This window comes from Clostridium sp. (assembly GCF_047718555.1).
Classification (GTDB): Bacteria; Bacillota; Clostridia; order Clostridiales; family Clostridiaceae; genus Clostridium_I.
Genome location: NZ_JBDNRK010000017.1, coordinates 1 through 57,671 on the forward strand (window position 1 = coordinate 1; position 57,671 = coordinate 57,671).

Annotated in this window: 45 protein-coding genes, 1 pseudogene and 2 riboswitches (1 of these 48 running past the window's edge); of the genes and pseudogenes, 10 read left to right on the forward strand and 36 right to left on the reverse strand. The window is 30.8% G+C overall.

Annotated features, from left to right (window positions below; genetic code table 11):
* From ABF633_RS08700 to ade, 4 genes and pseudogenes are all read right to left on the reverse strand, one after another.
* A pseudogene (locus ABF633_RS08700) lies at positions 1-259 on the reverse strand (hypothetical protein); the annotation flags it as partial.
* 123 nt (positions 260-382) lie between these two features.
* On the reverse strand, positions 383-868 hold the full coding sequence (locus tag ABF633_RS08705; protein WP_415523300.1) for a hypothetical protein: 486 nt from the start codon (positions 866-868) through the stop codon (positions 383-385).
* Between the two features lie 407 nt (positions 869-1,275).
* On the reverse strand, positions 1,276-2,142 hold the full coding sequence (locus tag ABF633_RS08710; RefSeq protein ID WP_415523301.1) for a tRNA 2-thiocytidine biosynthesis TtcA family protein: 867 nt from the start codon (positions 2,140-2,142) through the stop codon (positions 1,276-1,278).
* Positions 2,143-2,568: 426 nt separating this feature from the next.
* The gene (ade, locus tag ABF633_RS08715) at positions 2,569-4,278 is read right to left on the reverse strand and encodes an adenine deaminase (RefSeq protein ID WP_415523302.1); all 1,710 of its coding nucleotides are present in this window, start codon (positions 4,276-4,278) and stop codon (positions 2,569-2,571) included.
* A 505-nt stretch (positions 4,279-4,783) separates the two neighbouring features.
* Here ade and ABF633_RS08720 point away from each other — a divergent pair.
* Positions 4,784-5,269 (forward strand): QueT transporter family protein, encoded by a 486-nt coding sequence (locus tag ABF633_RS08720; RefSeq protein ID WP_415523303.1) that lies wholly within the window; start codon positions 4,784-4,786, stop codon positions 5,267-5,269.
* Between the two features lie 133 nt (positions 5,270-5,402).
* On the opposite strand, the gene ABF633_RS08725 is transcribed toward ABF633_RS08720, so the two are convergent.
* Positions 5,403-5,807 carry a hypothetical protein gene (locus tag ABF633_RS08725; protein ID WP_415523304.1) on the reverse strand — a complete coding sequence of 135 codons (405 nt, stop codon included), beginning with the start codon at positions 5,805-5,807 and terminating at the stop codon, positions 5,403-5,405.
* Positions 5,808-5,886: 79 nt separating this feature from the next.
* Entirely contained in the window at positions 5,887-7,284 is a 1,398-nt protein-coding gene (locus ABF633_RS08730; RefSeq protein WP_415523305.1) for an MATE family efflux transporter, read from the reverse strand.
* 347 nt (positions 7,285-7,631) lie between these two features.
* On the opposite strand from ABF633_RS08730, the gene ABF633_RS08735 reads away from it, so the two are divergent.
* Positions 7,632-8,909: an FAD-dependent oxidoreductase gene (locus tag ABF633_RS08735; RefSeq protein WP_415523306.1), complete on the forward strand. Its 1,278-nt coding sequence runs from the start codon at positions 7,632-7,634 to the stop codon at positions 8,907-8,909.
* Between the two features lie 214 nt (positions 8,910-9,123).
* Here the strand turns inward: ABF633_RS08735 and ABF633_RS08740 are convergent, their stop codons facing one another.
* The 9 genes from ABF633_RS08740 to cobT all read right to left on the reverse strand — a co-directional run bounded on the left by ABF633_RS08740 (position 9,124) and on the right by cobT (position 18,770).
* Positions 9,124-10,509 (reverse strand): SpoVR family protein, encoded by a 1,386-nt coding sequence (locus tag ABF633_RS08740; protein ID WP_415523307.1) that lies wholly within the window; start codon positions 10,507-10,509, stop codon positions 9,124-9,126.
* 6 nt (positions 10,510-10,515) lie between these two features.
* Complete coding sequence (yhbH, locus tag ABF633_RS08745) at positions 10,516-11,688, reverse strand: sporulation protein YhbH (protein WP_415523308.1); 1,173 nt, start codon at positions 11,686-11,688, stop codon at positions 10,516-10,518.
* A 4-nt stretch (positions 11,689-11,692) separates the two neighbouring features.
* Positions 11,693-13,615 carry a PrkA family serine protein kinase gene (locus ABF633_RS08750; protein ID WP_415523309.1) on the reverse strand — a complete coding sequence of 641 codons (1,923 nt, stop codon included), beginning with the start codon at positions 13,613-13,615 and terminating at the stop codon, positions 11,693-11,695.
* Between the two features lie 189 nt (positions 13,616-13,804).
* Positions 13,805-15,247, reverse strand: coding sequence for an MFS transporter (locus ABF633_RS08755; RefSeq protein WP_415523310.1), 1,443 nt, complete (start codon positions 15,245-15,247; stop codon positions 13,805-13,807).
* Positions 15,244-15,705 (reverse strand): MarR family winged helix-turn-helix transcriptional regulator, encoded by a 462-nt coding sequence (locus ABF633_RS08760; RefSeq protein ID WP_415523311.1) that lies wholly within the window; start codon positions 15,703-15,705, stop codon positions 15,244-15,246. Before ABF633_RS08760 ends, ABF633_RS08755 begins: the two co-directional genes overlap by 4 nt.
* 124 nt (positions 15,706-15,829) lie before the next feature.
* A complete protein-coding gene (locus ABF633_RS08765; protein WP_415523312.1) occupies positions 15,830-16,420 on the reverse strand; it encodes a histidine phosphatase family protein in 591 nt (196 codons plus the stop codon).
* Positions 16,417-17,154 (reverse strand): adenosylcobinamide-GDP ribazoletransferase, encoded by a 738-nt coding sequence (gene cobS, locus ABF633_RS08770; protein ID WP_415523313.1) that lies wholly within the window; start codon positions 17,152-17,154, stop codon positions 16,417-16,419. Before cobS ends, ABF633_RS08765 begins: the two co-directional genes overlap by 4 nt.
* A gap of 1 nt (position 17,155) precedes the next feature.
* The gene (gene cobU, locus ABF633_RS08775) at positions 17,156-17,698 is read right to left on the reverse strand and encodes a bifunctional adenosylcobinamide kinase/adenosylcobinamide-phosphate guanylyltransferase (RefSeq protein ID WP_415523314.1); all 543 of its coding nucleotides are present in this window, start codon (positions 17,696-17,698) and stop codon (positions 17,156-17,158) included.
* Between the two features lie 4 nt (positions 17,699-17,702).
* Complete coding sequence (gene cobT, locus ABF633_RS08780) at positions 17,703-18,770, reverse strand: nicotinate-nucleotide--dimethylbenzimidazole phosphoribosyltransferase (RefSeq protein ID WP_415523315.1); 1,068 nt, start codon at positions 18,768-18,770, stop codon at positions 17,703-17,705.
* A gap of 288 nt (positions 18,771-19,058) precedes the next feature.
* On the opposite strand from cobT, the gene ABF633_RS08785 reads away from it, so the two are divergent.
* Positions 19,059-20,234 (forward strand): amidohydrolase, encoded by a 1,176-nt coding sequence (locus ABF633_RS08785; protein ID WP_415523316.1) that lies wholly within the window; start codon positions 19,059-19,061, stop codon positions 20,232-20,234.
* Positions 20,235-20,318: 84 nt separating this feature from the next.
* Here the strand turns inward: ABF633_RS08785 and ABF633_RS08790 are convergent, their stop codons facing one another.
* The 10 genes from ABF633_RS08790 to thiC form a co-directional block, all read right to left on the reverse strand.
* Positions 20,319-22,115, reverse strand: a complete 1,797-nt coding sequence (locus tag ABF633_RS08790) for an ABC transporter ATP-binding protein (RefSeq protein ID WP_415523362.1) — start codon at positions 22,113-22,115, stop codon at positions 20,319-20,321.
* Between the two features lie 37 nt (positions 22,116-22,152).
* Positions 22,153-23,895, reverse strand: coding sequence for an ABC transporter ATP-binding protein (locus ABF633_RS08795; protein WP_415523318.1), 1,743 nt, complete (start codon positions 23,893-23,895; stop codon positions 22,153-22,155).
* A gap of 260 nt (positions 23,896-24,155) precedes the next feature.
* Positions 24,156-25,610, reverse strand: coding sequence for an MDR family MFS transporter (locus ABF633_RS08800; protein ID WP_415523319.1), 1,455 nt, complete (start codon positions 25,608-25,610; stop codon positions 24,156-24,158).
* Between the two features lie 317 nt (positions 25,611-25,927).
* The gene (locus ABF633_RS08805; RefSeq protein ID WP_415523320.1) at positions 25,928-27,286 is read right to left on the reverse strand and encodes a PFL family protein; all 1,359 of its coding nucleotides are present in this window, start codon (positions 27,284-27,286) and stop codon (positions 25,928-25,930) included.
* A gap of 20 nt (positions 27,287-27,306) precedes the next feature.
* Positions 27,307-27,576, reverse strand: coding sequence for an ACT domain-containing protein (locus ABF633_RS08810; protein ID WP_415523321.1), 270 nt, complete (start codon positions 27,574-27,576; stop codon positions 27,307-27,309).
* Positions 27,577-27,815: 239 nt separating this feature from the next.
* Positions 27,816-27,906, reverse strand: a riboswitch (glycine riboswitch).
* A gap of 149 nt (positions 27,907-28,055) precedes the next feature.
* Complete coding sequence (locus ABF633_RS08815; RefSeq protein ID WP_415523322.1) at positions 28,056-28,658, reverse strand: thiamine phosphate synthase; 603 nt, start codon at positions 28,656-28,658, stop codon at positions 28,056-28,058.
* 2 nt (positions 28,659-28,660) lie between these two features.
* Complete coding sequence (gene thiH, locus ABF633_RS08820; protein WP_415523323.1) at positions 28,661-29,770, reverse strand: 2-iminoacetate synthase ThiH; 1,110 nt, start codon at positions 29,768-29,770, stop codon at positions 28,661-28,663.
* Between the two features lie 11 nt (positions 29,771-29,781).
* The gene (locus ABF633_RS08825) at positions 29,782-30,546 is read right to left on the reverse strand and encodes a thiazole synthase (RefSeq protein WP_415523324.1); all 765 of its coding nucleotides are present in this window, start codon (positions 30,544-30,546) and stop codon (positions 29,782-29,784) included.
* A 192-nt stretch (positions 30,547-30,738) separates the two neighbouring features.
* Positions 30,739-30,933, reverse strand: a complete 195-nt coding sequence (gene thiS / locus ABF633_RS08830; RefSeq protein WP_415523325.1) for a sulfur carrier protein ThiS — start codon at positions 30,931-30,933, stop codon at positions 30,739-30,741.
* A 59-nt stretch (positions 30,934-30,992) separates the two neighbouring features.
* Entirely contained in the window at positions 30,993-32,294 is a 1,302-nt protein-coding gene (gene thiC / locus ABF633_RS08835) for a phosphomethylpyrimidine synthase ThiC (RefSeq protein WP_415523326.1), read from the reverse strand.
* Between the two features lie 120 nt (positions 32,295-32,414).
* A riboswitch (TPP riboswitch) is annotated at positions 32,415-32,513 on the reverse strand.
* Between the two features lie 214 nt (positions 32,514-32,727).
* Between thiC and ABF633_RS08840 the strand changes: the two genes are divergently transcribed.
* Positions 32,728-33,234, forward strand: coding sequence for a LiaI-LiaF-like domain-containing protein (locus ABF633_RS08840; protein ID WP_415523327.1), 507 nt, complete (start codon positions 32,728-32,730; stop codon positions 33,232-33,234).
* 23 nt (positions 33,235-33,257) lie between these two features.
* Here the strand turns inward: ABF633_RS08840 and ABF633_RS08845 are convergent, their stop codons facing one another.
* A complete protein-coding gene (locus ABF633_RS08845) occupies positions 33,258-33,422 on the reverse strand; it encodes a LuxR C-terminal-related transcriptional regulator (RefSeq protein WP_415523328.1) in 165 nt (54 codons plus the stop codon).
* Between the two features lie 136 nt (positions 33,423-33,558).
* Between ABF633_RS08845 and ABF633_RS08850 the strand changes: the two genes are divergently transcribed.
* Entirely contained in the window at positions 33,559-35,784 is a 2,226-nt protein-coding gene (locus tag ABF633_RS08850) for a diguanylate cyclase domain-containing protein (protein WP_415523330.1), read from the forward strand.
* A 9-nt stretch (positions 35,785-35,793) separates the two neighbouring features.
* On the opposite strand, the gene ABF633_RS08855 is transcribed toward ABF633_RS08850, so the two are convergent.
* Complete coding sequence (locus ABF633_RS08855; protein ID WP_415523331.1) at positions 35,794-38,679, reverse strand: EAL domain-containing protein; 2,886 nt, start codon at positions 38,677-38,679, stop codon at positions 35,794-35,796.
* Between the two features lie 354 nt (positions 38,680-39,033).
* Between ABF633_RS08855 and ABF633_RS08860 the strand changes: the two genes are divergently transcribed.
* The 5 genes from ABF633_RS08860 (at position 39,034) to ABF633_RS08880 (ending at position 46,644) form a co-directional block, all read left to right on the forward strand.
* Positions 39,034-39,903, forward strand: a complete 870-nt coding sequence (locus ABF633_RS08860) for a lysophospholipase (RefSeq protein ID WP_415523332.1) — start codon at positions 39,034-39,036, stop codon at positions 39,901-39,903.
* A gap of 546 nt (positions 39,904-40,449) precedes the next feature.
* On the forward strand, positions 40,450-41,388 hold the full coding sequence (locus ABF633_RS08865) for an AAA family ATPase (protein ID WP_415523333.1): 939 nt from the start codon (positions 40,450-40,452) through the stop codon (positions 41,386-41,388).
* On the forward strand, positions 41,385-42,524 hold the full coding sequence (locus ABF633_RS08870; protein ID WP_415523334.1) for a DUF58 domain-containing protein: 1,140 nt from the start codon (positions 41,385-41,387) through the stop codon (positions 42,522-42,524). The genes ABF633_RS08865 and ABF633_RS08870 overlap by 4 nt, the downstream gene beginning before the upstream one ends.
* A gap of 13 nt (positions 42,525-42,537) precedes the next feature.
* Entirely contained in the window at positions 42,538-44,784 is a 2,247-nt protein-coding gene (locus ABF633_RS08875; RefSeq protein ID WP_415523335.1) for a transglutaminase-like domain-containing protein, read from the forward strand.
* A gap of 249 nt (positions 44,785-45,033) precedes the next feature.
* The gene (locus ABF633_RS08880; RefSeq protein WP_415523337.1) at positions 45,034-46,644 is read left to right on the forward strand and encodes a GxGYxYP domain-containing protein; all 1,611 of its coding nucleotides are present in this window, start codon (positions 45,034-45,036) and stop codon (positions 46,642-46,644) included.
* A 38-nt stretch (positions 46,645-46,682) separates the two neighbouring features.
* Here ABF633_RS08880 and ABF633_RS08885 read toward each other — a convergent pair whose 3' ends face one another.
* From ABF633_RS08885 to ABF633_RS08925, 9 genes are all read right to left on the reverse strand, one after another.
* Positions 46,683-48,146, reverse strand: coding sequence for an aryl-sulfate sulfotransferase (locus ABF633_RS08885; RefSeq protein ID WP_415523338.1), 1,464 nt, complete (start codon positions 48,144-48,146; stop codon positions 46,683-46,685).
* A gap of 66 nt (positions 48,147-48,212) precedes the next feature.
* Complete coding sequence (locus ABF633_RS08890) at positions 48,213-49,559, reverse strand: nitrogenase component 1 (protein ID WP_415523339.1); 1,347 nt, start codon at positions 49,557-49,559, stop codon at positions 48,213-48,215.
* A gap of 1 nt (position 49,560) precedes the next feature.
* Positions 49,561-50,979, reverse strand: a complete 1,419-nt coding sequence (locus ABF633_RS08895; protein ID WP_415523340.1) for a nitrogenase component 1 — start codon at positions 50,977-50,979, stop codon at positions 49,561-49,563.
* Between the two features lie 127 nt (positions 50,980-51,106).
* On the reverse strand, positions 51,107-52,315 hold the full coding sequence (locus ABF633_RS08900; protein WP_415523341.1) for a radical SAM protein: 1,209 nt from the start codon (positions 52,313-52,315) through the stop codon (positions 51,107-51,109).
* Between the two features lie 45 nt (positions 52,316-52,360).
* A complete protein-coding gene (locus ABF633_RS08905; RefSeq protein ID WP_415523342.1) occupies positions 52,361-53,152 on the reverse strand; it encodes an ABC transporter ATP-binding protein in 792 nt (263 codons plus the stop codon).
* 29 nt (positions 53,153-53,181) lie between these two features.
* A complete protein-coding gene (locus tag ABF633_RS08910) occupies positions 53,182-54,006 on the reverse strand; it encodes an ABC transporter permease (protein WP_415523344.1) in 825 nt (274 codons plus the stop codon).
* Positions 54,007-54,040: 34 nt separating this feature from the next.
* Positions 54,041-55,042 (reverse strand): ABC transporter substrate-binding protein, encoded by a 1,002-nt coding sequence (locus tag ABF633_RS08915; protein ID WP_415523345.1) that lies wholly within the window; start codon positions 55,040-55,042, stop codon positions 54,041-54,043.
* A 262-nt stretch (positions 55,043-55,304) separates the two neighbouring features.
* A complete protein-coding gene (locus tag ABF633_RS08920) occupies positions 55,305-56,618 on the reverse strand; it encodes a sulfatase (RefSeq protein WP_415523346.1) in 1,314 nt (437 codons plus the stop codon).
* Positions 56,619-56,699: 81 nt separating this feature from the next.
* A protein-coding gene (locus ABF633_RS08925; RefSeq protein WP_415523347.1) for an arylsulfatase crosses the window boundary here: on the reverse strand, positions 56,700-57,671 show its end. Its footprint extends 1,287 nt past the window's final position; only the last 972 of its 2,259 coding nucleotides appear in the window; the start codon falls outside the window, past its right edge; its stop codon occupies positions 56,700-56,702.

A 57,671-nucleotide genomic window follows, 5' to 3' on the forward strand; every position in this document is an offset into this window, starting at 1 on the left:
AAATAATACTTATATTAATATTAATTTTTAAAATATAAATTCCTATTATAATAAAAACTGCCATATTAATAATAGTATTTACTCCAAAACTAATAGGCAATAGTCTGACTAAATATGTTATAACTGCTAAAATTACACTGGCTACTAAAACTCTTTGTCTAGATATTTTTTTATTTGAAGAAATATAAGCAATCATTACTATTAAAAAAGATTCGGGAATAGTTCTGAAGAAAAACTCCAATGCTGATAATTTTAACATATAGCACATCCTTCCAACAATATCCTTAAAATTATTATACCACGTTATAATAAAAAATAAAATATATGTCAAAAATATATTTATTAGTAAACTAATTGTTTTTTTGTGGAAATTATTACAATATTATTCATATTTATTTTTTGTAAAGCATATTTGAGAGTGTTGTTTCTTAATTTTGTCCATAAATATATAAAACATTGCAACTATAAACATAAACATAATTAAAGATGGAGTATTATATATAAGCCTTAATCCCACATTGTCAAATTTATTTATTTTAAATATATATACCAATATATATTTATTTATAAACTCACAAATTATAATTGAAATCACAGATACAAGTACTGACGCAACGCTGGTATTAATAGATATATTAAGAATATATATCCCTATAATTACAAAAGCTATACTACCCAGTACAGTATGTACACCAAATACAATTGGCAATGATCTTATTAAATATATTGAAATAGATAAAATAATTGTAGCTTCAGCTATTAATTTTTTAGAAATAGTTTTATTACAAAATATATGTGCCATCATTACTATTAAAAAGCACTCTGGGATACTTCTAAAAAAAAATTCCATGGGTGTTAATCTCAACATATAGAACATCCTTCCAACATTATTTTTTAAAATTATTATACCACTTTGTAAAAAAATATAATATATGTAAAAGAAATATAAATAAAAAACTCCTCTGATTGGTTTTATCCGATAAGAAGAGTTCATGTTCCATATATTTCTTATCGATGCTAGCAGAGCCACCTTTCATTTGTAGGTTGGCATAGGATCATAGAGCTAACTCTCTCCCCCAATTCTTGATAAATTATACATTTTATAAATAAATTATATAACAATATTCAGTTTTTTCAAACAATTTTTTTAAATTTAAGTAAATCTTTTATCTAGTCTATTATATTATCACTAAATATGAGCTTACCATTAAAATTACATTTTATTTAATACCAAGCACATATTTTACTTGTAGATTAATTATTTTAAATGTATATTTATTCTTCATCATAAATATCTAAAAAAGAATACTTTTCTCCATTCTTTTCCCAGCCTACAATAGAGTTTAAATTTACATTTTGTGCTGCTTGAAATATAGATTTATCCACATCATTAAAGTTCTTTTTTAATTCACTTATTAAGTCCTTTACTTCCTTTCTTTTACTTGAAGTTTTTTCTGCTGCTACTATACACCCGCAGTTCATAGTAGACAATCCATTGTTACGTACAAATTTCTTAATATCATTTTCCTCAATATAATATAATGGCCTAATTAGTTCTAATCCATCAAAATTTTTTGATTTCAGCTTTGGCTTCATAGTTTTAAAATTGCCTGAATATAAAACATTTAACATAGTAGTTTCTATGACATCATTAAAATGATGTCCTAAAGCCAATTTATTACATCCCAGTTCTTTAGCTTTAGTATAAAGTGCTCCTCTACGCATCCTGGCACACATATAACAAGGATAGTCCTTAGCTATATTTTCTACAACTTCAAAAATGCCAGATTCAAAAAGATGTACTGGAATATTTAAGTATTCACAATTATTAAGTAGCAATTCTCTGTTACTTTCATGAAATCCTGGATCCATGGCAATGAACTCCAATTCAAAATTAATTTGAGGATGATATTTCAGCTGCTGAAATAATTTTGCCATAAGAAGACTATCCTTGCCTCCAGAGACAGCTACTGCAATTTTGTCTCCCTCTTCTACCAGTTTAAAATCTTTAATTGCTCTAATAAATTTTGTCCATAGATATTTTCTATATTTTTTAACTATACTACGTTCTATATCCTGCAGCGGCTTTCTTTCGCATAATGGTATTAACAACTCGCAACCGCTTCCTCCAATACTACTCATTTTTACACCTCATTTTATTTAATTAATCTATAGTTTTTATTGAAACATTCATCAAATATATAAGAATTTAAAACCACTTTAATTTCTACTATCTTTTGTTTAAAAATAGTTTAATTTCAATTCATCAGGTAATCTGACAAATCGCCGATAGAACTAATAATACCTATTTTAAATATTATTGAAATATTTTTCAACATTATTTTTAAGAGGTACACTATAATTAGCCTACAAAAATCTGTAAATTAATTTCCACCATAGCATTTATCCGATGACTAGCCGCTGTAACACTCCACCTTCTAAAGGTGGAGATAACACCGGCACGTCCCTGGATAATTCATCTAAACTCAGTGGGAATATACAAACTCCCACTGAGTAAGATTCATTGATAGTGTTTTAATATGAAATCTTCATGAGATAATCATACTATTAAATAAATTTAAATTGTGTTACATCAAAGAGTCCCTTGTCTGTAATTCTAATCTCTGGTATTACAGGCAATGCTAAAAATGATAATGTAATAAATGGATCTATATTCTTATTAATTCCAAGCTTCAGGGCTTCCTTAATCATTTTATTTAGAGTCTTTTCCACATATTCTGCATTTTTATCACTCATTAGGCCTGCTATGGGAAGGGGTAAGGTTCCTTTAACCTCTCCCCTGCTTACAACAGTGTAGCCACCATTTACCCTCTTAATCTCCTCAATGGCTGTTATCATGTCATCATCATTATCTCCTATTACAATTAAATTATGGGAGTCATGAGCTACAGTACTGGCAATGGCTCCATTCCTGATATTAAAATTACTAACTATACCAAGGCCTATATTTTTTGTTGCCTTGTGTCTTTCTATAACCGCTATTTTTGAAAAAGTTTCATCAGCTATAAAAGTTCCATTTTCTATAGTCACTTTTTTATTTTCTTTTTTAGTGATTAACTCATTGTCCATAATTTTTATTACTGCTGCTACATTGCTGGCAAGTTTTATTTTCAAATCCTCATCACTTATATCCCTTACTCTCACGGTATTGAATACATTATTATCATCTATGTTTAAGTCAATTTTGGCACAAATTTTCTTATATTCATAAATCATCTTTCCACGATAAAGTACTTTATCTATATTGAAATCTTCCAAACTGTTTAATATTAATATATCTGCAGAATATCCTGGTGCCACAGCCCCCAGTCTTTTTAATTTATAGCACTGAGCAGCATTTATTGTGGCCATGCATATGGCATCTATGGGACTCACTCCATACTCTATTGCCTTTTTTATATTATAACTTATATGTCCATTTTGCCTTATGTCCTCTAAATGTTTATCATCCGTGCAGAAAACACATCTATCAAATCCCATATGATTTTTAATAATACCTTCAATCAAATTCTTCAGATTTCTAGCTGCTGAACCTTCTCTTATTTGAAGGTACATTCCAAGTCTTAAACGTTCCACTGCCTCTTCTATGGTAGAACATTCATGATCAGTCATAATTCCAGCTGTTCTATAGGCATTTAGTGCATCTCCTGTAAGATTTGGTGAGTGTCCATCAATGATCTTATTATCAAACAAATCAATCTTTTTTAACATTTTTTCATTGCCGCCTGTTACTGCTGGATAATCCATAACTTCTCCAAGACCTAAGATTCTATCATTTGATAAAAATGGTTCAATAAGTTCTGCAGTTAAATCCGCTCCATTATTTTCAAAAGGTGTGCTAGGTACACTGGAAGGCATCATGTAATAGATATTTAATGGTAGTTCTTTTGATTGATTAAGCATAAAATTTATTCCATTAATTCCACAAACATTAGCTATTTCATGAGGGTCTGCTATAAGTGTTGTAGTGCCATGTGGTATTATTGTTCTGGCAAATTGTGGCGGGGTGACCATAGTAGACTCTATATGCATATGACTGTCTATAAGGCCTGGGCAGACATATTTTCCATTAGCATCTATCTCCATAACACCAGAATAATCACCTATTCCCACAATTTGATCTTTACAAATTGCTATATCCCCCTTAATTATTTCCTTTGTAAATACATTAACTATATTTGAATTTTTAATAACTAAATCCGCTTTTTCTCTTTTCATGGCCATATTTATTCTCTGTCTTTTTAATTCTACACTCATTACATTACTCCTTGTATAATTGTCTATATTATTGCTTTAAAGCAAAATCATATGCTATTTTAGATTTATTTGAATGCGCCTATATAAAAAATCTATTGAAACTTCCTTACTAACCTGATACAATTTTCAGTGACAGTTCGGAAGCCTCCTGTCATTAAACAAAACTACGGCATTGAAATCTAGAATAACTTAGATGGATAAGCTGTCTTTTAGGCAGCCTTTTTTGTTATAATTTTAATATATCTATAACCAAAATGTTTTATTTAAATTAAGTAAGGCATATGAAAATAAATAGTAAGTCAAAGATGCGACGTATATTTTGAATCATACAAGGAAACAGGTTCCGAAGATAGTGAGCTATCTGAGGGTTCTGTTGACGCAGTAGGATTCAAAATAGGCTAGCATACTGACTTAGTTATTTTTTGAAGATGCCTAAGATTCATTGATATTATAATGCTGTAACTTTTGAATTTAATAGGCTTACTAAAAAAATTTGGAGGTTACTATGAAAAATTTCTTTCAGACAAAAAATTTAGTGAGAACAGCTATGGTAGCAGCTCTATATGGTGCATTAACCTGGGTACTCTCTTCTTTAAGCTATGGTCCCATTCAATTCAGATTAACAGAAATTATGGTTTTATTGGCTTTTATAGATTCTGCTTATATACCAGGTCTTGTTCTTGGCTGCATCATTGCGAACATATTTAGTCCAATGGGCTTTGTAGATATGGCTTTTGGCAGTTTCGCCACACTTATAGCTGTTTTTTTAATAAGCAAAACCAAGAATCTATTCCTAGCAACATTATATCCTACTATTGCCAACGGCATAATAATTGCCATTGAGTTATATTTTATATTGAAATTACCTTTTCTATTAAGCTTTGGTGAAGTGGCCCTTGGAGAATTTATAGTTGTAACTTGCTTAGGTTATCCAATTTTTAAAGCCATATTTAAAAACGAAAAATTAGTAGCTTTATTAAAATTCAATTAAAATATATCAATTTTTACTTACATGCTGCTGTTATTTCACAATAAACATTTAAGCATTACAGCAGCTGTCCCTTACAAGCTTTGAAGAGATATTACTTCAAGGCTTGTAAAAATATTTTGAAATTTTTGTTACTCTACATATTATTACTGATATAGAATTTTACATTCATCTCTTTATTTGCTATGTTCAAATCTGTAATCTGTACCCCCGAAAATTGTTTTAAAAGAAATTTATTTGCTTTCACTATAACTATTTTGTTGTGTATATATATATAATTCTCACTATCGGTTTTCTTTAAAAATCCCATGAACATATTTATAATACCCTCGTTAGAGTTTAGAGTGAAGTAAATTTTACCCTTCTCAAACTTATTGAACATAAGAATAACCTTGATACTTGGTAAAAAGCCTATACCCACTGTTATTTCAATTTCCCTGTCATTAATAGCCGCTAGTTTTCTCACCTTTTTTTTATCATAATCTGCATTTTTTTCAATTAAAACCAGAACTTCCTCCATAGAAATATTTAAATGAGCCATGAATAATACTCCCTATATATTATTTATATATCACTATATCATATGATTTATTTTTTCAATTTATATAGTTTAAATAAAATTATATAGATTCACTTTTAGAAATATTATTACTTTTCTTTATTACTACAATATTTTTCCATGCACCTTTTTTAAATCTTATTATATACAAAATTCCCCTTACAAGCCAATCTATATACATTGCAAGCCAAACCCCTATTAATCCTAGACCCAAAGGTATTCCAAGTATATATCCAAGAGTTATTCTAATTAGCCACATACCCATAATTGAAGTAATCATAGTATATTTAGCATCTCCTGCCCCTTTTAACCCTGCTGGCAATACGAAACCAATAGCCCAAAGTGAAGTACCTATACCATTTATTATTAAAATATTAGTAGTTAAATGCATAATATCTGAATTTTGAGTATATAGTGTTGAAAGTAATTTTGCAAAAGGTATAGATATAAGCCCTACTGTCATCAATCCTACAGTAGAAATTTTAGTTATATACGCTAAACATTTTCCTGCTTCTTCAGTCCTTCCCTTGCCCATATACTGTCCTACCAAGGCAGTAGCTGCTATACTTAGTGCATTACCTGGTATATTAAACATATTAGTTATAGAAACACTTATGGAATTGGAAGCTATGGCTATTGTACCCATATCTACGATATATACTTGAGTAATTAATTTTCCACAATTAAACAATAAAGATTCCACACTGGCAGGAATTCCTATACCAAAAATAGGCTTCAATAATTCTTTATTGAATTTAAATACATTTAATTTAGTTAATTTTAATATTTTAGTTCCTCTTAGTAGAACCACCAAGACTACCATTGCACCAATTATCCTTGCAAAGGCTATACCAAAAGCCGCGCCCTTTACTCCAAAACCAGTAGTATGAATATTAATGAATCCATCGTGAATGTTTATTCCATATATAAAAATAAAGCTTAAGATTACGTTTATAAAATTCATAAAAATACTGTTCTTCATTGGAGTTTTAGTATCTCCAGCACCTCTTAATATTCCATTACAAATTAAATCTACAGCTATTAACGGATAGGTTAAAAGGGTTATAGTGAGATAAGTGTAAGTATCTCTTATTACTGTACCCTCTGCTGAACCAAACAAAAGTGATATAAGCTGATTATGAAATACATATGTAAGTAAAGTTATTCCAATGGATATCAAAATTCCAGAATATAATACCTGCTTCATTGACTCATTAGCTAATTTATTATTTCCCTGTCCTATAAATTGTGCAACTACAACAGTACCCCCTATTGCTAGAGCAGAAAAAAATGCAATAAATATATTATTTATTGAATCCACCATTCCAATGGCTGACACAGCTTCTTTTCCTATATGGCCAGCCATCATGGTGTTAATCATTCCCATGGACATAACAAATAATTGCTCGGTAAATATAGGTATTGTCAAATTAAATACGTCTTTTCTTACAAATCTCAATCTTGAGCCATCTCTTTTCTTTTTTTGAAATATGTCTTTCAGTTACATACTGACATTTTATCAATGCTATTGTAAATTTGTACTCCTACTAAGTTTAGATGAATTATCTAAACACTAGTCATTGAATAAAACTGATGCTAAGCATTGTATACGTTTTAATAAAATTCATAATTAAATAAATAACGTATCATTTCTAGGATAAATCAAACAAATAATAAATTCAATACACAAACTAGAGAAAAAAAGTGTAAAAAAATTAAAAAACATGAATATGATAGTAATAATAACTTTAGGCATCTTTTACTTGTTGTTTATTTCCAGATGTCTTAATTGAAAGGGTGAGTTTTTTGAAGGTTATAATAATCGGAGGTGGCTGGTCTGGCTGTGCAGCAGCTATTACGGCTAAAAGAGCAGGAGCTGAAGTTAGTTTATATGAAAGAACTGATTTATTACTTGGTCTTGGAAATGTAGGCGGCATAATGAGAAATAATGGAAGATACACCGCAGCAGAAGAACTTATAAATCTTGGCGCCGGAGATTTAATCCACATAACAGATAATAATACTACACATAAAAATGTAGACTTTCCCGGCCATGAACACGCCTGGTTCTATGATGTAAATAAAATTGAACCCGAGGTAAAAAAGCATTTATTCTCTTTAGAAATAGATGTAAAAACATTATCTAGAGTAGTAAACATAAAAAAAGAAAAAGATAAAATTACAGGTATAAAACTGGAAAATGGAAGTATTGTAGATGGCGATGTATTTATAGACACCACCGGTTCTACTGGTGGAATGAATAACTGCTTTAAACATGGTAATGGATGTGTAATGTGCATTTTAAGATGTCCTACCTTTGGATCAAGGGTAAGTATTAGTTCTCTTGCGGGAGCAAAAGATATAGTATCTGAAAGAGATGATGGCAGCCTTGGAGCCTTTAGTGGTTCCTGCGAAATATCAAGAGATAGTCTATCTAAAGAAATAATAGATCAGTTAGATGATAAAGGTATAGTCATTTTCAAAATTCCAGAGGAAGATGTAAATCTTGAAAAGTTAAAACTTAAAGTTTGCCAGCAATATGCCCTTGAAAAATTTGCCGAAAATTTAATTCTATTAGATACAGGACATATAAAAATTATGACACCCTTTTATCCACTGGATAAATTACGAAAAATTAAAGGCCTAGACAAAGCTAGATTTATGGATCCCTATTCTGGTGGTAGAGGTAATTCCGTTAGATACCTGGCTGCTGCTCCAAGAACTAATGATCTTAAAGTTGTTGGTGTAGGCAATTTATTTTGTGCTGGTGAAAAATCAGGCTTTTTTGTAGGACATACTGAAGCCATGTGTACTGGCTCTCTGGCTGGACACAATGCCGTACGATATTTAGCCAATCTAGAACCCATAATACTACCTGATTCCACAGCCACAGGAGATTTAATTTCCTATGCAAACTATAGGTTAAAAGCAAAAGATGGTAAGAAGATTAAATGCACTTTTTCTGGAGCTGAATATTTTGATAGAATGAAAAAATTAGGTCTTTATTCTATTGATAATAAAGAGATTAAAAAAAGAATAAATAATCTAGGACTTACAGGACTTTATAGGAAAAAGTTAATATAGAACTGTCCTTCTTTAAAGTATGCTTAAATTTTAGTATGATATAAAAACTAAAAAGAAAATGCGAAATAACTCTCAAGTTACTTCGCATTTTCCTTATTTTACAATATAAAAATATAAATTTATCTTGTTTTTATTATATATTTTCATGAAATAAAATAAATTCAAGCCTAAGACCAGTATAAAACCAGCCTTAAGCTTTCTTAAATTTTTAAATCTATATTTTCATCTGAGTCATCCGCTTTATAACCCTATCCTTTGACTCACATATTAAACTCAACTCTCCGTCTTCCATTTTAGTTTTCAAAATTACTGTATGACCCCATAATTCATATATATATTTTATAGTAGCTTCTGCATAGCCCATATTCAGCTCTCTTCCATCATAAACGTGTTCTAAAGTTAAAGTATTGTCTCTTGTAGACATATCTGTTATTCTAATATATGGAATCATCCCCATGCCACAAGAACTGCACAAGGTATTTCTTATATTGATCCATCCTTTTTCATCAGGTACATCCTTTATAACATAGTTTTCATTTTCTTTTGCATACTCAAATAAATTCAGGTCATAGCATAATTCTTTTGTCAAATACCTTCTTATAAAGGATTCATCTCTTTCAAGTTTTCTAATCTCAAATATTTTTTCCTTACCATATTTTTCATGAAGATATTCAAACATTTTAAAACCTATAAAATAAGGATTTATAAAGCCTATACCCGGTGCAATAACATCATTATGACGCTTAAGAAATTCCAAATGTAGTTTATCAGGCAAATTCAAGCGCTTTAAAATATTGTAATGCCAATAACTGGCCCAACCTTCATTCATAATTTTAGTCTCAATTTGTGGTATAAAATAGGCGGTCTCTTTACGCACAACTTGAAGCAGGTTCTTTTCCCATTCACTGAGCTTTCCATATCTTATAATAAAGTATAGTACATCATCTTCAGGTTCAAGGGGTATTTTGCTTATGTTAGGAGGCGTATCTTTTATATAGGGTTCTAATATGCTCTTATTTGTATTTTTATTCACATATTCTTGCATAATCCTGCTTTTAAGTGCTTCATCACTTATTCTCTTTTCTCCCACTACCCTTGAAGTCTGTAATTTTATGGCGTGAGCTGCGTCAAGTATTCTCTCAACACTCTCATATCCAATGCTGGGATCATTTATATACCCTCTTACCATATCTGCATCAGTCTTAAATAGCTCCACAGTATAATCCGCTCTAGTACCCTCTGCAAAAAGTCTATTGTTCTTAAAAAAATCATTATGTCCGTATACATGTGCCATTGTTAATATTTGCAGCAGCAATGTATTTTCCTTCATTAAATATGCAATACAGGGATCTGAATTTATAACCATTTCATAGGGAAGACCACTTAAATTATATTTATAAGTGGTACTATTTTTTTCATAGGCTTTACCAAAGCTCCAGTGAGGATATCTTGATGGCATCCCAAGATATGCTTCATAGCCAAGCATATCTTTATACCCTATTGTTTCAAATTCCTGTTCATAATAGTCAAGACCAATATCATTTACTATTTTCTCAATTTTCTTATTCCAAGCTTCTAAATCTGCTACAGTATATTCCACAATTTATCACCCCACTTGCTCCTTTTTTAACATCTCTTTAAGTGCATTCCATAAGTCATTTTTCTGTTTTATGGACACAGCAACAAAATTCTTATTTTGTACTTCTTTGACAAGTTTATCCTTAATATTAGTGGAATAATATCCGCTCATAATTTCTGAATATCCAAACATATTGGAAACTTCGCAAAGTTTTTTTGCAGACGCTACTGCTCTATTATTGTCTTCCGTCCAATTGTCCCCATCACTGACATAAAATGTATATATATTCCAATAAACAGGATTATATCTTTTTTCAATGATTTCTAGAGCTGTATTCAATCCACTTGATATATAGGTTCCGCCTGATTCCACCTTGTGGAAAAATTCAAACTCATTTACTTCTCTTCCTACAGTAGAATGTGCCACAAAAGCTATTTCCACATTAGAATATTTTGTTCTTATAAATTGAGACAGAATAAAGAAGAAAGATCTTGCTAAATATTTCTTTGTATTATCCATAGAACCTGAAACGTCCATAACACATATAATTACTGCATTACATTCTCTTTTCAAGGTCTTTTTTATCCTGTAATATCTTAAATCTTCATTTTTAAAAGGAAATCTCTCTATCTCCTCATTTATATCTTCTTCTTTTAATGCCCTCTTCTTTCCCTGCTGTCTCTTTAATTTTTCAATAGTTGTTCTCTTTTTTGCAAGTCTGGGATTAATTCCATGTTTTTGGTATCCAGCTTTTTTTGTTCCGTTTTCTGTAAGCACTTCTGCAAATTTCTTTTTATCCATTTTCGGTAACTCTAAATCATTCATAATATAGTTCATTACATCTTCTAAGGTGATCTCCGTTTCATAAATATCTTCACCTTCATCATTACCAGCGCCCTGATTACCTTTTCCGCCATTTTCAGACTTATCCTTACCTATTACCTGACCTCTTTTTTCACTTCCATCGCCACTGCCAACACCAGGTACATTTTTTCCATAAATAAACTGATATTCTTTTATACCGCGAATAGGTATTTTAATTTTTTTATCTTTACTCTGGCCTATTATACTTTCTTCTGATAGTATATCTCCTAAATTGTCTTTTATGGATTTTGCAACCAACTGACGATGTCTTCTTCTATCCTCTACTGCCCTATCATGCCCCAGGGATGTTGAGTTATGATCTCTGAATAATGTCATGCTATCAATCCTTCCATAAATTGTTGGCAGCATATTTTAATACAACATCGCAGCAATAATCGCAATAACCATTTTCTTTCATCTGCTCCACCATAGCGTTGTATTTTTCATACTGCTCTTTATCTCTCACTCTTGATTTAGTTATTATTCTTGAAAGATCTTTAACAGAAGTAGTTAATTTCTTTTCTATAGCTTCCTTTAAAGGTTCATAGGAAGTATAATCAATTTTACCTCCATTTCTAACTACATAGAACATATAGGAAGTAACATCACTTCTAAATCCCTTAGCTGAATTTTCTGATACTCCAATCTGCTCTTCTATAGATCTCATAAATTTATCATCTGGTTGAAGTTCTTCTCCAGTAGATTTGTCTTTAAGCTTTGTCTTGTTTACAAAAGCCTCTGCATTATCTAGGTAATTATCAAATAAGCTTTCTGCCTGTTCTCTAAAGCTATTTATAAAAGCTTTAGTTACTTCTTTCTCTAAAGTCTTGTTATATTCTTTTCTGATTGTATCCTGTATAAAGCCTAAATACTTTTTCTTTTCGTCCTCTGCTATATCTAGATCTTTAACAGATTTAATTATACTCTCCATAATACTTAGTGGATTTATGCAATCATATTCAGAAACTGAAAGAGCGTTGTCTATGGCTTTTATTATAAATCTTGTGGAAATACCATGCATACCTTCATCAAGACCTGCTTCTTCTCTAAGTTCAGAAATATCTATTTTTTTAGTAGTTCCCTTTTCTACAATATCTTCTCCATTATATATCTTAAGTTTAGTAAGCGGGTCTGCCTTATTCGAAGGCTTCAATCTACTCAATATAGCAAATTCTGCTGCTGTTTCTATAGTATGTGGTGCTATATGTGCCTTGAACTTACTCTTATTAAGTATTTTATTATATATTTTTACTTCCTCATTTAATTCTAAGCAATAAGGTACCTCTACTTTAACAATTCTATCCAGTATAGCTTCATTTGTATGATCTGACTTAAATCTATTCCATTCAGCTTCATTGGAATGGGCAAGAATTATACCATCAAAATATATCATAGAGCCCTTTCCTGGTGAAGGCACAGACTTCTCCTGAGTGGCAGTTATAATAGTGTGTAAATATTCAACATCATTTTTGAATACTTCTATGAATTCTACAAGTCCTCTGTTACCTACATTGAAAGCTCCATTCAAAGAAAATATTCTTGGATCATCCTCTGAATACATATCCATCTTGGAAATATCTACAGAACCTGTTAAAATTGAAGTATCCTGGTTATTTGGATCTACCGGCGGCACAACCCCTATTCCCTTTCTTGATCTTATGGAAAAAGTACTAGTTACCACAGGGAACTTTTCATATTCACCGTCATATTCATGTAATAATTTATATTTGCATGCTGGGCACAAATCCCCTTCAATTTCTAAACCTAAAAGATCATTGAATTTTTCTCTAAGATGGTTAGGTATTAAATGTAATGGTTCTTCATGTAATGGGCATCCCTTTAAATGATAAATAGGAGGAGCAGACTCCAAAGATTTTTTAAGTGCATCTACTAAGGATGACTTTCCTGCTCCAACTGGTCCCACTAAATACAATACCTGTCTTGATTCCTCTCCTCGCATAGCAGCTGAGTAAAAATAATTTACTATCTTCATAACAACTTTATCTATTCCAAAAAAATCATCTTTAAAAAAATTGTATCTTTTGATAACATCATTTCCATATATCTTTCTTATCCTTGGATTTTCTTCTGGCTTCAATATCTCAAAACCACTTTTCATAATTATATCGTATAGCCTTTTATGTGCTAATTGTGCTATATCTGGATTCTCCTTCACAATATCAAGATAATCCAAAAATGTTCCCTCAAATTTTGTATTGCTTTTACTTTCTCTGTCATTTTGTATTAAATCCCTAAAATCCATACTGCACCCCCTGAAACTAATTTATATTTAATTACATATAGTCTTTTAATTACTTGTTTATAAGATATATATGTCATTACCCTACCATAACATGATAAATAATTTAAAAAAACGTATTAGATTTTTCTCTAATACGTTTTTTTAACAAGTATTTAATATAAATATATTGGTTTCTTCACACCTCATACTTTAATACTCTTCTATTACTTCCTGGTTATTCTCCTTATTGGAATATAATCTTACAGCAGTTATTACAGCTCCTATACCGCATAATACCGCTGCACCTATAAATACATATCTCATGCCATAAATAAATACATCATTTCTTCCTTCCACATAATTTACTACCCTATAACCTATTTTGTGACTCATTCTATTGTATAAAATCAATGTAGACAAAGAAACGCCTAGTACCATTCCTAAATTTCTCACCAGTGCATTTACACTTCCCGCAATTCCCAACTTATTTTTAGCTACAGTTGACATAACTAGAGAATTATTAGGTGATTGGAACATGCCATTTCCTATAGTCATGATAGCTATAAATACAGCTGCAATTAATAAACTAGAGTTTTCATTTAAACTACCCATAAATACAAAACCTATGCTCATAAGTATAAGCCCCCAAAACGTAAGAACTTCTGAACCTATCCTATCAGATAAATATCCACTTATAGGAGCAACCACAGATAAAATCATTGGCGAAATCATCATAAATAAGCCTGTTATAGCCGGTGATAATTTAAGCACATCCTGGAAATAAAAAGGTAAAATAATAGTTACTGCACTAAGGGCAATAAAAGAAACAAAACCACAAAATATGCTCAAAGAAAATAAATTATTTTGAAAAATACTTAATTGAAGTAAAGGTATTTTTACCCGTTTTTCAATAATTAAAAAAGCTGCTAAAGCTATTATAGCTACAATAAATCCAATAATTATTATAGGCTGGTTATATCCTGCACTCTGCCCCTGCACCAATGCTCCAAATAATGATACTATACCTATTACAAATAGAACTGCTCCCTTAACATCCAATTTTTCATTTAATTCCTCTGTATTCTTAGGGAAGATCTTCATTGAAAGTATAAAAGTAAATATACCTATAGGTACATTTATCAGGAATATGTACTCCCAACTTAATGCAGAAATAATAAATCCGCCTATAGGTGGTCCTACCATTGTTCCTAAAGCTACAAAGGTTCCAGACATACCTAGTGCCCTCCCCCTCTCATTAGCTGGAAATACATGAGTTATAATCCCTTGACTTGTAGACATGGTAGCTGCTGCTCCTATAGCCTGGATAGCCCTTGCCAGTACTAATATTAAGAGAGAATTTGTCATTCCGCATAAAAAAGATCCAATAGTAAATAGAATTATTCCAAATCTAAATATCTTAGTTTTGCCTTTAATATCACCCAATCTTCCAAATATGAGAATCATGGCAGATATTACTATAAGATAACTTGTAACTACCCACTCAATAGATGCCATATTTACATTAAGTTTTTTAGACATTACAGGCAAGGCTACATTTACAATACTCCCATCTAAGCAACACATAAAAGTATTTAATACTACTGTAAACAAAATAAACCATCTACTTTTATTTAAATTACTTTCACTTTTCAAATTCCATCAATCCTTTCTCTACATTTTCCCTTATGTTTTCTAGCATTTAATAATACCTTATCCAAAAAACTTATTCCTATTTCCATTTCCTCTTCACTGCAGCCTTCCACTAAAATGGCTATCCAGCTATGTATAACCTTAATAATTTCCGGAATAACCTCTCTTCCCTTATCAGTTAAAAATAATCTATAAGCTCTTATGTCCTCTTTATTTTCTCTTTTCTCAATATATCCTAATTCTATAAGCTTTTTAATAGTTCTGGCGGACATAGCCTTATCCACGCTCAGTTCTCTGCTTATTTCATTTTGACTTATTCCTTCATTTTCATTTAATATGAGTAAATATGGATATATTCCTGTACTCAATTTGAACTCTTCCAGTCTTTTATCAATATAGCATTGAGTGCTTCTATATATTTTTCCATTTAATTTAGTTAGAGATGCTATTTTATCATCCATAATAATATCCTTTCATTTAACTTTCTAAAATATATATTACTACAATATAGTTGATTAATCAACTATAAGAAAAAATCTTCCTTACAATTTTAATTAACCTTGAAGAAGAAGTACTAGTTAGTCTTTACAATACATCTATTATATTATCTCTGCAATTTACTGCTTTAATATACATATACCCATCCTCTATTGAAATCACAGAAGCAGTCCCATGCATAACTTTAAATTTATAAAAATAATCATATTGGTTAAAAACCAAAGATAGAGCACAGGCAATTACTCCACCGTGAGTAACTACAAGTATATCACCCTTCTTACTGCCTACCTCTCCAATAAAGACTTTGGTTCTATTGAAAACCTCCGCTAAGCTCTCTCCTTTTGGTATGCTGTAATTCAGTACATCCTGCGCCCATGCCTTGCTTTCATTTGCATATTTGCTTTCTATTTGGCTATAGTTTAACCCTTCAAATATTCCAAAATTCATTTCAGAAAGCCTGCTATCTATTTTATAATTTTCAGCTAGTAATTTCGTGGTTTGAACAGCTCTTTTTAAAGGGCTGCTGTAAACTTCGCGAAATTTTATTTTTTGCAGATGCTTTTTTATACTCTTTATTTCTTCTATTCCCTTCTGAGATATTTCTGAATCAATTACACCTGCGTATACATGTTTATGATTTAATTCAGTACTACCATGTCTTATAAAAACTATATTCATCTCATTAATACAAGAAATACTGTAAGAGCCATTATTTCACTTAGCTCGCAGTTAGCTCCATACACATCTCCTGTAACCCCTCCTATTATTTTATAAGAATACTTCATAAACAACAGTGAAAAAATGATTGCTACAAATAATGCTGCTAAAAAAGCGTATTTACTAATAATCGCTCCAATAACAATCAATATTAAAAGTGTTATAGCAAAGAATAATTTTGAATTTTTACTCATAAATATCTCTCCCATACCACCCGGCCTTGCAGACCTCCCAAAGGAAAGCAGCATTGCAATCATAGTCCTTCCTATGCCGCAGGAAAGAATGAGTGCTGGTATTGCTGCTTCAATAGTCATGCTTTTTAACAAAACATATTTAAACAATATATCAAATACTATGGAAATAACTCCAAAGCTCCCCACTCTGCTGTCCTTCATGATTTCAAGCACCCTCTCCCTGCCCCTTGAAGAGAAAAAGCCATCACAGGTATCAGAAAGTCCATCCATATGAAGTCCTCCAGTAACTATTATCAGACTTAAAACTGCCCCAGCTGCTGCAAAGTCCTTATTAAAAAAACTCAATAAATAATATACTATGGCTGCTATTCCACCTATTATCATTCCTATTATTGAAAAAAAAACAGGAGTTTTAGCAAGAATTTTCTTATGAAAATCCACTTGTATGTTTACTGGCAGCCTTGTTAAAAATTGAAGTCCCAGTATAAACGCTTTAAGCATATTATTTTATCCTCCTTGGTATGCCACAGGTTACAAAATAGACTTCTGTAGAGAGTCTAGCAATTTTCTGATTTATTCTTCCAATTATGTCTCTATAAACTCTTGCTACATGGTTTTCAGGTACTATAGAGTAACCAACTTCATTTGTAACCATAACCAGATTGCCATCTATAGCTTTAATTTTATCTATAAGATCAATTATTTCACCTTCAACCTTTTCTTCAACTTCCTGCTGTTTTTCTAAAGGTATTATCTCATATTCACCGGTAATATCAAACATAATATTTGAACTCATAACTGTAATACAGTCTAAAATATAATTTTTTTTGTCTGTGACCGCCCTTTCAATATTATAGCTGCCTTCATAGGTAATCCACTCTGCCGGTCTTGATTTTTTATGTCTTTCTACTCTTTGTTTCATCTCTTCATCATATATTTTTGCTGTAGCTATGTATACAACCTCTTTAATTCCATCAAATATGGACTCTGCGAAACTACTTTTTCCGCTTCTTGCTCCACCAGTAACTAAAATTATTCTCCCCATGTAATCACCTTATATCCACTAAATAATCTGTTTCCATTTTTAATTCCTGAAAGGTCTTCATATTATTCATTATAGCCAAAGAGGCATCTATTATGTTAAAAGCCATTGGACATCCCGAACCTTCACCAAGCCTCATTTCCATATGTAAAAATGGCTTTATATTGAGTTCCTTCATTATATATGCTGCTCCAGGTTCCATGGATAAATGAGATGGAAACATAAATTCTCCAACATTTTTATTAAGTCTGTATGCACAAAGAGCTGCTACAGCTGCTATAAAACCATCTATAACAATTGGTACTCTATTTTTAGCTGCGCCTAAAAAGCATCCGCATAGTCCAGCTATATCAAATCCACCTACCTTTGATAATACATCTATTACATCACTTTTATCTGGACTGTTAAGTATAATAGCTTCTCTTATAACATTTTTTTTATTTTCAAGCATTTCATCCGTAATACCGGAACCCTTTCCACAAACATGCTGTAAATCAATATCTAGAAGTACATTTAATACCGCTGCACTGGTAGAAGTATTACCAATTCCCATTTCTCCTGTACCAAAAATGTCATAGCCCTTCTTCACTAAATCATCAACTATTTCTATGCCTGTCTCTATAGCTGTAACTGCTTCATTTTTAGTCATTGCCGGGCCCTTTTTCATATTTTTAGTTCCATAGGCAATCTTTTTATTGATTATGGCATCATTATTAAAATCATAATCTACTCCTATATCCACAACAGTTATATCAGCTTTTTCCTGTGCTGAAAGCACACAGACACCTGATAAACCTTTCGTAAAATTTTCCGTTACAATAGCTGTTAAGTTTTTAGGGCAGGAACTAACCCACTCCTCCACTATACCATTGTCAGCACACATTATGATTGTATTTTTCTTTTTTATACTATTTTTAATTTTTCCTGTTATTCCAGCCATTCTCCAGGCTATTTCTTCGAGTCCACCAAGACTTCCAATAGGTTTTGCCAAAGAATCAAGTCTTTTCTTTGCAAGAATAACTTTTTCACCATATAATGGCATTATATTTGCTAATGTTTCTGTTAATAAATTCATAAATCCTCCAATAAATAAAACGGCCTGCAATTCTTATGCCATGACCAGCGCTGTACAAACTCTCATTAAGTAAGCTCTATTAATATCTGATTATAAGCACATTGATATTTTAATGTCAATATAAAACTTTACTTTTCATTTTTACCAGCTCTTTTATCATATTAAAACTGTCAATATTGTAGTATAATTAAATTATGAAATCTATTAATATCAATGATAATCTATGTATTATTGCCTTATAATCGATAATAATATTGTAAATTTAATAAACGATTGGAGATGAAATAAATGAATATTAAAAGTATCGCACCGAAATACAAGGATTATATAATAGAACTTAGAAGACATTTTCATAAATATCCTGAACAAAGCTTACAGGAATTTGAAACTTCAAAAAAGATAAGAAGCGAACTGGATAAATTGGGAATACCCTATAAGGTGTCTAGCAGCACAGGTACAGGTATATTAGCAACAATTGAAGGCGGTAAAAGTGGTAAAACTATAGCTCTTCGTGCAGATATAGATGCCTTACCTGTTACTGAGTGTAATTTGATAGATTATAAATCAAAAATTTCAGGATATATGCACGCTTGTGGTCATGATGGTCATATGGCTTCATTGCTTGGAGCTGCACGAATACTAAAAGATATACAAGCTGAACTCAGTGGTACAGTTAAACTAATATTTCAACCGGGCGAAGAAGCTGGAAGCGGAGCTAAAACTTTAGTTACTGAAGGCTTTTTAGATGGAGTAGATAGTGTATTTGGTATACATCTAATTCCCGATATAGATTGTGGAAAAATATCCATTGAGGGTGGTCCAAGAATGGCATCCTCTGACAGATTTAAAATAACTGTAAAGGGTAAAAGTGGTCATGGTGCAAAACCAAATCTGGCTGTAGATGCCTTAGTTGTAGCTTCTGCTATAGTTTTAAATTTGCAATCTATTGTAAGTAGAGAAGTAGATCCTCTAGAGCCACTTGTAGTAAGTATAGGCACCATGACCGCAGGAACTCAATACAATATAATAGCAGATACTGCAGTATTACATGGTACTACTAGATGTTTTAATAATGAAATAAGAAAAAATATTCCCCATGCCTTGAAACGAATAATTCAAAGTACAGCAAGGTCTTACAAAGCAGAAGCAGAACTAGAATATGATTTTACTGTTCCTCCAGTAATAAATGATTATACTTTAGCATTAATTGGCAGGCATGCTGTAGAAGAAATATTATCAAGAGATGCTATAGCTGATAAAATGACATTTTTAATATCAGAAGATTTTTCGGAATATCTTCAGGAGGTTCCAGGTATTTTTGCATTGGTTGGTGCAAGAAACCCTGAAAAAGATGCAATTTATTCTCTTCACAATGATAGATTCAATATTGATGAAGATGCTCTACAGATATCAAGTAGTCTATATGCTGAATACGCTTATGAATATTTAGAGAATTCAAAGTAAAACTGGAAAAAATTACACCCCAGGGGTGTAATTTTTTCCAGTTTTCAGTTTGTGAAAATTTGTTCAGCCATCTTCTTAAATTATCTATGTATCCATATTGTTAAACTGACTAAAATACATATTGTAATATACGCCTTTCTCCTCTATGAGTTTCTCATGGTTTCCCTTCTCAACAATTTGTCCATGGTCTATCACCATAATAAGATCCGCATCACGAATAGTACTTAATCTGTGAGCTATAATAAAGCTGGTTCTTCCTTTCATTAGTTTTATCATTGCATGCTGTATCCTCATCTCAGTTCTGGTATCTACACTGCTGGTGGCCTCATCTAAAATTAGTATAGATGGATTCGAAAGTATTGCCCTGGCAATAGCTAAGAGCTGCCTCTGTCCTTGACTTAAATTGCTTCCACTTTCTGATAACACAGTATTATATCCCTCGGGTAGCTCCATTATAAAAGCATCCGCATTTGCCATAATAGCTGCTCCCTCTATTTCTTCATCAGAAGCATCCAGTTTTCCATATTTAATATTTTCTTTTATTGTTCCTGTAAACAAATAAGTATCTTGAAGTACTATACCAAAACAACTTCTAAGACTGTCTCTAGTATATTCTTTTATATCTATGCCATCAATTAATATCTTTCCCTCAGAAACATCATAAAACCTGGTAAGTAAATTCACTATAGTTGTCTTTCCTGCTCCTGTAGGTCCTACTAAAGCAATACTGCTTCCTGCTTTTGCTTCAAAACTAACATTTCTGAGTATTTTTATATCCTCCCGGTAGGCAAAACTAACTCCTTCAAATATTACATCGCCTTTAGGACTATCTAATACTTTAGCATCTGCAATATCGGCTATTTCATCTTTCTCATCCAATATGTCAAATACTCTCTCTGCTCCTGCTACTGCCGATTGAAGAGTATTAAATACACTTGCCAAATCATTTAATGGTCTTGAAAATTGTCTTGAATAACTTAAAAAACTCGCTATAACACCTACTGTAATAATATTTTTTACTGCCAGTATTCCACCTACTCCTGCCACTACTGCAAAACCTACATTATTAATTACATTCATTAGAGGCATTAAATATCCAGACCATATCTGTGCTTTTAAAGCTACTGCACATAAGTTATCATTAATTTCTTCAAATCTTTCTATTTCTTTATTTTCATGATTAAAAGCCTTTACTATATGAATTCCTGAAATAGCCTCTTCTATCTGTCCATTTAACCTTCCCAATTCTTTCTGCTGGCTTTTAAATAAAAAGCTGGTATTTTTAGCTATGGCTCTAGTAAGCAAAAATACTAATGGTACTGTAATCATACTTGCTAAAGTGAGCAAGGGACTGAGTACAATCATCATAATCAATGAACCTAAAATAGTAATTGCACCAGACATTAACTGTGTTGTTGATTGAGATATAGTACTATTCACATTATCTATATCATTGGATAGTCTGCTCATAATTTCGCCATGAGTATTTATATCAAAAAACGCTATGGGAAGTTTCTGAAGTTTTTGGAAAAGAGCTGCTCTCATATTTTTTACTATACGCTGGGCAGTTCCAGCCATAACCCAGCCCTGAATAAAAGTTAATATGGCATCAGAAAAATACGATACTATCAATGCAATTAAAACTAATTCCAGCATTTTAAAATTTACTCTATTATTAATAGACATATAATCAATTGCCTTACCAATAAGATAAGGAACCATTAATGTTACTATAGCATCAACAATTATAATCAGAAATATAAATATCAATAATTTCCTTTCCTTGCCAAAATAGAACCATAATTTTTTCAGAGTTCTTTTGAAATTTTTAGGCTTTTCTACAGGCCCCATATTTCTTTTTCCACCACGCCTTGGTCCCATACCTGGTATATTGACATTTTCTCTTGTAACATTTTTATTATTCTCCGGCAATAGAGGTCATCTCCTTTACCATTTGAGAATTAAAAATATCCTTATATATATCACAATTTTTCATAAGTTCTTCATGCTTTCCAATAGCTTTTATTTTACCCTCATCAAGTACAATTATTTTATCCGCTTCCATTACAGAAGTAATACGCTGAGTAATTATTATACAAGTAAGTCCTTTGGCATATTTTTTTAACCCTTTTCTTATGTTCCCTTCTGTAGTAACATCCACAGCACTAGTGGAATCATCAAGTATAAGTATTTCAGGTTTTTTAATCAATGCCCGTGCTATAGAAACACGCTGTTTTTGTCCTCCAGAAAAATTTACTCCCCCTTGTCCAAGTCTTGTATCATATTGCTCCGGAAAACTTGAGATAAATTCATCTGCCATGGAAATTTTTGCAGCTTCTCTCACTTCTTCAAGTGTGGCATCCTCCTTACCCCATCTTATGTTGTCTATAACTGTTCCAGTAAACAATATGGTTTTCTGAGGAACTATAGCTATTTTATTCATCAATATGTCTTTGTCTATATATTTTATATCTACACCATCAACCTTCACACTGCCAGACTTAACATCATAAAAGCGTGGAATAAGATTAACCAAAGTAGTTTTTCCTGAACCTGTAGCTCCAATAATCCCTACAGTTTCTCCAGCCATACAGGTAAAATTGATATCCTTTATAACTGCTTTACTTTGATTATTATAGGAAAAATACACATGTTCAAAATCCACTCTTCCCTTGTACTTAAATTCTTTATGCTGATTATCTTTATCATACTGTAAATTGCTTTCCTCCATAAATACTTCTCCTATACGTTCTGCTGAGGCTCTAGCTCTTACAAAGGTATTAAACACCATAGATATAATCATTATTGAAAATAGTATTTGAGTCATATAATTTATAAAGGCTATTATCTGACCTACCTGCATATTACCTCTATTCACATTAACAGCACCAATCCACAGTATTGCTATTATTCCAATATTCACAACAATAGCATTGATTGGTGAAAATACTGCCATTATACGCATAGCTATAGTGGACAGACCACTATATTCCTCATTGACATTTCTAAATCTGTTTGTCTCATAATTAAATCTATTAAAAGCTTTAACCACTCTTACCCCAGACAAATATTCCCTCATTATACTGTTAACATTGTCTAAAGCTCTCTGTACTCTTACAAAATAAGGGTATCCAATATTCATATTAAAAAATATAAGTAAGGCAACTACGGGCAATACACCGATTAAAACTACAGAAAGTCTAATATTAAGTTTAACAGCCATAATAATGCTCCCTATGCATACAATAGGTGATTTTACGAAGATTCTCATAAGTCCATTGGCGAAATTCTGCAATTGCGTTACATCATTTGTAATTCTTGTTATAAGGGAAGCCTGAGAAAATCTATCTACATTATCAAAGGAAAATCCCTGTATCCTTCTAAATAGATCTAATCTTACATCTGCTGAAAATTTTTGAGAAACACTGCTGGACAGGAAATTACGACCACAGGCTGCTGAGGCACCTAATGCTGTAATCATGAGCATTACAGCTCCCATCTTAAGCACATAATCCATTTGTCTATTTACTACACCTACATCTACTATTTTTGACATTATGGTAGGCTGCACAAGATCACAGCTTGCCTCTACAGTAAGAAATGCTATTGCCAAACAAAATCCTTTCCAATACTTTTTAAAATATTTCTTTAAAAATTCCATTCACTGCACCTCTTTTTAATTTATCCGATGACTATCTCATCTAATACTACACCATCTAAAGCTAGAAATAACAGCCTTACATTACTGAATAATCTTTCTAAATTTAATATGAGTATACAATCCTGCTAGGTAATATTAATTGATGAATATAACTTATTATACATTACTATCAAATTATTTATAGATATGCAATTACCAATAATAACTTAAAACAAATCTACTAATAAACAGCAGTATACACTGTATAAAGTACTATATAATTATTTTGTAGAGGATGTCTTAGTATTTGGAAGCATAAAAGATAATATTAAGCCTATTATAGCAGCAGCTACTAATATCAGAAAAACTATATGCATACCATAATTTAGAGATTCTTTTATTTCATTAACAGGAATCCCTATATTCATTTCATTTGAATTATATAGACTATTAGGATCAACATTATTCATTCCCAATCCATAAAAATATTTTACGATATTAAGATTAAATACAATTCCAAAAACAGCTACTCCTACAGTTTGTCCCATAGTTCTCAATAATGAATTTGAAGCAGTAGCCGCTCCTCTTTTATTATAATCCACAGATTCCTGTACTATTATTGTCAAAGTGGTAAAAGCTCCCCCAAAGCCAAATCCCATAAGCGATGTATATAATATAACTAACATCAAAGAAGCCTTTAAATATAATGTACCTAAAAGTATGCAGCTTAAAAATAAAACCACAGAGGATATACATACCATTGCTTTTTTACCATATACATCAATAATTTTTGATAATATAAAAGAGGACAAAAGCCATGCAACAGAAACAGGTGCCATAGCTAGGCCAGAAATTACCGCACTAAAACCTAGAACATTCTGTATATATAAAGGCATATATGCATCTAAAGCTATTAGAATAGCAGAAGCTAATAAACTAATAAAATTAGCAATTATATTGGTTTTAGTAAAGATTTCAAAAGGCACAATAGGTTCTTTTGCCTTTTTTTCAACACAGTAAAATATAAATAAAAAGATAGTAGTTATAATCAAAGAAAATATTAAAGATCTTGAATACCATTTAGCATTATTTGAAATTGAGAAAATACCAAATAAAAATATTATAATAGATAGGGACAATGTTATTATACCTAAAAAATCTATAGTAATTTTATTCTTTTGGAAGCTTTCCTTTAAATTTTTTTGTAAAAGAATTATGGATGTTATGCCAAAGGGGATATTTATAAAAAAAATCCAATGCCATGACAGATATTGGATTAAAAATCCACCTAAAAATGGTCCACCTACACTTGCTATACCCCAAACTGTACTCAGCCATCCTTGAACCCTTGCTCTTTCAGAAAGTGTAAATAAATCACCAACTATAGTATAAGTTACTGTAAATATGGCTCCAGCACCTATACCCTGTATAGATCTAAATACTATAAGTTCATACATATTTTGTGAAAATCCACATAAAGAGCTTCCAATTAAAAAAATTATAATACCTGAAGTAAGGGTATTTTTTCTTCCATATAAATCAGATAATTTTCCATATATAGGAGTAGAAATTGCCGAAGTCAATAAGTACATAGAAAAAACTAAGCTTATTTCACTGAAACCATTCAATTCTTTAACAATAGTTGGTACAGCTGTAGTTACTACAGTTCCTTCTACCGCTCCTAAAAACATTGCTACCATTAATGCTATGATTATATTACTCTTTTTTGTATTCATACTTACATATCATCCTTTAATTATTAGTCATCCAAAAACAAATAAGTTAAAATAAATACCTTTGACTTTTTATAAAACAACATCTATTCTAGCTAATATTACCACTAAAGATACCATTTAACTTTACAGTTGATATGTCAACAGTATTATTCTATCATTTCAACATGTTTCTGCCAAGTTAAAGTTAGGCACATTCAAATAAATAACTAACATCTTTGACTTATTATTTATTTTCATATGCCTAAATAAAAACTGTCTTATAATAAAAATTGCTTTTTTATTATAAGACAGTTAATTTTATAGACTTAAAATATCCACTAATTTTTAAAGCTGTGAATTGGTGAAGGTATTCTTCCACCTCTCGCAACAAAATCCTCGCTGGAGAACTTACTTACAGGCATTATTGGTGCAGCTCCTAAAAGTCCGCCAAATTCTACTTTGTCTCCAACACCTTTTCCATAGACAGGTATTACTCTTACTGCTGTAGTCTTATTGTTTACTACTCCAATTGCAGCTTCATCGGCAATAATTCCGGAAATAGTTGATGCCGGTGTATCACCAGGGATAGCAATCATATCAAGACCTACTGAACAAACGCAAGTCATTGCTTCAAGCTTCTCTATATTCAATGCACCAATTTCAACGGCATTTATCATACCTTCATCTTCACTTACAGGAATGAAAGCACCACTTAATCCTCCAACGTGAGAAGATGCCATTATTCCACCTTTTTTAACTGCATCGTTGAGCATAGCTAGTGCAGCAGTTGTACCATGACAACCACAAGCTTCAAGACCAATTTCCTCTAGTATTCTAGCTACACTGTCACCTACTGCTGGAGTTGGTGCAAGAGATAAGTCTACTATTCCAAAAGGTATATCAAGTCTTTTTGAGGCCTCAGTAGCAACTAATTGACCAACTCTAGTTATCTTAAAAGCAGTTTTCTTTATAGTTTCAGCCACTACATCAAATCTTTCACCTCTCACATTTTCCAAAGCAGATTTTATAACTCCCGGTCCACTAACACCTACATTTATTATACATTCTGCTTCTCCAACACCGTGAAAAGCTCCTGCCATGAAAGGATTATCTTCTACTGCATTAGCGAAGATTACTAACTTTGCACAGCCAATACTTCCATTATCTTTTGTAAGATAAGCTGCCTGCTTTACTATTTCTCCCATATCCCTTACAGCGTTCATGTTTATTCCAACTTTTGAGGTTCCTACATTTACTGAAGAACAAACTCTTTCTGTAACTGCCAATGCTTCTGGAATAGACTTTATAAGTATTCTATCTCCATTAGTACATCCTTTATGTACCAGTGCAGAGAATCCACCTATAAAATTAACGCCTACAGTTTTTGCAGCTTCATCCATTACTTTTGCATATTCCACATAATCTGTATCACTGCTGCTCTGAGCAACCAATGCCATAGGAGTTACAGATATTCTCTTATGTATTATTGGAATTCCATATTCCAGTTCTATTTGTTCGCCTATTTTAACTAGATTTTCGGCTTTTCTTGTTATTTTATCGTATATCTTTTGTCTGGATTTTTTACCATCAGAATCACAGCAATCTAAAAGTGATATACCCATAGTTATTGTTCTGATATCCAGATTTTCTTTTTCAATCATATTTATGGTTTCAAGTATGTCTTTGTTATTAATCATTTTTTCAATTCTCCAATCTATTATACTTCGTGCATGGATCTAAATATTTCCTCACGTTGAAGTTTAATTGAAACTCCAAGTTTATCAGCTTCAATATCAAGCTTTTCCTTAAGTTCTTTAGCATCTATTTCCATTTTAGATAGATCCACAAACATTATCATCGTAAAATAGTTTTGCAAAAGAGTCTGATTTATATCCATAATATTTATTTTATTTTCTGCTAATATTGAAGTTATGCCTTGAATAATACCTATTTTGTCTTCTCCGATTACTGTAATAAATGATTTCATTTTAACAAATTCCTCCTGAATAATGAATTTTATTAATAAGTTAGGTATATTCAAATAAATAGACTACCAGCATACTAACTAGTTATTTATTTGTATATGCCTTAATAAACTCAAAAGAATCAATATATAGAAATAAAAAAAGACTAAATTTAAAATTAGTCTCTGAGAAGCATAAAAAATTAAGAACAACTTCATATGTGAGAATTAAAATATCTATATCACATAGACGGTTTCTTTAACATATAATCTCCGTTCTTTTACCTGAGAGTTTCACTAAAAATTTTAGTTTTCCCCTTCGGTGCTCCTTTGAGTCTCTCCAGAGTTTCGTCCAATAGCGGTTTAAAGAATTATCCCACTACCTTCATTCGACTTATTAAATTGTCTAACCTATTCTAACACAATACTATTGTATAAATCAATAAAAAAAACAAATTTTACAAAGAAAAATGTATATAAAATGAATATATACATTTAATTTTCTAATAATTGTTAATAGCCTCTTTCATTTTATAAACAATTTCCTCTGGATTTTCAGCTTCCATAACAGAGGACATCAAGGCTATACCTTTAGCTCCTGCACTTAGGACATTACTTATATTACTAAGCTCTATGCCCCCTATAGCAATTACTGGCAAAGATACTTTACTGCAAATTTCATTTAAAAATTCTGTTCCTCTACCCGGAAGTCCAGCTTTACAGGCTGTATTAAATATATGACCAGCTAAAACATAATTTGCTCCTATATCATAAACCTTTCTTGCTTCTTCTAAGGAATGTATAGAAACTCCCTTTAGCTTGTCATAAGGTTTATCAAAATCTAAAAAAGTATTGTAATTTAGTTGAATACCCTCTGCTTTACATTTAACAGCTACCTCATAATTTCCATTAATCACTAGAGGAATTCTATCCATGACAACTTCCTGCATTTTAACTGCTAAACTACAAAGTTCTTCAGAAGAGAGATCTTTCTCTCTCAGAATAATAGCATCTGCGCCACCTTTTACTATAGCCTCTGTCACATTAATTAGATTTCCATATTTTATAAGCTTTCTATTAGTAACTACAAATAATTTTCCATCCATACTTAAACGTACTCCCAATCCTTCATAACAGGACAGTAACCTTTAGCCTTAAGCATATCGCTTATTTCCTTTACACTTCTCTTATCTGATATTTCAAACTGTTTTTCCCCTTGATCTTCAGCTTTACAAGAATGTCCACCAACTTCTGTAGAAACACCAGCAGAAATTTTAGTTACTCCTAATGGTATAAGGTTATCTCTAAGCTGTGCAGATTCTCTAGTAGTTACATTTATTCCTGATCTCTTAAGGAATATTTTAAAGGCCAGCATTATCTGTACCAAATTTCTATCATTTACATCTTTAATATCAGTAAAGCTTCCTGCATGAGGTCTGATTCTTGGTACGGACATACTTATTTCCATGTATGGAAACATATCTTGTATATATCTTGCATGAAGTCCAGAAAAATAAGCTTCTTTTCTCCAGTTTTCAAGGCCATAAAGAGCACCTACTCCCATTCCTCTTATTCCTGCTCTTGCAGCCCTTTCTGGGGTTTCTACTCTATATCTGTAATTCTTTTTAGGTCCTGCCAGATGGATTTCATCGTATTTCTCCATATTATAGGTTTCTTGATATATAGTAAGTGAATCTACTCCAGCTTCCACAAGTTCTCTATATTCATCTTCTTCTAAAGGGTATATCTCAATACAGACAGAACTGAAATATTTTTTTAACAATTTTACAGCGTCCTTTATATAGGATACTGGGCTATGAAATCTTGATTCTCCAGTGAGAAGAATTATATGTCTTAAACCGGAGGCATGTATTGCCTTTGCTTCCTTCTCTATTTCTTCCATACTAAGTTTTTTTCTATGAACATCATTTTCCACATTATAGCCGCAATATGCACATTTATTAACACAATAATTAGCTATATATATAGGTGTGTACAAGGTAACTGCTTTACCAAAATTGTTAATTGCAATTTTATGAGCCTTTTGCGCCATAGGTTCAATAAATTTTTCTGCCGCCGGTGAAAGTAAGCACATGAAATCATCTTTATCTAAAGTATCTTTACTTAGAACATATTTCACCTGTTCTTCAGTTACACTATTGAAAGAACCATCAAAATCATAATCTTGTAGTTTACTGGCTACATCAAAAAAACTCATTATCCCATCTCCTATCTTAAAAATCCTGTTAATGGTGAAGATGCCTCAGCATAACTTTTTTCTACACCCAATTTTGCCAAATAACCTTTTCTTCCACTTTCAACGGCAAGCTTAAAGGCTTCTGCCATAAGAGCAGGATCTCCAGCTGTTGCCAGTGCTGTATTAACAAGTACTGCTGATGCTCCCATTTCCATAGCCAAAACAGCATCAGATGGTTTTCCTATTCCTGCATCTACTACTATAGGTAAATCTATTTCCTCTATTAAAATTCTAACCATCTCTTTTGTTCTGATTCCCCTATTGCTTCCTATAGGAGATCCCAGCGGCATTATTGCAGCTGCACCTGCTTCTAACATTCTTCTTGCATCTGGCAAATCAGGATTCATGTATGGTAACACAACAAAACCTTCCTTTGCCAGTACTTCTGTAGCTTTTATAGTTTCTAAATTATCTGGAAGAAGATATTTATTATCTGAAATAACTTCTATCTTTACCCAATTTCCACAGCCTGCTGCTTTACCGATCCTAGCTAGTCTAATAGCTTCTTCTGCATTTCTTGCCCCTGAAGTATTAGGCATTATTATAGAATCTTTACCTAAATAGTTTAGAATATTTTCTTCTTCAGAATCAAAGTCTACCCTTCTAAGCGCTGCAGTAATTACCTCAGCTCCACTCTTTTCTAATAATTCAGGTATGATTTTATTTGAAGAATATTTTCCACTGCCAATAAAAAGTCTGCTTTTTAACTCTCTTCCGCCAATAATAAGTTCGTCCATTTTATTATCTCCTCACTTTAGACATTTTCGAATAAACAGAATTCTTGGCATCAGGTGAAGTTTTTATTCCATCTGATGCTTAGAAGTCGTTATCCAGGGACGTAGCCACTCTTTACTTCCACTTGAAGAAGATGGGAGTATTAGAGTGGGTAGTCATCGGATAAATTATCTTGTGTGCAAATCCTTAACTTATTAGCCCCCACCTACAAATCTTATCAATTCTACTTTAGAATTACTAGTGAGCTTAGTTACTGCATATTCTTCTTTGTCTACGATGTTTAAATCAACTTCTGCAACTACCTTATAAGCTTCTATTTTAAGTTCATTCAGCAATTCTTCTATGGTTATACCATCTTTAAAGTTCATTTTTTTTCCGTTGACTAGCATGTAATATCACCTCCTAAAATTCATACATCTGCCCTTATTTGAAAATAATATTTAAAATTTTATTTTATATTTAAAGCTTCATTATTCAATACTTTTTTCATAGTTCTCATGGAACACATCTTTCCACACATTGTGCAGGTTTCCGGATCTTCTGGTGAAGATTCCATACGATATTTACGAGCTTTTTCTCCATCTATAGCCAGGTCAAACATAGTTTCCCAATCAAGATCTGCTCTTGCTTTACTCATAGCATTGTCCCATTCAACTGCTCCCTTTATTCCTTTAGCTATATCAGCTGCATGAGCTGCAATCTTAAAGGCAATTATTCCTTCTTTCATATCCTCTAGAGATGGCAAACGTAAGTGTTCTGCTGGAGTAACATAGCATAAGAAATCTGCTCCACTGGAAGCAGCTACTGTACCACCTATAGCTGCAGTAATATGATCGTATCCAGGAGCTACATCAGTTACCAAAGGTCCTAATACGTAAAAAGGTGCACCATGACATAATTTCTTTTCCAAAAGCATATTAGCTTTTATCTCATTAAGAGCCATATGTCCAGGTCCTTCTATCATAACTTGTACATTTCTTTCCCAAGCCTTTTTAGTAAGTTCACCTAATGTAATAAGTTCTTTAATCTGAGCTGGATCTGTAGCATCTTTTAGGGAACCAGGTCTGCAAGCATCTCCTAAAGAAATAGTTATATCATATTTTTCACATATATCTAAAAGTCTGTCATAATATTCATAAAATGGATTTTCCCTATTATTCAGTTCCATCCATGCAAATAAAAGACTTCCACCCCTGGATACTATCTGAGTTAATCTAGGATTATTTTTTACTGCCGTTGCAGTTTCTCGATTAAGTCCTGCATGAATTGTAATAAAATCCACACCATCTTCCCCATGTTTTTCTACCACTTCAAAGAATTCGTCTACAGTTATATCCTTAAGTTCTTTATCGCAAAAGCCAATAGCATCATACATGGGAACAGTTCCAAGCATAGCCGTAGACATATCTATAACTCTTTTTCTCATGTTTTCAGTTTTTCCATAGTTGGATAAATCCATGATTGCCTCTGCCTTCATCTCAATGGCTACTCTAACTTTTTCCAATTCCTTTTCTATACTGCAGCAATCCTTTGATATTCCTAAATTTACATTTATCTTAGTTCTAAGTCCTTCTCCAATACCTTCTGGATCTAAAGATTTATGATTCTTGTTAGCTGGTATTACTACCTTTCCCTCTGCAATCAATTCTCTTAATTTTTCTGCTTCCATACCTTCTTTTCTTGCAACAATGTTCATTTCTCTTGTAATTATTCCTTTTCTTGCTGCATCCATTTGTGTTGTATAATTCATAATAGTAACACTCCTTTATCTTTAATTTAAAAAGAGACCAAACCTGATGCAGGATAAACATCAGGTTTGGTCTCTTTATGCGTTTATAAAATAAAAAGCCTGCATAAAGCAAGCTCTGTAATATACAAACCCTTGCTTCCCTACGATGGTGTTAGCCATATCAGGTTCATAGGGTTAGGAATCCTCCTTCTCAGCCTTACGGCACCCCTAGCAAATACTTATTTAGTTATTGTATATAGTATACTCCTAAAATTACTCATTGTAAAATTATTTTTAAAAAATTATATAGTTAGTTTAAATTTTGATGATGTTTTTATAGAAAAAGTAGCCGAAATTAGGTTAATTTTGTTTAAAATTAATGTATAATAAATTATGTAACATTTTTACATAATTTATTAAGCAAATAAATAAAATTTATTTTTGGAGGTGTAAAATGGATAAAAAAGGATTGTCAGTAGGTATAATTCTGGTAATTATTGGTGCTATATTATTATTAAACAATATACTTAATCTGAATTTTTTCAGCATAAGTAACTTTTGGCCATTATTCGTATTGATACCAGGTTTAGTTTTTGAGGCTGGTTATTTCTTAACAAAAAGAAATCCAGGACTTTTGGTTCCTGGTGGTATTCTGACAACTTTAGGACTATTATTTTTCTTTGAAACCTTTACTGGTTGGCAATTTGCCGCAAGTACTTGGCCTATATATCCTCTGGCAGTAGCCATTGGTTTATTTCAATTGTACTTATTTGGATATAAACAAATTGGGCTGCTAATTCCAGTCTTCATTTTAGGAGGGATTTCCCTAATTTCTCTAGCGATTATAATAATGAATGACTTTTTCTGGTGGATTAACGGAAGTATACTAGTACCTGCTTTGTTTATATTAATTGGGATAGTTATATTGTTTAATAGTTTTAAAAGCAAAAAACTTTATTAAAAGAGATTCTGTATTTTCAGTCTTTATAAAGATATGCAAAGTTTTTCCCCTATCTCTTTGTTGGAAAGCCCTTCACTAATCTCTAACACCACTTCCACTTCTCTATTGGTTAAGAATTCTTCATTAGTTATGAGATTCAATGCTGATATATCAACTATTCTATCTATTACCTCTTCCTGCAAATTCATAATGTATATTCATGCTAAAATACTAAATATTTTTATAATTCAATTATACATGAGGTAATAATTGAATTTATCTTATTTTACTGTTATATTTTTAATATATTAAACTCATTAAAATACATTGGAGTGATTGATTCTTATGGTTAACATGGATGATACAACCAGCATAGATAAAATTTTATGGAAACTTGATAAATTTAAATATGAGAATTGTATTAATACAATAGAATTAGGTGAGAAAGCCTATGAATTATGTAAAAAAATCAATTATACTACGGGTATGGCTGTTTCACTTTTAAGAGTTGGTGAAGCCTTAACTAATATAGGTAATTATGAAAAATCTTTAGTTTTTCTTTTTAAATCTTTAAGTATATCACAAAAAGAATCTATTTGTGATCTGCAAGTTTTAGCACTAATATATATAGGAAATAATTTACTTAATTTTGGAGATTATGAAAAAAGCTTTAATTTTTATAATAATGCTGAAAAAATAGCCTTAAAAATAAATGTAAGCAAAAACTATTATAGTTATTCAACTTATAAATTTTACTTAGCAAAAACATCCACAAACATTGGAGAAATATACAAATCTCTTGGAGATTATGAAAATGCCTTTATCTTCTATAATAAGGCTGAAACCTTTGATAAAAAATTAAATTATATCTCCACTCTTGGTATCTCATTATGTAATCTTGGAGAAATGAATTATATAAAAGGCCATTATGAAAAAGCACTTACACTTTTAAATAAATCCATTGAACTAATGAATTCATTTAATTACAAATTAGCTTTACCTGAAGCTTATAGGATATCAGCCCTCATTTATGAAAGAAAAGAAGATTTTAAGCGTGCAAAGCAATACTTTTGTAAAGCATTAGATGTTGACCTAAAAGAAACTTATATATATTACAAAGCTACTGTACTCTTAGACTATAGTAATTATCTTAAAAATAGAGGAAATATTAATAGTGCACTGGATAAACTAGAAATTGCCTTTAATATATCTATAAAAAATAATATTCTTGTTAAAACAATAGAAATCTGTAAAAGATTTTTTAAATTATATGAAGAAATAGGAGATATAAAAAATTCCTACAAATACTATAAATTATACTTTCAGTATCAAGAAAAATTTGAAAAAACTATACATGCTCAAAGACTTAATAGCATAACAGCAAAAATCAAACTGCAAGAATTACAAAGAGAAAAACTTAACATAATGGAAAAAAGTGAGAATTTCAGAAAAAAATCCGAAAAGCTTATGGAAAACTTGAAAAATATATCTATAATTAGTGAGTTAGGGCAGAGAATTACTTCTACTCTCAATCTGGATGAAATTCTAGATATACTTTGCAATAGTGTTAGAACCTTTGTTAGTATATCTACCTTTGGTATTGCATTATATGATGAAGAAAATGGGCTTCTTAAGTATAATTATTATAATGAAGACAACAAAATTATTGACATGGCGGATGCCTCTATTGACAGTAAATCCAGCATAGCAGCTTATTGCCTGAGAAATAGACATTTTGTAGTTATAAATGATATTCAGAGTGAGTATTCCAAATACGTAGAGGACTCAAACTATCTTCATAACTATACTAGTAGAATTATAATAAACTCAGCTGTTTACTTTCCACTTATAATAGATAATAATTTATTAGGTGTTATGACAGCTCAAAGTATTGAAAAAGGAGCTTTTAAGACCATCTATGTAGAAATGTTAAAGGCTCTTTCTGCCTATGCATCAATTGCCGTAAACAATGCTATCAAATCTACCAGTCTTAAAATTGAGATTGATTATAGGAAGAAAATCCAGCAGGAACTTGAAGAATTAAATAATAAGCTATTATACATATCAGAAAATGATAGTCTTACTGGTATTCCTAATCGAAGAAAATTTGATAGCGTTATGAATATTCAATGGGATTTAGCAAAGAAAAACAAACATAATTTATCTTTAATTTTGCTAGATGTAGATTGCTTTAAACAGTATAATGACAATTATGGCCATGTTGAAGGCGATAAATGTTTGGCTGCAATTGGTTCTGCCCTTTCAAATTATATTGATAAAAAGTATATAGTTGCCAGGTACGGCGGCGATGAATTTGTGATAATTTTTCCAAATATTTCTTTAAATAATGTATTAAAGCTTGGTGAAAAATTTAGAACTGAAATAGAAAATCTACATCTTAAACATGAATTTTCAAATATCAAAAATATAGTTACTATAACCCTTGGAGCAGCCTCCGTTATTCCAAATGACAATATAACTATAAATGAATTTATAAGGCAAGCTGACACCGCTTTATATGCCGCAAAAGAAAGAGGGAGAAATCAAATAGCTGGTTATGTCCCAAAATAAATTTTAACTTTAGTTAAAAGGCAAAATAATAGTTTCTCCCTTTATTATATCATTTATATCTTCTGCCACCATTGGCTTACTAAATATATATCCTTGAATAATATTACATTTTTTCCGACTTAGTATGTGAAGCTGATCCGGGGTTTCTACCCCTTCTACTACTACTTCAATTTCTAAATTATGAGCAATATTGACTATACCATCTACTATGGCTTCTTGCTTTTTATTAAAGCATATATCATCTATAAAGGATTTATCAATTTTTAATGTATCGATGGGTATCATCCTCAAGTAGTTTAATGATGAATACCCAGTTCCAAAATCATCTAAAGAAGTTCTAACTCCAAATTTTCTAAGCTGCCTTAATATTTCTACATTTGTGTCAAGAGATTCCATTAAAACACTTTCTGTTATCTCTATTTCTACTAGTTCTGGAGGTATCCCAGCTTCTTTTATATGTTTTTTAACCTTATCCACAAAATTACTCTGTTTAAGTTGTACTGATGAAACATTAATTGAAATACGTTTGTATCCATATCCCCTCTCTATCCATTTCATATTTTGTTTAAATGCAGTTTTCATTACCCATTCACCTATTGGTATAATGAGTCCCGACTTTTCTGCTACAGGAATAAATTTATCGGGAGATACAAATCCCAATTCGTTATTTTTAAGCCTTATAAGTGCTTCTGTACCTATAATTCTACCAGTTTTCAACTCTACTTGAGGTTGATAACATAAGTATATTTCATCATTATAGATTGCATCTCTAAGAGCCTTTTCTATTTTTATATATCTGTTTAATCCCTCTGACATTTCCCCATTATAAAATTCATATTTGTTTTTTCCTGTTTCTTTAGCTTTATACATAGCTGTATCAGCATTTTTTAAAATAACATTATTATCTTTTCCATCCTTTGGAAACATACATATGCCTATACTACAAGTTATAAAAGTTTGTTTTTTATTAAGTTCAAAGCCATTATTAAATATATTTATCATATTAGTTACAAAACTTATAATCTCATTTTTTGTAGCTATATTTCGCATGAGAATTAAAAATTCATCTCCCCCAAATCTACAAACCATATTTTTATCATCTATTATGTCAGAAAATTTATCTCCTATAGTTTTTAAAAGTCTATCTCCAGCATCATGTCCCAATGAATCGTTAACTCTTTTAAAATCATCCAAATCAAAAAAAAGCACTGCACCTGTTCTATTATTTTTTTCACAAATTTTTATTTCCTTATCTAGTTCCTTAATAAATGTCAATCTATTTGGAAGCCCAGTTAGTGAGTCATAATAGGCCAACTGCCTTATCTTTTCTTCTGAATTCTTTTTAAGTGTAATATCTGAAATTATACCTGAATATTTTATAAAGTTACCATAACTATCTTTAATAAGCTTTCCTTTATTTAAAATCCATTTGCTTTCACCTTTACTTGTAACTATCTTTATTTCCGTTTCAAACCAAGGTGTTTTTAACTCTATATGTTTTTTTATAGCATTATACAATATTTTTCTGTATTTAGGCATAACTGCTTTTCTTATGAATTTGCTGACATTTTCCACTTTTGATATATATCCAGTTATTTCATACCACTTATCAGATACAAAAAAATCCCCAGTTTTTATATTAAATTCCCATATAGCATCATTGCTTCCATCTAGAGCCTGCTTATATCTATCTTGACTTATCTGCAGCTCCTCTTTATTTTTAATTAATTCATCATATTGACTGCGAAGTTCTTCTTCCGTAGCTGATAATTCCTCATACACTGATGATAGCTCCTCATAACTGCTGCTGAGTCTTTTAATCATATTATTATAGTTATCTCTAAGAACTCCTAATTCATCATTAGCTTTATACTCAAACAGCGAACTCAAATCCCCCTTTTCAGCTTTATTCATTACATTTATCAATGAATAAATAGGATCTATTATAGATTTGGATGCAAAAATACTTATAATAACTGATATTACCAATATAAATCCCGCAATGGCTATAATCATTTTTAATTCCAGAGCTGCTGGTGCATTTATCTCATCTGCATTTATTGTTACTACTAAAGTCCATTTTAAATCTGGAATTACACTATATCCCATAAATTTGTCTACTTTATTATATGTATAACTATCTACTGCACTATAAGTTTTTGTATAATCTTTAATATTTTCAATAACATTACCAAGTTTTAAATTTTCAATTTTTGTACCTACTCTTTTCTCATCGGGATGAGCCACAATTGATCCTTCACTGTCTACAATATATGCATAACCTGTTTCACCGTTTTTTATATTATGTATAAAATTTTCAAAATAGTCAGCATATATGCCATTTACATAAGTTCCAATTACATTACCTTCATTATTCCTTACCGGAGCAGCTATTGCCACCACTAAATCTCCATTAACCTTTGAGTGCAACGTACCACTAACATATAAATTTCCCTTTAAAGCCTCTTTAAAATACTGTCTATCTGCCACATTAAGTTTTACAGCACTTTCATCACTACTGGCAATAACATTACCTTGCAAATCCACTACAAAGGAATGTTGAATTTCAGAAAGTTTAGCTTTTCTCTGTTTAAGTCCATTGCTCAAACTTGTTGTCTGTGGCGAATTAAAAAATGAATCATCTCTATTTATAAGTCTATTTTCTAATGCACTTTTTACATTTAAGTTCTCTGAGGAAAGTTCTACTTCTTTTTCTTGTCCATTAATAATTGCTATTAAAGTATTACTTTCTCCTTTACTTATCTGTAATATATTATTTTTACCATTATCTATAAGAATTTTAGAAGTATGATCATATATTAAAAAGCTCACTAAAAATAAAGGTATTAAAGATAATAAAATTATCATCAATGGCAGTCTTGTTTTAATACGCATTGTGACCTCCGCATTAGTTTAATAATAATTAATAAAAAAGCTGTCATATACATTATACTAACTTTATCTAATTTTTTCTATTTTTTTCTAATATATTTTACAATATATCCTAATATATTCGTATTTTTATTACTAATGTAGTTTAGGCATATTGAAATAAATAATTAGTCAGTATGCTAGTATCTTTGATTTACTATTTATTTTCATATTCCTTATATACTTTATTTTTATAAAACTATGGACATTTAGAAATTATAATGTTATATTTTATATAATGCATATCGGAATACTTGGTATTATATTAGAATACTTTATATAAAAGTAAAATACTTATAAATTGGAGAGTGATTATATATGAAAATAAAAGAATTTTCACATAATGCTATAGATGGTACTTCATTATTTTTTAGAGAATGGATTCCTGATGGAAATATAAAAGGTGTAGTATGTATAATTCATGGTCTTGGTGATCACAGTAATTGGTACAAGGGATTAGTAGATTATTTCAATGCAAATAATTTTGCAGTAACAGCCTTTGACCTTAGAGGTCATGGGAAATCTGAAGGTAAAAGAGGTCATACCCCTTCCTATGAAGCTTTTATGAGCGATATAGATATATTACTAGCTTCTACTAAAAATCATTTTAAAAATTTGCCTATATTCTTCTATGGACACAGCTTTGGTGGTAACCTAACATTAAATTATGTGTTAAGACGCAGTCCAAAAATAGACGGCGTAATAATCAGTAGTCCTTGGCTTAGCCTCTATTCAAATCCTCCAAAGTCAAAACTATATTTTGCATTTTTACTTAATAAGATCTGGCCATCATTTTTAGTTGATAATATAGTTAATGAAGCCGCATTATCTCATAATCCAGAAATTATGCAGGCCTATTCAAAAGACCCATTAACCCACAGCTGTATTTCAGCTAGACTTTTTACTGCAGCATATAAAGCAGGCCTATGGGCTATAGATAACGCTTCAAAATTCAATGTACCTTTATTACTAATTCATGGTGATTCAGATAAAATAACTTCCCCTGAGGCAAGTAAACTTTTTGCACAAAAAGTTCCTGATAATTTGTGCACTCTTAAAATTTATGAGGGATTATATCATTCTCTTCATAATGAATTATGCAATAAAAAGATATTTTCCAATATAGGCGAATGGATAGATACAAAGACCATTTTTTCTAACAAAAAACTTCTTTCGCAAGAATTATAAATTTAAAATTCCTTTTAATTCTTTCAATGAACATTGACTTAAGGCATATTCATTGATAAAGACTTCTTAAATTCAGAGTTATTAAATTTCTGTAAATCTAAGAAGTCTATTTTTGTCCGATGACTACCCACTCTAATACTCCCATCGCATTCTGTGAAAGTGGGAGTAAAGGGTGGCTACGTTCCTGGATAACGATTTTCCCTAAAGGACAACGATTTCTAAGTATCATAAATACTGATACTTAGAAATCTGTTTATATTATAATAATTATGGAAAATTCAAAAAAATTTTATTATTTAATCTTTTTAAAGTATTATAATTAATATAGTATGTAAATTATGATTAAAAATTATGCATTTAATTAATAATATTAATAGAAAAAATTTGAACAAAATAAATATTTTATTAATAAAAGCAATTAATTAACCTATACATAACTGTAATATTATATTATGATAATGGACGCTCAAATAAATAACCTGTAAGTATACTAGGTCTATTTATTTTTATATGCCTGATATTATCAAAGGTTTGGAGGAGATTAGTTTGAAAAAAGACATAGAAAATGTCATAGAAAATGTATCAAAAGTGGTAATTGGAAAAGAATCAGTAGTGCTGGATATATTAAAGGCAATTTTAGCTGGAGGACATATCCTCATTGAAGATGTGCCTGGTGTTGGTAAAACTATGTTAATAAAGGCTTTAAGCAAAAGTATAGATTTAAATTTTAACAGAATTCAATTTACTCCAGATATACTTCCGTCCGATATTTTGGGAGTTTCTATTTATAATCCAAATACTCATGAATTTAACTTCAAAAAAGGTCCAATCTTTGCCAACATGATTTTAGCAGATGAAATAAACAGAACTTCTCCTAAAACTCAAAGTGCACTAATTGAAGTAATGGAAGAAGGTCAAGTTAGCGATGGAAATAATACTTACTTATTGGACTCCCCTTTTATAGTGATGGCTACTGAAAACCCCTTAGAATACTCCGGTACTTTTTCCTTGCCAGAAGCTGTACTGGATAGATTTATACTAAAATTATCTTTAGGTTATCCCACAAAGAATGAAGAGATAAAAATACTCTCTACTTATAGAACAAAAGATCCACTAGAGCACATACTGCCAGTTATAACTCTTGATGAATTAAAGCAGCATCAAAATGAGGTCAAAAAAGTAAATGTAAGCAATGGCATATATGAATTTATAGTTGATATTGTAAATAAGACAAGAAATTGTAATGAATTACTTTTAGGAGCATCTCCGCGAACTTCTATTGCATTATTAAAGATATCACAAGCAACTGCATATATACATGAAAGAAATTATGTAATTCCAGATGATGTAAAAGAAAATGTAAAAAAAGTACTTTCCCATAGAGTAATATTATCAAAAGAAGAAAAATTTAACGGCACTAATATATCGGACATTATCGACAGCATAATGAAGGAAATATCAGTACCAAATATTAAATATGCATGATAAAATTTAAGCTTTCTTTTATAATTACTTTAGCTTTACTAATTTCAGCTTACTATTTTTATGGGAAAGAAACAATTAATTCTTTATTCTTAGTATTTTTATTAATGTTTCTAGTTTCATTACTTTCACTGCTATTTTCAAAACGATGCATAATATCTAATTTAAATTTAAAAAGCAAGAATTTTTTTACAGGAGAGAATATAAAAATTTTCTTACATTTTCATAACAGAAGTCCATTCTTATATTCTAATGTAAACTTTGTATCCAATTTCATTGATACAAAGGGAAATTTAAATGAAAGGGTTACTTTGCTGCCCTTTAAAAAGCTTGACATTCAATTAAATTTTAAAGCATCTTCCAGAGGAATTTATAATGCAAAAAATTATTTACTGGAGATACACGATTTATTTCTAATAGCTTCAAGAAAAATAAATTTTAATAACAACTTCACTTTCACTGTATACCCAAGAAGTATTAAATTACCTATAGAAATTGAAAAGCTTATGGACAATGTAAGTAATTTCTATAAAAATAATTCAGATACATATACTTCTGATACCTATTCATACATTGATAAATATATGGAAGGAGATAATTTTAAAAATATACATTGGAAATTAAGCGCTAAAAAAAATAATTTATATGTAAAAAAATTCGATACTGTAAAAAAATGTAATATTGCTATATATGTAGATATGACAAACTGCCTACTGCTGCCAAATAATTTTCATACTGTAACAGATGAAAACCTAGTTTCTTTTTCATTGTCCATAATCAAATATTTATTATTGAGAAATGAAGCTATTCACTTATATATTGAAAATTTAAAATCTTCTTCTTTCTACTTGCAAAATATAGAAGATTATCACTCTATTTTATCCTATTATTTAGAGCACAAAAGTCTAGGAAATGGTAATTTTTTTGATAGAGTACTGCAAAAACAATTTCTAAATATTGAAAATCACAGATTTGTATTTGTAATAACTTACACAATATTACCTACCCAGGTAGAAACAATTTCAAAAATATCTGCTGATTGCGAAAGTTTAATTATTTTTACGGTTTTAGATGTATCTAATAAAACAAAGAATTTACTTCATAATATTAATGTAAAAGTAGTAAAAGTAGCCCTTTGAAGGAAGTGATATATTGAAAAAATTTTATATTCCCATAGCTGTACTAAACGTTATATTGGCTATTATTTTAATTAATAAGGCATATATTGTTATAAATATTTCCTACAAAAATATAATAGTATTATTTGTAATAACTTTATTAGTATTTGAATTAATAAACTATATTACTACGATAAATAGAAATAAAAAAGTTCTTTTATTTTTATCGGCTGCACTTTTACTATCTATTGTATATCTAGCTATTTACAAATACGTTTATATTACCTCATTACCTAATAATTTAATTAATTTGACATTAAAAATAAATAGCTTAACAACTACAAACTCTCCTGTAGATTTTTCATTAATTTCTCCATTTTATATTTTGATAATACCTATATTAACATTTTTATATTTAATTCTATGCAAGTTAAATCTAGGAATAGTAGTAATATTAATTAATACCTGCCTATTGGTATTATATGATTTATTAAATTTTAATGATGCAGTAAAATATGTACTACCGCTATATATTTTTTTAATATTTATAAATTACAGCTTATTTAAGCTTAGTACAAAGGTTAAAAAGGACTACAGTAAATCCTTAATTATCTATTATCTAATAATATGTATTATTTTTTCCACTATTATATACTGGTTTACACCTTCTAAATCTGGTGAAGAAGCAGATTTATTTCAATACAAATTTAATAATCTAGTGAATATTAATCAAAATACTCCGTCAAATTTTGCTTCCATTGGCTTAAATACAAGTAAAACATCTTTTCTTGGAAGTAAATTACAAATAAACAACATAAAGCTTTCTCTAATAAGTGGAGATGTACCTAGTTATTTGAAAACAAAAGTGTATTATGATTACAACTATAATAGATGGATAGAAAATAGGTCTCTGCCTTCAATAAAGGCTAATCAAGTATTAAACGCCGCTGATTCCATTTCTAATAATGGACTTGCCAAAAGAAATATTGAATATAATAAGGAGAAGGGAACTAAAATTAAAACTCTTTCCATTCAAAATTTAGACAATAGCTTTGGTGATGTTATGATGTCACCTAATTACATTACAAAAGTAATTTCTCCACAGAATTCAAGTATTTCTATGTATGATAACGAAAACTATTTAGTAGGACAACTTCAATCTAGTTACACTATAAACTACTATGATTACAGCAATACAGAAACTACTGATGATTTTTTTAATTCACCATATAAAAATGACATAAATAACATTTATCAAAGTATTACTCAGAATAACATGAAATACGGTATAATTAATGATTCTTTAAAATTTACCAGTTCTCAAAGGGTGCGTGAATTGGCACATAACATAACTGCTTCAGCTTCCGATAATAATGAAAAATTAAAACTTATTAAAAACTATTTACTTAATAATTATAAATACAGCTTGCAACCTGATGCAATGAATATTAATTCTCCAGATTATGTTGATTTCTTTTTATTCAATGAAAAAAAAGGATACTGTAAATCTTTTGCTACAGCTGCCGTAATGTTATGTAGAGCTGTTGGCATACCGGCTAGATATGTAGAAGGCTTTAAAGTGAGAGGAGAAGTAGACAATAGAGGAAGATACATTATAAGATCCTATGATGCCCATGCTTGGGCTGAAGTACTTACTTCTGCAGATAAAGGAATTTGGTCAATATTAGAAACTACTCCCACTGCCGACTATGAAAATAGTGCCGCAAATGATGTAGAGACTATTCCACAACAAGGAAATACTTTAAATATAAAAACACCAGAACAACAAACTCAACCGCAAAGTTCCAGCGCTAATAATCAGGTAAATGTACCCAATACAGCAAGATCAGAAAACACTACTAAAGAAAAACAAAATAATTCAGATATGAAAATAAGCAATATTGATTTTATTAAAAAAATTCAAAATTACAAATATATAATTATAATCATATGTATAATTATTTTATATATAATAATTAGTTTTATAAGAAGAAAATTCATTATTAAAAAAATAAAAAATAGTGAATCTTTAATACCTTTATATAATTTTACGTTAAAAAGATTAAAAACCATAAATATAATAAAATATTCCTATGAAACCGACAGAGAATTTGCTCTTAGAATAAAAGACAGGTTAAATATTCAATTCCTTGTAGAAGCTGTATATAAGGAAATATACGGAAATGAAAAAATTGTTTTAGAAAAAACTTCTATTATCACAGATGTAGAAAAAACCGTAAAAAACAATTCAAATATTTTTAAATACTATATATTTTTTTAGATATATAAGTTTCAATTAATATTGTTCATTTAATAAATAGCCTTTGGATATCAGCTGCCTAAATACAATAATATTTTATTACGAATATAATTTATTGCAACATATATACTTGAATTTAATTCTAAGAAACATAATAAAGTTGTCTTAAAATGCATTAATATACATTATAGACAACTTTTTTCTTGTTTAATTATATATTACATAAATCCTACAATGATGCTTATACTACATTTGTAGGAGGAGATAACCTTGGACTTAAAAAAATTCTTTGCTAATATTTTTATTGTATTTGCATTTTTAATGTTGTTTATTTCTCTAATCTTTTCAGAAGTAAATGCTGAAGTACCTGATTCATATTATATAAAAAACAGTATAAAGCCTACAAAGCTTTATGTAATATCTCTCAGTAAAATGACAGATGCTGAAAAAGCTATGATTGTTACGCTTCAAGGTCAGGTAAATAATCGCTCTGCTTCTCATATATATACTCTAAGCCTTGGAGAACCAGACTATGAAATATGGTTAAGAGATTTAAAGAACAATTACTCTGTAGAATGTGAATTAATTGAAGACCCCTGGGAAGTATTAAATAAATTTAAAGATTATATAGATGGCTATGTATTATATAGTAAAAATAATAAAAATGATCCTTCTATAAATAATGCTTCCTCTCTGGCAGCTTTAAATAACTCCATTATTGTAGAAAAATCCATTGAGGAAAAAGTAAAATCAAAGGGTATAACTAAGTTGCAGGGAGATTGCAGTAATACAGATAAGTACTGGGCATATGATAACCTGTGGAACAAAGGACTAAATCATTCTATTATAGTACAATTATCTCCAACTAAAGCAGGCCCTCTGCGAGATTATGCTATTATGACAAAGTCTCTGGTGTTTTATGAAGATGATCCAAAGGATTTTTCTCTTAGAGATAAGGTATTTAAAGCTGCAAAAAAAGATTCCATTTGTCTTGGATGGGGTCCAGATGAATACAATAATATAAAGGAAGCCTCAAAATATGGTATAAATACAGTACCTTCAGATTGGACCTATAATCTAACTGTATTGAGCAGCCTTCCATCCTTACACTTAACCCAAAACAGCCATCCTAAAATAGTAAAAGAAGACAATGTACATTATGTAACTTTTATAATGTCTGACGGAGACAACCAGCAATGGAATCTTGGTAAAAATTATGGTTCTCCCAAATGGTATGGATCTAAAGATAGAGGAAATTTCAATATGGGATGGACCATTACCCCATCTCTTTACGACCTGGCTCCAACTGTACTACAACTATATTATAAAAGTGCTAAATTCGGTATTACCAATGATAATTTTGTTGTATCACCTTCCGGCAATGGTTATATGTATCCAAGTAAATTTGATGAGGCTGCTTTAAATATACAAATTAAAAAGCTAAATACCTATATGAAAAATGTAGACCAAAAATATGTATCAATTCTAGATGATTGGGCATTGGATAACATAGATATTTGGAATAAATATACGAAACAACCTAATATACATGGCTTATTTTACTTAAATTTCAGCAAGCAAAATGACTATAAGGGAAAAATTGTATGGTCTAATAATAAACCCATAGTATCCTGTAGAGATTTGCTTTGGTCTAAACTTGAAGATAACGATCAATTAGTTAATAGAATTAATTCCTATATTTCTTCTGGTTATACAGATGTACATTCTCCAGATGCCTATACTTTTGTATATGTACACGCTTGGAGTAAAACTATGAGTGATGTACAGTATGTAGTAGATCAACTGAGTAACAATTCAAAAGTAAGAATTGTTACTCCAGATGAATTTATGCAGCATGTAATGGAGAATGTTAAACATTGAATTAGTTAGCAGATAATCCTTAAAACTATTGCTAAGACTTAATTATTTTCCTCATCTAATTCTTTATTTGTTATAACACAAAAATTAGATTCATCTCTTCCTCTATATTCTTGAGTTCCATTTACCTCAGTTTCTATTTTACGCCCTAAGCCAGCTGCTCCTGGAACTCTAAAAGTATTTTTATCAAGCTTATTTATAGCTGTCTCTACTGGTTTATCTAACTGTGGTACCCATTCATAAGGCACTCTATAAGCTCTATAAACCATATTCATTTTTGCCTTACCTTTACCATCATAAGGACTTATATATTCCCAAACTATTTCATGCTCTTTTGTAACTTCAAATATACGACCATCTGAGCCTTCTGTTATAAGAGTATTACCATTTGGTAAACGCTGTGCATTACTTATAAATGGACTATAAAATCTAACAGAATCTAAAGGTTCTATAAGTCCAGCTTCTTTAGGTGTATATTGCCATACAATTTTTAAGGTTATAGGATCAATTTCAAGTACTCTTGAATAATCCCTATGAACATTTTTGATACCATTTGGTGAACTTGGATTTGGAGCACCATATCCACCCCATCCACCGTTATCAAATATAAGTATATTACCCTCTCCTGGTAATCCCTTAGGTATTAAGTGTACATTATGCTGACCTATTATCCATCCTAAATTAATAAGTTCTTCACTTGTATCATAATGTGGTCCTATTTTCCAAACAATTTTTCCTGTTTTCTTATCTATTATTGCTATAATGTTTGCTTCCCTGCTATCAAGAATAATATTTTCTGGATTGAACCTTTCGTCTCCATTATCAAACCATTTATTTGGTCCAAGTAATGATATTGAGTTAATATGAAGCCAATCTCCTACACCATTGTCACCTAAAGGTCTTATATTAGGATCTTTATATATAGTAGTTTTAGCTGCTTCGTCAAAACCAAATTCATCGAAATGCTCATTTGCTCTCCATTCCCAAACAATTTTTCCATCCCAAGTAACTTCAATAATTTTATCATCTAAAAGAACCTTATCAGATATCACAGAATTTTTAACATTTTCATGTGTAAGAATAAAAGTATTACCTTTGTCCACTTCTGGAGCTAAATCAGGTGCATAGTACCCAACTGGATTACCTTCCCTTTGATAATCATGATGCTGTCTGGCTATCCATTGAGACTCTTCACCGGGATCCTCTATGAGTTCAGTTTTGTTAAATTTCCAAACAACATTTCCTTCCCAATCTACCTGCACCAAATCAATCAAATCTTGAAATCCATATTTAGGATTTCGCTCACCTGTACTACCTAGCACATATCCACCTGGAAATAGTTTATTTGGGAATCCCCTTAAATTTCTCCATAATTTAACTTCTTCACCATTCATACTTATTAACAATGCACCTAAATCTGCTGCCTGAAAAATAGTGTAGCCACTCCATGCCTTTTTAGGGTTATAAATTGTAACCCCAGTTGGGTATATAGTTGGATATCCCATGGTTATTACCTCCCCATAAAATTCAATTACTTTATCTATTCAGCACCATTATTTCTTAATCTAAAATTATGATATTAAACTTTTATCTAAAGGTTCAGCCTTAAAATTACGAATTAAAGTACCTAAATCCTCTAATAAAGTAATTGCTCCTTTAAAACCTATATGTGTCTTGTCTAAAACAACACTATTCCAAATTGGAAAAGATATATGCTGTAATGGTATATTTAATTTAGAAGCAATTTCATTTTCTATAGAACTTCCAAATAATAATTCAATTTTGCTATCCTTAATAATATTATTAATTTCTCCCCTATCATCAGTGAAATACAGTGCTATTTCTGTTTGTGGTAATAAATTATTAATTTCATTTCTTATTTTATTTAAATAAGATTCCTGTGGATTGTCCGTAATGATAACAGTTTTAGGTATTAATCCTAAAGAATTCACTAAAAACCTACTTATTCCTATTACACTAGAAGATTCTCCTACTATAGAAAACTCTTTTTGCAAATTATATTCAAAATAAAACTCAGATATATTATTCAAATAATGATTTATTTTGTTTTCCTCAAAATTTATAAATTCATCTACATTTTCTTTATTTAAATTTAATTTATTAGCTACTTGCCTTATAAATAAGCCTGTATCATCATTACCAACAGGCAAACTTTGAAAATCTAAATAAGGTATGTCATATTTTTCTTCTAAATATTTTCCTATCTCTTCACCCCAAGGAGAAAATACAATGTTCAATTCTGCTCTAGGTATATCTTTCCACTGCTGAACACCTTGACCAAATCCAAAAAGAGTATTAACCTTAAGTCCAATAGCTTCAAGTAATCTTTTTAATTCTAAAAGATTTCCCTGCCAGTATACATCTTGTTTTGGAACTATACCAAATATATTTACTAGACCATCAATTTTTTCAGAAGATAAATCATAAAGCTTAGGTAATCCTTCAATTATAGTCTTAACTGCTATTTCATATCCATTATAAATACTTCCTTTAAATCCTGGTGTATTAGCATTTATAATAGGATACCCTTGCTCTTGTGATTCTTTTGTCATAGCAGGTATATCATCTCCCACAAGTTCCGTAGTACATCCACCTAACACCACATATAGGTCGCTCTTTATAATCTTTACTGTATTCTTTATTTGCTCGCGAAGTCTAGAAGTTCCACCAAATATAACTTGCTTCTCAGTGACATTAGTAGAAGGTAAAGCTGTACCTCCAATGTACCCACCACCATTACATCCACTTACTTTGTTAACTCCAAGATGCTGCTGTAATCCACATCCAGCAGTAGAATGTAAAATAGGTACTGCTCCTCCTATTTCCTGTATTGTTTCGATGGCACCATGTAATAGGCAACTATTACGTGATGCTTCAATAGAATTAATATCTCCCATATTACTTTACCTCCTGCTTAATATACCAGTTGGAACTTTTTTTATACCATCCATCGTCATAAGGTATATTTTTAATTTTTCTTAATTTATCAACAAAAAATTTATTTTTCAACGCCTTCTGAATTTGACTAATAAACCTTTTTACTCCTTCAAACCCAATTATATTTAAATTATCAATAGCAATAGCAGGAATACCAAGCCTTGCTGCCAGTGAGCTCTTATGGCTTAAACCCACATATAGATCAGGTTTTACTTTATTTAAAATGTTTGCTTCTTCAAAATCTTGACCATCTGCTATGTGTATTTTTATATTTTCATCTATTAGCTTAAATTCTTTTAATTCATCTTTATCTAACTTATCTATATGATCAACTGTTAATCCTATTACATTTCCTCCAAACTCCTCTATGAATTTAGCAACACTAAATCCTAATCTGGTAGGCAAACTAATATATACATTTATACCATTTAAATTATTTCTGTCAGTATATTCTTTAAATTCACTAACAGTTTTAGAAATTACTTCTTCTGTTCTTTCTTTTAATCCTAAAGCTTCTCCTATGGTATAAAACCAATCAACTGTTCTTTTTACTCCAATAGGAAGATTTGCTTGTAAAAAAGGAATATCGTACTTTTCATTTAAGACTTTTAATAGATAATCACTATTGTCATTATCTATACCCACTGAAAGAGCAGCCTTAGACGCCTGTTCAATATTTTTTAAATTTGCAAAGCGTGGTAATATATTTGCTTTTATTCCAATTTTACTTAAAGTATCTTCAATTTCATCTAATTCCTGCTGAGTTTCATGCACTGAAACTAAATTTAATAGATTTGGTTCATTATTATGTTCTTCTTTATCTGCAACTAAATATTTCACAAGAGAATGGAATACCAAGTCACTCCCCATTACACTACTTTTGGACTTGAATCCATCTGAAAAAATAGGAACAATCTTAATATTTAATTTTGCTTCCAGCTCTAAAATTACTGCTAAAATGTCATCATTATTTATGGCAACTACTGGAGTAGCCACAATAAAAATAACATTGGGTTTATACCTTTCCTGTAATTTTATAACAGCTTCTCTTAGCTTTCTTTCCCCACCCAGTATAGAATCTTTTTCATTTAAATTAGTTACAGCCCAATTAGTGCTAATACCTTTAGATAAAAAATCTAATTGAACAACACTGCATCCTGATGGTCCATGAATTACTATTGCAGCATCTTCTATTCCATTAATTGCTTTCAAAGTATATATAATATCATCAAAAGTAGTCTGAGAAAAAGTTCTTATCCTCTGCCTAGCATCTTCCTTTTCTATATCTTCTAACAATAAATCTACATTTCCTAAATATGCACTTAATGTATTTAATCTTTTTTCTCTAATTTGAGGTCTTTTTGTAGATAAAAGTCCCATGTATATTCCTCCTGACATTCTTTCATTCAAACTAAAAATTTAATCTTTAACTTAAAAAAATTTAAAAATAAATTCTGTTGTTATAATTTATAAACAGAATTTATTTTTTCTTATATATTAATTAACTTTAGATAACTTTAACCTTTTCTTGAAATACTGGTAATAATTCATCATTTATTTTATATAAATCATGGCACAAAGTTGTTGGTGCCGCATTACAATCGTATAATTGATCGTAAGTAAATCCTGCTTTTCTGTATATATTATAAACTTTATGAGCCATATCAAGATGCCAAGCAGGCTCAGGAGTACGGTGCCCCTCTAACTCTGACCCTGGATTTGGACACCACGCAGCTACACCACATATAATTCCTTTAGATGCAAGATATTCAACTCCTTCCAGTGTAGAAGCTTTAGGCTCTATTCCACCAACTATATTGGATCTTACTCTTCCATATCCAAATACTTTAACTGCATGTTCCAAGGCTTTAACCCAATGCTCCCAGCCACCGCATTCCTGCTCCTTACCAGGACAAATTGTTTTAAAAATATTTTTATCCCAAAGTTCTATATTAATTCCAATAGTTCTATATCCAACTTCCTTGTATCTATCGATAACCTCGAGATCTGCAGGAGCTCCTATAACACCCGTACCATTAAAATCCTCTAATCCTGTGTGTTCTTTTATAGCTTCAGCTACATCAATGTAATAGTCAACCTCTCTTCTTTCTGGAACAAATCCACCACTTATAGTTATGTGCTTAGCACCATTTTTATAAGCTGCTGCTGCAGTTTCACCAATTTGCTTAGGATACTTCCATTGTATATTTTGCTTTTCTCCATAGGTATCTTTTGTAGCATTTATGTTACAATATTTGCAATCTAGCCCTTTTTCTTTTAGAGAGCATTCATTACTATAGGATACAAAAATAGTGCCTTCTCTATTATAAGTAGCTACGTGAGACATTTCTGTACCATCAGTTGTTTTTAATTTATAGTATCCAGGTCGACTTAAAAATTCAATGGGAAATACTTCGTTACCTTTGTAAGTTAAATAATACTTATTTCCATCATAATTGATAGCATAATTTGATCTTCTATCCCATCTAAATCCTATTTTTAAACCATTTGGTGAAGTAAAGCCCACAGGGAACTCTATACCTGCATGTGGTTCGTGGTCATATTCAAATAATGTGTGTATCTGTTCTTGATATTTACTATTACTTAATCCTAAATTAAGGTGTTTAAATATTGCAGGATTAACATCAATTCCCTCAACCATTGCTGCATTTTTTATTTCTAATTCTTTATACAATTGATTTTTTATATCACTCATTTTTTAATTCCTCCTAAATTTATAAATATATATTTATATTAAAATTTAAATATAATACTCCACAGTTGATTCAGAATCGCCAAAAAATTCAGCATAAATCTCATTTTTAATCTTTATATAATCGTAATTATTCCTTTTCCTAGGTCTTGGAATCTTTACGTCTATTATCTTTTTAATTGTTCCTGGACGACTTGACATAACAACTACACGATCAGCTAAAAAAATAGCTTCATCAATATCATGTGTAACCAAAATCATAGTTGTTTTATCTTTTTCCCATATTTTTAATACCTCCTGCTGCATATTCATTCTAGTAAAAGCATCTAAAGCCCCAAAAGGTTCATCAAGCAATAATATATCAGGATTATTTACAAGAGCTCTCGCTATACTCACACGTTGCTGCATACCTCCAGATAATTGAGAAGGATATGCCTTTTCAAAATTTTCTAATCCAACCAACTCTAAATGTTTTTTTACAATAGGCTTTTTGTTACTTGAACCAAGTTTTTCTGGTAATCCAAATTCAACATTTTTCTCAATAGTAAGCCAAGGAAAAAGTCTAGACTCTTGAAAAATTATTCCTCTATCAACACCCGGACCATTTATAGGCTTTTCTTTTAAATATACATTCCCCTCATACTGTCTTTCCAGTCCGCCTATAATTCTAAGAAGAGTACTTTTACCACAACCACTTGCTCCAACAATACATATAAATTCATTTTTCTGAATCTCCAAATTAATATTATTAAGAACTTTCACTTCACCAGAATCTATTGTAAAATTTTTACACAATCCTTCGATTTTTAAAATTTCTTCATAATTTTTGTCTAATCCCATAAAAACACCTCCCTATCATCGCCATCTATTTATATATCTGCATTCCATCTTAAAATCCTTTTTTGTATTATCTTTATTAAAGTATCTATTAAAAGACCAATAATTCCTATAGAAATAACGCCTACAATCATCACATCTGGCTGTGATAACTCTCTTGCATAAGAAATCAAGTAACCTATACCCGAAGAAGCCGCAATAAGTTCTGCTCCAACAACACTCATCCAAGCACTTCCTATTCCTATTCTAAGTCCAGTAAATATTGAAGGCATTGCAGATGGAAAAATAATTTTTAATAAAACTGTTGTTTTATTTTTCTCAAGTATTTCTCCAACCTCCAAATATTTTTTATTTGTGCTTACAATTCCATGCACTGTATTAAGTAAAACTGGCCAAAATGTACCTATAGCTATAACCGTTACCTTGGATATTTCACCTATACCAAGCCAAAGTATAAGCATAGGCACCCATGCAATTACAGGTATAGGCCTTAATAGTCCAATAAGAAGGACTATGGACCTTTCAAATTTTCTTATCAATCCCATTAAAGTCCCTATTGAAATTCCGAGGATACAGCCTATAGCATATCCCTTTAATACTCTTAGCAAGCTTACCACTAGATGTTTCAATAATTCACCACTTTGAGCCATTTGAACCAATGTATCCCATATAATAATTGGAGAAGGCAATATAGATGGATTGATAAAACCCTTGTCACTAAATATTTCCCATAATATCACAATTACTATAGGAGTTAAAAACATCAAAATATAGTCCAATGTCTTTGAAATATTTGTAGCTATATCTTTTTTTTTATTTTTTTTATTTTCTAGCTTTTTACTTTCTAGCTTCAACATATTACCTCTCCTTTATTGCTGTACATATGCTTATTTACTTAATCCCAGCTTTTTTTAAATAACTTCTATCTATTAAATCAGTAACCTTAACATCTTTTCTTATAACATTATTCTCTTTTAAAAATTTTGTAGTATCATCTACTGATTTCACTTCTTCATCGGTAAAATTGATATCCAATATGTTTTTATCAAATATTGGTTCTAATACAGATGGACTTATCCCTGTATCTTTAGAAACTATACCAACTGCTTCTTTTTTATTATCTTTTATCCACCTTGCAGATTTATCAAGAACTTTTAAAAGACGTACTGTTACATCAGGATGTTCTTTTAAAAATGAATTTTTTGCTATAATAACATTGACATTATTTTTATATCCTGTACCATCCGTAACTATTTTTGCTGAACCTGCATCAACTATTTGGGTGATATTTGGTTCCCAAGTAACTGCCGCATCTATACTATTAGAAGCTAAGCTAGATTTTATATCTCCAGGTTGAAGATTGACTTGTTGAATATCAGTAATCTTCAATCCCACTGATTTTAAATATATATACAAAAGCTGCTGCCCTACAGACCCAATAGTAACACCTACTTTTTTACCCTTTAAATCCGCTATAGAATTTATACCAGATTTACTTGTTGCAAGTAGTGCATTCCCTTTTTCAGTACTGTTGTACACTGCAATAGCTTTTATATCCACATTATTAGCTTTCGCTTGAATTGCAGGTTGATCTCCAACTTGACCAAAATCAAGTCTTCCTCCTGTCATTGCCTCAATTAGCGGTGGCCCTGAAACAAATTTTTCAAATTGAAATGTGATTCCATCCTTTTCAAATTCATCTTTAAGCCATCCTTTATCTCTTGCCACAACAATTTGAGCATGACCAGGCTGATATCCAAATTTTATAACTATAGGTGTTTTAGATTTACTTGCTGATGAATTTCCATTATTTACTTTTCCTGAGCATCCTACAAGTGTTATTAAAGATATTACTAAAGTTCCTAAAAAAAATTTTTTTAAATATTTTTCCACGTTAATGCCATCCCCCTTAAATTTTGCCTAAGATACCTAGCTGTCTAATAAACTTTTTATTTCACTTTTAAAAATAAAAAGAGGCATTTGAAAAAAGTTACTCTTTTTTCAAATGCCTCTAGTTTTTCTAGTCAGCAATAATTCCCAAGTATTCATACCAATATTATATGTTTTAGTATATAATAACCTTTTCTATTAAACTTGTCAATAGAAAATAAAAAACAATTAAAAGTTGACTAAATTGTTTTTTTATTTTAATCATCTATTCAAAAATATCCATCTCCGCACTTAAACATTCCAGAGTATTAACTATTGCATTTTTAGGCTTTGACACTCTTCCAGAAAGAATTGGATCCTTCGTTTCCTTCATCCATTTATCAAGCTGTTTAGATAGCACATTATATACTTCCTCATATCTCTCCTCTTCTACAAGATTTACCCTTTCTACTGGATCTAAATAAAGATCAAAAAGCATTTCTCTTTCCCTTCTATCCTCTAAGTATCCAGATTGAATAAGAAAATCTTTGCTTAAGCCATCGTCTATATTAGCTGGAACCACCGTCTCATGACTATCATAAAACTTGATTAGTTTATACCTCTCAGTGCGTATACACCGCATTGGTTCATATGCTGCATGAAAATTAACTTCAGAAAATAATTCATTTCGTATCTTCACAGCGCTTCCTTCTAAAAGTGGAAGCATAGACTTTCCTTGCAGCCATAAAGGCTTTTCAAGCTTTAAGATATCACAAATTGTGGGAAAGATATCAATCTGAGAAATCAGCGAATCTACTGCTTCACCTTTCATTTTATTTCCAGGATATCGGACGATCAACGAAACCCCAATTCCAGTATCGTATAGATTGCACTTCATTTTAGGAAATGCAATCCCATGGTCAGTTGTATAAATCACTAATGTATCTTTATCCAAACCTGATTTCTTTAATGCCTCCAGCACAATTCCCACGCACTTATCTGCTACAGCTACGGAAGATATAAAGCCCGCCATATCTTCCCTATTTTGCTTATTATCATAAATCGGAAAAGGTGGCATCACGTAATCCTGATTAACTTTGCAATTAATTTCAGGAAATCTCCTGTGAGTGCTCTGCATACCAAATGAAAGAAAAAAAGGTTTATCCTTTTTTTCCTTAAGATAGTCCCCGACCTTTTGTGCATAGGATAGATCAGCAGAAACAAAATCTTCTATTTTATTACCATCATGATAATCAGCTAATACTAAATCATATCCAATCATTTCAGTTTTCGGTGCTTCATGCTGCATACCGCATAAGACTGTCTCATATCCATTTTCTTTTAAATAGCTTGTCAAATGCTGATTATAATCATTCAATTGAAAACCTCGATGTGCCAACCCTAGCATTCCACAGGTATGGGGCATCATTCCAGTGAGTAAACCAGCTCTGCTTGGGGAACAAGTTGGACCTGCACAATAGGCATGTCTAAACAAAGTTCCCTCTTCGGCTAACCTTTGCATATTAGGTGTAGGCATCTGATATCCATAAGGTTGTATATACCTTCCTGTATCATGTGTATGAATATATAGAACATTCATATTATCAATACCTCCATGTTCATTAATAATCAAATATAAATACAAAGTTTATATCAGTTCATTTAAATTTATTTAACACTCTTATTCTGTGGCCAATTCATGCTCTAGAACATAATCTTGATTATCTCCGTCTTCTCTGACATTATAGATTACCTTTTGTATTCTTCCTTTGAACTCAAAAGGAACTTTATATTCCTCAGTTACTGGAGTCATTTCATTACTACCAATTGAAAATAAATCTAAATTAACATTGCCTGAAGTGTCTTTAATTGTAGCTGATCCAACCTCTTTGTCATTAATAAATAGTTTTCCTATTCCAACATCCTGTCCAGTTTTTTCAAACTTAAATTTTAGCTCTAACTCCCCCACTGGTACATGAAAATCTGAAATAATTGAATATCTTTTTTCGCCTACATAATTGTAATGATATTTAAGCTTATTATCTTTTATATACAATGAATATCCACCAAATCTTCCTCCAGAGGCCACTATAACCCCATCATCCTCACTGCTGTTTCTTGTAACATTAGCGATTATTTCATAAGATCTGTCAGCTACCACTGGTGCCGTGGAATTACTTAGAGGTTTAGATCCCCCATAGAATGTGAATGCCCCAGCTGCCGATGGCTTTACTAATCTTTTTTTAATCTTATGAAAATTAAAATCAGCTAAGGGCAAAACACCATATTTCCCAGCTTCTAGCCACCACAAATTAATTAATTCTTTTAGTTTTTCAGGATACTTTTTAGCTAAATCATGGTTTTCTGAAAAGTCTTCCTCAGTATTATATAATTCCCATATATCATCTTCATAATTATCATTATAAAAATGGTTTGCAACAGCCTTCCAGCCCTCACTCCAGATGGCTCTGTGTCCAAGCTGCTCATAGTATTGAATTCTCTTTTTAGTTTTTTTCTGTGAACTGTCAAAGGTATACTTTAAGCTTACACCATGAAAAGGTTTCTGGACAAAGCCTTTAATAGTCTTTGGCTTTTGGATTCCAATTATATCTAAAATCGTTGGAGTTATATCTATTACATGGTGATATTGATT

Excerpts from the sequence above, each read along its gene's own strand:
- ABF633_RS08810 (WP_415523321.1), bottom strand. The coding sequence starts at position 27,576 with ATGAAATCATTTATTACAGTAATCGGAGAAGACAAAATAGGTATTATT.
- ABF633_RS08850 (WP_415523330.1), top strand. The coding sequence starts at position 33,559 with ATGGTTAACATGGATGATACAACCAGCATAGATAAAATTTTATGGAAA.
- ABF633_RS08760 (WP_415523311.1), bottom strand. The coding sequence starts at position 15,705 with ATGGATGATAAAATAGCATCTCTAACTAAATTAAATGGAAAAATATAT.
- ABF633_RS08845 (WP_415523328.1), bottom strand. The coding sequence starts at position 33,422 with ATGAATTTGCAGGAAGAGGTAATAGATAGAATAGTTGATATATCAGCA.
- cobS (WP_415523313.1), bottom strand. The coding sequence starts at position 17,154 with ATGCTTAAAGCGTTTATACTGGGACTTCAATTTTTAACAAGGCTGCCA.
- thiS (WP_415523325.1), bottom strand. The coding sequence starts at position 30,933 with ATGCTAGTCAACGGAAAAAAAATGAACTTTAAAGATGGTATAACCATA.
- ABF633_RS08840 (WP_415523327.1), top strand. The coding sequence starts at position 32,728 with ATGGATAAAAAAGGATTGTCAGTAGGTATAATTCTGGTAATTATTGGT.
- cobT (WP_415523315.1), bottom strand. The coding sequence starts at position 18,770 with ATGAATTTATTAACAGAAACATTAGCAAATATAATGCCATTATATGGT.
- cobU (WP_415523314.1), bottom strand. The coding sequence starts at position 17,698 with ATGGGGAGAATAATTTTAGTTACTGGTGGAGCAAGAAGCGGAAAAAGT.
- ABF633_RS08910 (WP_415523344.1), bottom strand. The coding sequence starts at position 54,006 with ATGTTGAAGCTAGAAAGTAAAAAGCTAGAAAATAAAAAAAATAAAAAA.
- ABF633_RS08890 (WP_415523339.1), bottom strand. The coding sequence starts at position 49,559 with ATGGGAGATATTAATTCTATTGAAGCATCACGTAATAGTTGCCTATTA.
- ABF633_RS08800 (WP_415523319.1), bottom strand. The coding sequence starts at position 25,610 with ATGAATACAAAAAAGAGTAATATAATCATAGCATTAATGGTAGCAATG.
- ABF633_RS08725 (WP_415523304.1), bottom strand. The coding sequence starts at position 5,807 with ATGGCTCATTTAAATATTTCTATGGAGGAAGTTCTGGTTTTAATTGAA.
- ABF633_RS08750 (WP_415523309.1), bottom strand. The coding sequence starts at position 13,615 with ATGGATTTTAGGGATTTAATACAAAATGACAGAGAAAGTAAAAGCAAT.
- ABF633_RS08815 (WP_415523322.1), bottom strand. The coding sequence starts at position 28,658 with ATGGATGGAAAATTATTTGTAGTTACTAATAGAAAGCTTATAAAATAT.
- ABF633_RS08855 (WP_415523331.1), bottom strand. The coding sequence starts at position 38,679 with ATGCGTATTAAAACAAGACTGCCATTGATGATAATTTTATTATCTTTA.
- yhbH (WP_415523308.1), bottom strand. The coding sequence starts at position 11,688 with ATGACATTATTCAGAGATCATAACTCAACATCCCTGGGGCATGATAGG.
- thiC (WP_415523326.1), bottom strand. The coding sequence starts at position 32,294 with ATGAATTATACAACACAAATGGATGCAGCAAGAAAAGGAATAATTACA.
- ABF633_RS08920 (WP_415523346.1), bottom strand. The coding sequence starts at position 56,618 with ATGAATGTTCTATATATTCATACACATGATACAGGAAGGTATATACAA.
- ABF633_RS08720 (WP_415523303.1), top strand. The coding sequence starts at position 4,784 with ATGAAAAATTTCTTTCAGACAAAAAATTTAGTGAGAACAGCTATGGTA.
- ABF633_RS08790 (WP_415523362.1), bottom strand. The coding sequence starts at position 22,115 with ATGGGACCAAGGCGTGGTGGAAAAAGAAATATGGGGCCTGTAGAAAAG.
- ABF633_RS08705 (WP_415523300.1), bottom strand. The coding sequence starts at position 868 with ATGTTGAGATTAACACCCATGGAATTTTTTTTTAGAAGTATCCCAGAG.
- ABF633_RS08825 (WP_415523324.1), bottom strand. The coding sequence starts at position 30,546 with ATGGACGAACTTATTATTGGCGGAAGAGAGTTAAAAAGCAGACTTTTT.
- thiH (WP_415523323.1), bottom strand. The coding sequence starts at position 29,770 with ATGAGTTTTTTTGATGTAGCCAGTAAACTACAAGATTATGATTTTGAT.
- ABF633_RS08895 (WP_415523340.1), bottom strand. The coding sequence starts at position 50,979 with ATGGGACTTTTATCTACAAAAAGACCTCAAATTAGAGAAAAAAGATTA.
- ABF633_RS08885 (WP_415523338.1), bottom strand. The coding sequence starts at position 48,146 with ATGGGATATCCAACTATATACCCAACTGGGGTTACAATTTATAACCCT.
- ABF633_RS08870 (WP_415523334.1), top strand. The coding sequence starts at position 41,385 with ATGATAAAATTTAAGCTTTCTTTTATAATTACTTTAGCTTTACTAATT.
- ABF633_RS08805 (WP_415523320.1), bottom strand. The coding sequence starts at position 27,286 with ATGATTAATAACAAAGACATACTTGAAACCATAAATATGATTGAAAAA.
- ade (WP_415523302.1), bottom strand. The coding sequence starts at position 4,278 with ATGAGTGTAGAATTAAAAAGACAGAGAATAAATATGGCCATGAAAAGA.
- ABF633_RS08710 (WP_415523301.1), bottom strand. The coding sequence starts at position 2,142 with ATGAGTAGTATTGGAGGAAGCGGTTGCGAGTTGTTAATACCATTATGC.
- ABF633_RS08785 (WP_415523316.1), top strand. The coding sequence starts at position 19,059 with ATGAATATTAAAAGTATCGCACCGAAATACAAGGATTATATAATAGAA.
- ABF633_RS08860 (WP_415523332.1), top strand. The coding sequence starts at position 39,034 with ATGAAAATAAAAGAATTTTCACATAATGCTATAGATGGTACTTCATTA.
- ABF633_RS08900 (WP_415523341.1), bottom strand. The coding sequence starts at position 52,315 with ATGAGTGATATAAAAAATCAATTGTATAAAGAATTAGAAATAAAAAAT.
- ABF633_RS08765 (WP_415523312.1), bottom strand. The coding sequence starts at position 16,420 with ATGAATATAGTTTTTATAAGACATGGTAGTACTGAATTAAATCATAAA.
- ABF633_RS08905 (WP_415523342.1), bottom strand. The coding sequence starts at position 53,152 with ATGGGATTAGACAAAAATTATGAAGAAATTTTAAAAATCGAAGGATTG.
- ABF633_RS08795 (WP_415523318.1), bottom strand. The coding sequence starts at position 23,895 with ATGGAATTTTTAAAGAAATATTTTAAAAAGTATTGGAAAGGATTTTGT.